The organism is Ruegeria sp. SCP11, from assembly GCF_040329455.1.
In the GTDB taxonomy this organism is placed as follows: domain Bacteria; phylum Pseudomonadota; class Alphaproteobacteria; order Rhodobacterales; family Rhodobacteraceae; genus Ruegeria; species Ruegeria atlantica_E.
The window spans coordinates 1-57671 of sequence record NZ_JBDZYG010000001.1 but is presented as its reverse complement, the minus strand read 5'-3'; the positions used below and the strand labels follow the sequence as shown (position 1 = coordinate 57671).

The following is a 57671-nucleotide window of genomic DNA, read 5'->3' as shown; positions in this document are numbered from 1 at the left end:
CATGCTGGGCCTGTTACGGGCGCTAGCCGAGGACGGGTTAACCGTTCAGCCGTTCAAAAGTGGACCGGACTATATTGACCCCGCTTTTCACCGAGCAGCAGCGGGGCGGTCCTCGTTCAATCTGGATAGCTGGGCGATGGGTGAGCCGCTGCTAAATGCGATTTCGGCCCAGGCCGAGGGCGCGGATATCGTGGTGGCCGAGGGCTCGATGGGGCTGTTCGATGGGGTCGCCAAGCTCGGTGAGTTGGGCCACGGGTCCAGCGCCGAGACCGCGCTGCGCATGGGGTGGCCGGTGGTGCTGGTGCTGGATGTGGGCGGTCAGGCGCAATCTGCTGCGGCCACGGCGTTGGGGTTCAAGATGTACAATCCCGATCTGCCTTTTGCCGGTGTGATCCTGAATCGCTGCGCGAGCCCCCGGCATGAGCGACTTACCCGTTTGGGAATGGAGCGCGCGGGGTTGCCGGTTCTGGGCGTTCTGCCTCGTCGTGGAGACCTGACCTTGCCCGAACGCCATCTGGGATTGGTTCAGGCCGTCGAACATCCCGATCTGGAGAGCGCGATTGTCGGGTACGCCGCGTTTCTGCGCGAACATGTGGATCTTGAAGCGATCAAGCGGGCGGCGTCCTCAGGCCCCAAGGGGCCATCGTCCGCCGCGCTGCCGCGGCCTCCGGCGCAACGGATCGCACTGGCCCGGGATGCCGCGTTTTCCTTCACCTATCCGCATATTCTGGAAGGTTGGCGCTCGGCGGGTGCAGAGATTCTGCCATTTTCACCTCTTGCAGATGAAGCCCCGGCGGTAGACGCTGATTTGGTTTGGTTGCCGGGCGGATATCCTGAACTGCACGCAGGCACTCTGGCTGCAGCCGATACCTTCCTGACTGGGCTGCGAAAGCATGCTGTAACCAAACCAGTGCATGGGGAGTGCGGCGGATACATGGCTCTCGGTCAGGCGCTGATCGACAAGGACGGTGTTCAGCATCAAATGGCAGGTCTGCTGGGGCTGGTGACTTCGTATGAGAAGCGGAAGTTCAACCTGGGTTATCGCCGCGCGGAATTGCTGGCCCCGATGCCGGGCTATGCGGCCAACACCGCGCTGCGAGGGCATGAATTCCACTATTCTTCGATTATCGAACAGCCTGACGCCCCGCTGGCACGGGTGTTTGATGCTGAAGGGGCCGAGGGGCCTCAAACCGGGTCGGTGCGCGACAACGTGACCGGTACCTTCTTTCACCTGATCACGGAGGCCTCGGCATGAGCGGGTTCGTGTCTTTCATTGGCTCTGGCCCCGGTGACCCGGAACTACTGACGCTGAAAGCGGTTGATCGGATGCAGAAGGCCGATGCCGTGCTATTTGACGATCTCAGCAGCGGCCCGATCCTGAATCATGCGCGCGAAGATGCTGATCTTGTCGGAGTTGGGAAACGCGCCGGACGGCCTTCGCCCAAGCAGGACCATGTGAGCCGCCTGTTGGTGGAATATGCACAGACCGGTCAGCATGTGGTGCGTCTGAAATCCGGCGATGGCGGGATGTTTGGGCGGTTGGAAGAGGAATTGCTTGCCTTGCGTGAGGCTGGGATCGAATACGAGATTATCCCGGGCATACCATCAGCTGTCGCCGCTGCTGCAGCGGCGGGTATTCCGCTTACGCGTCGACTGACTGCACGTCGGGTACAGTTTGTCACCGGTCACGATGTCAGCGGCAAGCTGCCGGAAGACCTGAACCTGCCTGCGCTTGCAGATCCGGACGCGACGACTGTGGTGTTCATGGGCAAACGAACATTCCCGCTGCTGGTCGAAACCCTGCACGAACACGGGCTGCCGCTGAACACGCCTGCGCTAATGGCCGAATCCGTTTCAACTCCGGATCAATATCTGCACCGCTCGACAATTGGTGCGCTATCTGACCAATTGAGCTCTGAGATCGGAACAGCGCCAGCCCTGATCCTATATGGCCCGCTGGCAGAGTTTGACGATGTTTGACCTGACGCTGATTGGTATCGGAACGGGCAACCCGGATCATGTGACCATTCAGGGTGCGCAAGCTATCCGCGACGCGGACCTGATCCTGATCCCCCGCAAAGGCGAGAACAAGGCCGATCTGGCAGGGCTGCGCGAAGAGATCATCACGGCAGTGACTGAAACACCGCCCCAGATCGGCTATTTCGACATTCCCAAGCGCCGGGCCGACGATGGCTACCTGCGAGGGGTCGATGAGTGGCACGACGCTATAGCCTTACGCTGGCAGGAGGCGATCTCGGCCCACCCCGGAGCGCATCGGATTGCGCTACTGATCTGGGGGGACCCGTCGCTTTATGACAGTTCATTGAGAATCGCGGCACGGCTGGACCCACAGCCAAAGACGCGTGTGATCCCTGGCATCACTGCGCTGCAGGCGTTGACTGCTGCTCATGCAATTCCGATCAATGATCTGGGAGCACCATATGTTGTCACCACCGGACGCCGCATTCGGGATGAAGGTTGGCCTGAAAGCGCCTCAAAAGTTGCAGTTATGCTGGATGGAGAGTGCTCGTTTCAAACCCTTGAGATGGCTGACTATGACATCTGGTGGGGCGCTTATGTTGGCATGAAGGAAGAGATACTGATCAAGGGGTCACTGCCCGACGTAGCACAGCAAATCCTAGAAACACGAGCCAAGGCGCGCGCCGATCATGGCTGGATCATGGATATCTATCTGCTTCAAAAACGCACGGTATTGTGAGTACGCCGCGTCCGGTTCTCTGTCATCAATAATACCAGCCATGGTGTAGGAGGTGTCACGAATGCGCGTACTTTGGGCTTTGTTTTGCTGTCTGGTCGTGCCTGCCTGGGCCGAAGAACCCCGGTCCGGCTGGGCGGTTTATCCGACAGACAAAAGCTATGACGAACTTGTTGCCGCCACGAAGGTTGCGGTGAAGGAAAACGGTCTGATCGTGGTCACGCAGGCAGGGCCGACGAAAGCGGCTGCGGCCCGGGGCATCACCATTCCCGGCAATCTGGTGATCGGTGCGTTCAACAACGACTACGCCGTGCGCGTACTGGAAACTTCCGTACCCGCTATGATTGAGGCCCCTATCCGCTTTTACGTGACCGAGAACGAGGACGGCACCGCCACTCTTTCTTACAAAACGCCGAGCTTTGTGTTTGCGCCCTATGTCTACGAGGGTGGCGAGCCTCTGCGCGAAATTGCCCTGGAACTTGACACAAAGTTTCAGGCAGTGGCGGAATCCGCCGTCAAATAGTCACACTGACGTGAACCTGCTTGCGTCCGGGCGCGTCCTCCGCAATCTCCTGTGCAACAATAATTTCGGAGCACTACTGATGCAGGACCTCTCCCCCCGCGCGGCTGACCTGTTGGCGCAACGACTTTACGAGGCCGGGTGCCGTCACGCCTTTGGCATGCCAGGCGGTGAGGTCCTGACCCTGGTGGATGCATTGGAACAGGCAGGGATCAAGTTCCACCTGACCAAGCATGAAAACGCCGCAGGTTTCATGGCTGAAGCCGTGCATCACCGCGATGGTGCACCTGCGATTCTGGTGGCCACCCTCGGCCCCGGCGCGATGAATGGGATCAACGTTGTGGCCAACGCGCTGCAAGATCGGGTGCCGATGATCGTTCTGACCGGCTGTGTCGATGCGGATGAGGCGCTGACCTACACCCACCAGGTCATGGATCATGCGCAGGTCTACCGCTCAATCACTAAGGGGACGTTTACGCTGACCGCACAGGGGGCCGATATCGTCGCAGACAAGGCGGTTTCGCTGGCCAATCAACCCCGCCCCGGCCCGGTGCATATCGACGTGCCAATCTCGGTCGCGGATATGCGTGTTTCGGACGTCAAACGCCGCCGCCTGACCAAACCCGCCGCTGTCGCGCCCGAGGGAAATTGCGTTGAAAAGGCCCGCCGTTGGGTGGCCGAAGCCGAACGGCCCATCGCAATTATCGGGCTGGACGTCCTCTATGACGACTCGCGCAACGTGGTGCAGGCGTTCCTGGAACATTTCAGCATTCCCTTTGTCACCACCTACAAGGCCAAAGGCGTGGTGCCCGAGGATCACCCCCTGTGTCTTGGCGGCGCGGGCCTGTCGCCGCTGGCCGATAAACATCTGGTGCCGCTGGTCGAACAGGCCGATCTGGTGCTGTGTCTGGGCTATGATCCGATCGAAATGCGCCCCGGCTGGCGCGAGATCTGGGACCCCGAGGACAAACGAGTCATCGACATCTCAGCCGTGGTCAATGACCACTACATGCATCAGGCCGGGCTGAATCTGGTGGCGCATACCGGAGGGACATTGGAAGCCATCGCCAAGGGCAATCCCGCGCATGCAACATGGCCGGGCGGTGAGCCCGCTAAGGTCAAGGCCGCACTGGCGCAAGCCTTCCCCGTCGATGACGTATGGGGGCCCGCTGCCGTGATCGCAGAAACCCGCGCTGCGTTGCCTGCTGAAACGCTGGCGACCGCCGACAGCGGCGCGCATCGTATTCTGTTGAGCCAGATGTGGAACTGTTCCGAGGAACGCGGGCTGATCCAGTCCTCGGCGCTCTGCACCATGGGCTGCGCGGTCCCGATGGCCATCGGCCTGAAACTGGCCGAGCCCGACCGCCCGGTCATCAGTTTCTCGGGCGATGCCGGGTTCCTTATGGTTGCCGGCGAGCTTTCGACCGCAGCCGAGATGGGCGGAAATCCGATCTTTCTGGTGTTCGTCGATGCCAGCCTTGCCCTGATAGAGCTGAAACAGCGTCAGCGTCAGATGGGCAACAAGGGTGTCGATTTCGATCGTCACGACTTTGCCGCCATGGGACAAGCCTTTGGTGGCTATGGACATACCGTTCGCAACCGCGCAGAACTGCGGTCGGCGCTTGAACAGGCGGTCAAGGCCGACCGCTTTACCGTTATCGCCGCAGAAATCGAGCGTGGAGGATATGATGGCCGCATCTGAAGGACCGCTGAAGGGCATTAAAGTATTGGACCTTTCTCGCATTCTGGCCGGACCAACTTGTACGCAGCTATTGGGCGATCTGGGGGCGACCGTCATAAAGATCGAAAACCCCGCCACCGGGGGCGATGACACACGGCAATGGGGCCCTCCTTACGTTGAGGACGCCGAGGGCAACCGTTCGGACCTGAGCGCCTATTTCATGTCGGCCAACCGCAACAAGAAATCGGTGGCCCTCGACATTGCCTCGCCGGAAGGTCAGGCCGAGATCAAACGGCTGGCCTCGCACGCTGATATCCTGATCGAGAATTTCAAACCCGGCGGGCTGGCGAAGTACGGGCTGGATTACGCGACACTGTCGCAAGAGTTCCCCAGCCTGGTCTATTGCTCGATTTCGGGCTATGGCCAAACCGGTCCGAACTCCTCGAAACCCGGTTATGATCTTATGGCGCAAGGGTATGGCGGGATCATGTCTCTGACCGGCGATGCCGAAGGTCAACCGATGAAGGTGGCTGTAGGCATTGCCGATGTCGTGTGCGGGATGTACGCGTCAGTCGGCATTCTGGCCGCCTTGCGTCATCGGGATCAGACCGGCGAGGGCCAGCAGATCGATCTGGCCTTGGTTGATACGCAAGTGTCGTGGCTGATCAATGAGGGCGTGAATTATCTGACCTCGGGCCAGGTGCCGCAGCGACGCGGCAACGCCCACCCAAACATCGTGCCCTATGAGGTCTATGACACCGCGGATGGCCACGTTATTCTGGCGGTTGGGAACGACGGTCAGTTTCGCCGCTTTTGCGAGTTTATCGGCCACGCAGATCTGGCGGACGACCCGAGATATACCACCAACCCAGCCCGGCTGGAGCATCGCGAAACCCTCAACGCGATACTGCGCCCGGCGCTGCAATCCTACGACACCGCCACCGTGATCGCCGAGCTTGAAGCGCGCAAAGTACCGGTTGGTCCGGTACGGACTCTGGATCAGGTTTTTGCTTCGGATCAGGTCGCGGCACGGCAAATGCAGATCACCATGCAGGCCGGCCCGGGCGAGGTAAATCTGATCGGAAACCCGCTAAAATTTTCGCGCACACCGGTCACGTACCGCAGCGCTCCGCCGGAATTCGGGGCGGACACTCAGACGGTCCTGAACGCGGAAAACCCGTTCGAAGATTGAAACACAATGCCTAATTCGGCGGCATGTTGCTGAAACATGCCGTTGAATCGGCGGTTTTTTTCAAGTTTTCCACACACAGCTTTTCACCAATTCGAGAGCAGCGGCGATACTGATACGACGCCGTTAAAGTCTCTGCTACATCCATTATTGTAGAAATTTATAACTGGATCGGACCAATCGCATGAAACAAGATGTTTTCGGACAGATGAACACCCTCGGCCACCCGGCAAGTGTTGAGGCGTGGAACGGTGTCCTGCTTGGGTTCATGGCGCATTCGGCCAGCACTCCGGAACATCTGGGCAAAGTGCTTGAGCTTGAGCCTGACTTTGCGCTGGGACATGCGATCAAAGGTCTGTTCATGGTTCTGCTGGGTCGGCGTGAGATGACAGCGGTTGCGGTCGAAGCTTTGACGGCGGCGAATGCAGCCATGGAACGGCAACCGATTTCGGCGCGTGAAAAGCTCTACATTCGGGCATTGGAATTGTATTTGGCCGACCTGCCCTCGCAAGCGGTGCAGAAGTTCGAAGAGATCCTGCGCGCCCACCCCGAGGATACGTTGGCGATGAAGCTCAGCCACGCCACACGGTTCGTTCTGGGCGATGCGGCAGGCATGCGTCGGTCCATTGAACGTGTGATGCCCGCCTATGCGCCGGACCACGCCGGGCGCGGATATCTGCTGGGTTGCCACTCCTTCGCACTGGAGGAAACCGGCGCCTATGAAAAGGCCGAAATTGCCGGACGTCAGGCGCTGTGGATGGTGTCCGATGACGCCTGGGGTCTGCACGCCGTAGCCCACGTGCATGAGATGATGGGCAACGCGCAGCTGGGTCTGGACTGGCTGGCCGGGCGCGAAGATGCTTGGACCCACTGCAACAACTTCCGCTATCACGTCTGGTGGCACAAAGCGCTGATGCATCTGGACCTGGGTCAGGTCGATCAGGTGATGGAACTGTATGACAACTACATCCGTCAGGACAAAACCGACGACTACCGCGATATCTCGAACGCGACTTCGCTGCTCTCGCGGATGGAACTTGAAGGCATCGATGTGGGCAACAGGTGGGAAGAGCTGGCCGATCTCAGCGCCGCCCGAACCGAGGATGGCTGCCTGATCTTTGCCGATCTTCACTATCTGCTGGCGCTGACCGGAGACAACCGAACCCAGGCGACCAGCAAGATATTGCAGCGCATTCAGAAGGACGCGCAGCGCAATCAGGGGGATACCCCAATCCGCATGTCCGATCCGGGCGTCGCGGCAGCCAAAGGGCTTGAGGCCTTTGGCGACGGCCTCTACGGCGCCGCATTCGACTTTTTATCGAGCGCGCGCAATGGTATGCAACTGGCAGGTGGAAGCCACGCCCAACGTGATGTATTCGAGCGCATCACAATTGATTCCGGCTTGCGCGCAGGCCGTCTGGATGCTGTCGAGCGCATCCTGGACGATCGTCGCGCCAAACGTGCCGGTGGCGAGGACAATTACGCTCTGGCGCGCCGCGCATTGATCGACGCGGCACGTGACGACGGAGACGCACAAAGCGTCCCGGCTGAATAACAAAATAAAAAAAGACCAAAGAAGGACAGAATAAGTATGGCGACTGCTTCGCCCGCTTCTGATTTCGCGCCTGTGGCGGCCTCGGTGGCCGCCCCTGCAAGCGTGCGCGACCCGCGACTGGATTTTTATCGCGGAATCGCGATGTTCATCATTCTGATCGCGCATATCCCGAACGACCCTTGGGCAAAATGGATTCCCGCGCGGTTTGGCTTCTCGGACGCAACCGAAATCTTCGTGTTCTGTTCGGGCATGGCCTCGGCCATCGCCTTTGGCGGAGCCTTTGCGCGCAAAGGATGGTGGATGGGAACTGCCCGTGTCTCCTTTCGAATCTGGCAGGTTTACTGGGCACATATCGCGCTGTTCTTCTTTGTTGCCATGTCCATGGCCGCGCTGAACCAAAGCGGACTGTTTGAGAAAGACTATATCTCTGCGCTAAATCTGCAGCATTTCTTCAACGACCCTGCCCCGCAGATCGTCGGCCTGTTTACTCTGACCTATGTGCCCAACTACTTTGACATCCTGCCGATGTATCTGGTGGTTCTGGCGATGATGCCGCTGGTCATGGGGCTGTCACGGATCGGATTTTGGGCAGTTGCTATGGCGTCGGTCACACTCTGGCTGGTGGCTCAGACTGACGTCCTGGACCTTCCGGCCGAACCGTGGTCGAACCGCCAGTGGTTCTTCAACCCGTTCGGCTGGCAATTGCTGTTCTTCACCGGCTTTGCGTTCATGCGCGGCTGGATTCCGGCGCCTCCGGTGTCGAAAACCCTGATCTGGGCGGCGGCGCTATTCCTGATTTTCTCGATGCCGTTCGGATCGTGGAAGGTATTCACCTGGATCAACGCGGCGGCCCCTGATTTGGCCGACGAAATCCGCAAGGTCTGGCCTGTAACAAAAGAGCTCCGCGACAAGACCGATTTTGGCCTGTTCCGGTACCTCCACTTCCTGTCACTGGCCTATCTGGGCTGGGTCGTTGCCGGCGAACACGGCCACCGCCTGATCGCAACGGGGCAAGGAGCCGCCGCCAAGGTCTGGCAATTCCTGCTGACCGTGATCACCAAAGTCGGGCAGCAATCACTGGCGGTGTTCGTATTTTCCATGGCGGCAGCACGGCTTATTGGCGTCGGGCTAGACCTGAGTGGGCGGGATGTTGCCAGTGTGTTCGTCGCCAACATGATTGGATTTGCGATGATCATCGGCGTTGCTTACATGGCCGCTTGGTTTAAGTCACAACCTTGGAAGTTGAAAAAATGAATTTCACACGTCGCGCATTTCTGGCCTCAACTTCGGCGCTTGCCTTTGCGCCAGCCACATTTGCCACCGGTGGGGACACCCCCTTTGACCGCAATGACGTCATCGCGATGGCCCGGGATTTGGCGAGCCGCCCCTATGCTGAGCGCGAGATGGTGCCGCAGGAATGGCAGGACCTGACGTACCAGCAATACCGCTCGATCCGGTTCCGCCTGGACCGCGCGCTGTGGTATGAGACCGAGACGCCTTTCAACGTCGATTTTTTCACCCCCGGCCTGTACTTCCCGCGTACGGTTAAGGTGATGACAGTCGAAAACGGGATGGCCTCGCCTGTCGCCTTTGACCTGAGCATGTTCGACAAATCCGAGGACGTGCCGGAATTGCCGATCGACGACACGCTGGGTTTTTCCGGCCTGCGCCTGCGCACCGAAATGCACCGACCCGGCAAGACCGACGAATTCTGCGTCTGGCAAGGAGCCAGCTATTTCCGCGCCATTGGCCTGCACGAAGTCTACGGCCTGTCCGCCCGCGGTCTGGCCCTGAAAACCGGCGACCCGGATGGCGAGGAGTTCCCCGAATTCATCCGCTTCTGGCTGGAGCGCCCGAAACCCGGTCAGCGTGAAATGGTCGTCCACGCGCTGATGGACAGCCCCAGCGTAACCGGTGCCTATCGGTTCAACGTCACCGCAGGCGCGGATTGCGTCATGGATATCGAGGCCACCCTGTTCCCCCGCGAGGAATTGCCTCATGTCGGCATCGCGCCCGGAACCTCGATGTTCCTGTTCGACCAGACCAACCACAGCCGGTTTGACGATTTCCGCCCCGCCGTCCATGACAGCGACGGCCTGATGATCCGCAACGGTGCCGGAGAAGTTCTGTGGCGACCGCTGGCAAACCCAACGCGCCTACAGATTTCGTCCTTCGTCGATATGAACCCGCGCGGGTTCGGGCTGATGCAGAGGAAACGCAAGTTCTCGGATTACGCCGATCTTGAGGCGAACTACCACAAACGCCCGGGCCTATGGGTCGAGGCCAACGGCGACTGGGGTAAAGGCACCGTAACGCTAGTCGAAATTCCGGCCGATCAGGAAATTTATGACAACATCGTCGCCTATTGGCGTCCAATGGAACCCTATGCAGCAGGAAGCCAAGTCGACCTGTCTTATCGCCTAATCTGGGGTGAAGAACCTCAGCGCACCCCGATGCCGCGCGTAATCAACACAGCGATGGGTGAAAACACATTTGGTGAAGGGCGTCTGGCCGTCATCGACTTTGAAGAAAGCGAGCTGTTCGACGACCCCGAAGCGATGACCGTCTTTGTGGATTCGCCCCATGCCGAAACCTCCGAGGGCGTGCTGCAACGCAACCCCGACACCGGTGGTCTGAGGCTGGCGTTTTCGTTCGAACCGGGCGAGCGCAACCACGTAGAACTGCGTGCGCAATTGCTGAAGGACAAACAGCCGGCCTCTGAGGTCTGGCTCTACCGTTGGACCGCATGACCCAAGATTTGCATATCATGCCGCCCGAGGCGCCCATGGCCATGCCCGCGCAGGATTTTAGCACGGGCTTCCGGGACGCGCAGGTGCCCGAGGGAAAAAACCCTTCCGCTGGATTCTGGCGCGCTCTGGCGTTTTCACCCGCTATGGCAGCGACTCTGGGCCTGCTCTGGGTGATGAGCGATTGGTTCGGAGCCGAAGGCATCAACCTGATCGAAGCGATCCTGCTGGCGCTGATCTCGTTTAATTTCTTCTGGATTTCCTTCACGGTCTGCACCGTTCTGCTGGGCATGGTGTCCCTGTCGCGGCAAGAGCAACCGAAACGCGAGGGGCGACCGCAGCCTCTGCGCGTTGCTTTGTTGATGCCGGTTTACAACGAAGTGCCGTGGAACGTGCTGGGCAATGCCCGCACCATGCTTGAGGACCTGCGTGCGCGTGGCGGCCAGCACCACTATGCGATGTTCATCCTGTCCGACACCCGCGATACCGAGATCGCGGCACAGGAGCAGGCCAGTATCGAGGCGCTGCGCACCACCCTCGCCCCTGGGCTAGAGCTGTATTATCGCCGCCGTGCTGAAAATAAGGACCGAAAGGTGGGCAATATTGCTGACTGGGTCAGCCGCTGGGGCGCGGATTGGGACGCTATGTTGGTAATGGACGCCGACAGCCTGATGACCGGCCGCGCCATCCTGCGCCTAACGGACTCACTGGCGCGCGATCCGGGTGCAGGTTTGATCCAGAGCTACCCGCAACTGATCGGTGCGCAATCGGTCTTTGCCCGGATGCAGCAATTTGCCAATGGTGTCTATGGCATCGCCTTTGCCGAAGGTCTGGCGCGCTGGTGCGGGCAGGAAGGCAACTATTGGGGTCATAACGCCATCATCCGAACCAAGGCCTTCGCTTCGAGTGCGGGTCTGCCGAAGCTGCGTGCCTTCAACGGTCAGGAAAAGCTGATCATGAGCCACGATTTCGTCGAGGCTGGTCTGCTGCGCCGCGCCGGATGGGGTGTGCGTTTTCTGCCTCGTATTCGTGGCTCTTATGAGGAAACTCCACCCACGTTGATCGACCACGCGCTGCGTGATCGCCGCTGGTGTCAGGGCAACCTGCAACACCTGAAGCTGCTGGGCTCGGCTGGGTTCCGCGCCGTGACACGGTTCCACATGTTTCATGGTGCGGTAGGATACCTGATGTCCCCGCTGTGGTTTGCGCTGCTGGTGATGTGGGCGCTGATCGGTCAGGGCGAGGACGCGTCTGTCCTGCATTATTTCAGCCCCGACAACCCGCTCTTCCCGCAATGGCCCGAGATGACGGAAACCCGTCACGTGCTGATCATTCTGGTGATGTACGCTATGTTGCTGGCCCCGAAAGTGTTAGGTGTTCTGGCCTTGCCCCTCAGCGGTGTGCGATACGCGGATTTCGGCGGCGGCTCAAAATTCCTGACCTCCTTTCTCGCCGAGGTGATCCTTTCGATCCTCTATGCCCCAATTCTGATGGTGCAGCAGATGATCGCGGTTTTCCGCACCGCTCTGGGCCTGCAAAAAGGGTGGTCCCCGCAGGCGAGGGATGGCGGCAGCTATGGCCTGAAAACGCTGGTCATGTGCCACACGCTGGAAACCATCAGCGGCATCGCGCTGAGCGTTGGCATCCTTTCGGGCCTCGTATCGGCTTGGCTAGCTCCGATCGCCATCAGCCTTGCGCTGGCGATCCCTCTGTCCGCGCTCAGCGGTGTTTCGGCCGGAGCCGCCCGCCGCGTGGTCGGGATGAAAGAGGATGTCCGCGAGCCTGCCATCACCCGCTCGGCCCGGCGTCATCGGGATGAATTGAAGCGCTTGATCGAAGGCAAAGGCGTAATGACCCCTGCCGAGTGACTACCCGCCCGGCAGGCCTTCGTACCAATCGACCATCATATCCGCCCAACCCTGCGGTACATTGTGACCGCCGGGAAACAGCGCAAATTCCAACGCGCTGCCCTCGGCGCATCCGCTCCAGTAACGGCGCATGAATTGGCCGGCGGTGGCAAAGCCGCTGGGTTTGGTGTCGACGCATTCATTCGCGACACGCCAGATTTCCAGGCCTGCAAAAATGTCCCCCTGATGGAACCGCCCCCCGCCCAGAATGCGCCCCTCCAGAGGCACCACATTGTCGGTCCAACCGTGAGTGTGAAACATCCGCACCGGACCTTCGCAGCTATCGGGATGTGGGCGCCAGAACCCACCGGACACCGGCACATAGGCCGAGAACGTATCAGGTGCCGCACAGGCGAGGTAATAAACCATGAAAGCGCCCGCCGAGAATCCGCCCAGAACCACACGGTCAGCATCCACGCCAAAGCGGTCCGAGGCGTCCTCAACTACCTCGGACAAGAAGGCGGGTTCATCGCGCCCTTCCCATCCGGGAAAAAAGTTCCAGCTTTGGCGGCCATTCCTTTCAGACCCTTCGGGTGCCATCACCGCGTAACCCCGCGCCAAGAGCGGCTCGACCATATTGCGGTTCTTCAGGGTGCCGGTCGCCGAGCCGCCATAACCGTGCAGAAACACCACCAAGGGCGGATTTTCCGCTTCGGGTAGCTCTATGTGATAGCCACCGGACGCGGTTTCACACATACCCTCCCGATCGGCGCAAGCGGCCAGTGTCGCCTGAGCTGTTAGTGCCAACCCGGTTACCAACGTGAATGCCCGGATCATCCTGTCTCTCCTGTATTGTACTCAACCGGCAGCCCGGCACGCACCCATCCCGGCCCTGCGGCCGACCCCAGCATGCCCTCGGGCACATCAATGACGTTTGTAAACCCCGCCTCGGTCAAGCGGTTGCTCAGGCGGGCTGATCGCACACCGCGCGCGCATATCAGCGCAACCGGAGTTGCGCGGTCTCCTCCAATCAGCTCTGCCAATGCCTGCTCGAAATCCTCGCGGCGCATGTCCAACGGATGCGCTCCCTTGCCAATCCCAGTGGCCTGCCATTCGCGCGGTGTTCGGATATCCACCAAAAGGATATCGCCAGACAACGCCCGTTGATGCGCGTCTGTGACGCTCAGCTTTCCGCCTACATAGTCCTGGGGGATCAGGCGGTATTCCCGAATGGCAAAACCTGCGGCGATGGCCGCGCCGCCGCCCAACAGAACCCATCGGCGTGTTCGGTTCGCTTTTTCTGACAAGCGGCATCCTCCTGATCCGACGCATCGTGTTTACCACAGCCCTGATTTCGAATCCGCGTCGAAATTCAGCTTAAGGATCAAGTTCGCGTCATTTTTTCGCACCCAAAACTGTGGTCTAATCACAGCCCTAGAACTGAGTGAAAGTCTTGCAATAGCTGGACACTTAGAAAATTATCCTTACAAAATTAATACTACTTTTGACCGCTCAGACCGGAGTATCGCACTTGTCCCTATTCCTCATCGCGGCCCTTCCCTTCCTCGGAGCTGTTTTTCCAGCCCTCCTGATCCGGGCAGGACGAAACGCAGCAGCATCAGCCGCCGGGCTGACCACCTTTCTGGCTCTTATGGGGCTGTTGATCCACATCCCTTCGGTCATGCGCGGAGAAGTTGTAACCGCACGGTTTGAGTGGATACCGGCACTCGGTCTGAATGCAAACTTCATGCTGGACGGGCTTGGGTTTCTATTTGCGCTGCTGATCCTGGGGATCGGTTTGCTGATCATCCTTTATGCGCGGTTCTACCTGTCGCGTGAGGACCCGATGGGGCAATTTTTCACCTATTTGTTGCTGTTTCAGGGCGCGATGGTCGGAATTGTTCTGTCTGATAACGTTCTTCTTCTGCTTATTTTCTGGGAACTTACATCGCTCAGCTCATTCCTGCTGATCGGCTATTGGAAACACCTACCCGAGGGCCGCCAAGGCGCACGCATGGCGCTGGCTGTGACCGGCGGCGGTGGGTTGGCGATGATCGCCGGGATGCTGATCCTTGGCAATATCGTAGGCTCCTACGACCTCAGCGTCATTCTGCAGAACAAAGAACTGATCCAGGCCTCGCCCTATTACATGCCCGCGTTGATACTGATCCTGCTTGGTTGTTTCACCAAATCGGCGCAGTTCCCGTTCCATTTCTGGTTGCCCCACGCAATGGCCGCGCCGACGCCGGTTTCGGCCTATCTGCACTCGGCAACGATGGTGAAGGCCGGATTGTTCTTAATGGCACGAATGTGGCCGGTTCTGGCCGGCACTGATGCGTGGTTCTACATCGTCGCGACGACGGGTCTGGTGACCATGTTGATCGGAGCCTACATCGCACTGTTCAAAGATGACCTGAAGGCGCTTTTGGCGTTTTCGACCGTGTCGCATCTGGGTCTGGTGACAATGCTGCTGGGCTTTGGCACCAAGTTTGCCGCCGTGGCAGCGGTGTTCCACATCATCAACCACGCAACCTTCAAATGCGCGCTATTCATGACCGCCGGGATCGTTGATCACGAAACCGGAACCCGCGACATCAAACGTCTGGGCGGGCTGCGCCACCTGATGCCGATCACCTTTACCATCGGCATCATTGCCGCCCTGTCCATGGCAGGCCTGCCACCGCTGAACGGCTTCCTGTCAAAAGAAATGATGCTGGAAGAGACCGTCCACACCACTTGGCTGAACTCACACTACCTCGTACCCGGTCTCGCGCTGCTGGCAGCGCTGTTCTCGGCGGCTTATTCCTTCCGCTTTATCAGTCATGTCTTCCTTGGCCCGCAGCGCACCGATTATCCGCACCCCCCCCATGACCCGCCGGTTGGTCTTTGGCTGGCCCCGGCCTTCCTTGTGGTGCTGGTCGTTCTGATTGGCCTCTATTCGGCGGCGATCGTCGGACCTCTGGTCGCGGTCGTTTCGAGCGCCGTGATCGGCGGAGAGAAGCTGCCCTACTACTCGCTGAAACTGTGGCATGGCTTCACGCCCGCGCTTTTCATGTCGATTGTGGCCACGTTGGGCGGTTTGTTCCTGCTGGGCCTGCACCGCCGCGGAGAGCAACTGTGGAACTCCCTGCCTCGCCCCGAAGCCAAGGTTATCTTCGAGGCCATCATCGGCGTGCTGACCACGCTCAGCCGTTGGATCACCGACACGCTGCATAATGGTGTGATCAGCCGCTATGCGATCATCCTCGTCGCCTTCACCCTGGGGCTTGGCTACTACGCCTACACAACCGGCACGATTGGTCCTGTGACCCGCGACCCCCTGCCCATCCAAGTCATCCCGTTTATCGGCTGGATTTGTCTGGTGGGCGCGACGCTGGCGATCATGTGGTTCCATCGCAACCGCCTACTCTCGTTGGTGTTGATCGGTGTGGTTGGTCTGATCGTCTCAATGGCGTTCAACTACCTCTCGGCCCCGGATCTGGCACTGACGCAGATCTCGGTCGAAGTGGTGACGATGATCCTGTTGCTGCTGTCTCTGAACTTCCTGCCCACGGACACACCATGGGACAGCAGTGCCGCGCGGCGCTGGCGGGATGCAGCGATCTCGGTCGTGGCTGGTCTTGGCACCGGTGCGTTGATCTACGCGCTGATGCTGCGAGACTTCGCCTTTCCGACGATCTCGGACTTCCATCTGGCGAACTCGTACAAGGGCGGTGGCGGCACCAACGTGGTCAACGTGATCCTCGTGGACTTCCGGGGCTTTGATACCTTTGGCGAGATCATCGTTCTGGGTATCGCCGCGTTGATCATCTTCGCCTTGACCGAGTCCGTTCTGGGTTCGAATGTCCGTGCCTATTTGCTGAACCGCAAGCCGCACTGGCCGCAATCGGGGGACTCACATCCGCTGATGATGGTTGTGGCGACCCGCGTGATGATGCCGATTGCCCTGATGGTCGGGGCCTACATCTTCTTCCGCGGTCACAACCAACCGGGCGGCGGGTTCATCGCCGGCCTGGTCGTCGCAATTGCGTTCCTGATGCAATACATGGCCAGTGGCTATACGTGGGCCATCGAACGGCAGAGGTTCTATTACCACGGGACTATCGGCTGGGGCGTTCTGATCGCGGCAGCGACCGGCATAGGCGCCTGGTTCAACGAACGCCCATTCCTGACCAGCGATTTTGGCTATCTCAACTGGCCACCACTGGAAGAGTTTGAATGGGCCACTGCCATCCTGTTCGACACGGGAGTGTTCCTCGCGGTTTTGGGCGCGGTGATGCTGGCACTGGACAGCCTGTCGCGATTTGCCTGGCAGCCCGGTATGGCACAGGAATTCCCGATGGACATCAACCCGCTGCGGGACGACCTGAAAGAAGAAGAAAAGAAGGAGCAGGCCTGATGGAAGCGCTCGTAGCCTCAGCCGTAGGCATCATGACCGCCGCCGGGATTTTCCTGATCCTGCGCCGCCGCACATTCCCCGTGATCCTCGGGCTATCGCTAATCACCTATGCGGTGAACGTGTTCCTGTTCGCAACCGGGCGGCTGGCACTGGACGCACCTGCCGTTCTGAACAAATACGAAGACGTCCCCTACACCGATCCGTTGCCGCAAGCTCTGGTGCTGACAGCCATCGTGATCTCGTTCGGGATGACGGCGGTGATCGTGATGATCGCCCTGTCCGCTTACCTGTCCTCGAAAGATGACCATATCGACATGACCGCGCAGGACAGCGTGGACGGCGCAGGAGAAGACGCATGAATCACTGGATCGTAGCGCCGATCGTCCTGCCCGCGATCCTGGCTCCGTTCATCATCATGGTCCTGAGATACCATCTGGACCTGCAGCGTATCTTCTCGGTCGCTGGTGTCGTGGGTTTGCTGGGCATTGCCCTGACCATTACCGCGCAGGCCGCGGGTGGGGATATTCAGGTCTATGAGTTAGGCAACTGGCCCGCCCCCTTTGGCATCGTCATGGTTTTGGACCGTTTGTCGGCCATGATGGTACTGCTGACCGCCCTGCTGGCCTTGCCCATTGTGCTATATGCTATCGCATCCGGCTGGGACGAGCGTGGCAAGCATTTCCACGCATTGCTCCACTTTCAGCTTATGGGTGTTTGTGGTGCCTTCCTGACCGGCGACGCGTTCAACCTATTCGTGTTCTTCGAGGTTCTGCTGATCGCCTCATACGGCTTGATGACGCATGGGGGTGGGTCTGTAAGGCTGAAGGCCGGGGTGCAATATGTTGCGTATAACCTGATCGGCTCGACCCTGTTCCTGTTTGCGCTGGGGACGCTCTATGGCGTGACCGGAACACTGAACATGGCGGATATGGCAGTTCGCGTCGCTGAGCTGCCCGCGGATGATACGGCTCTGCTGCGTGTGGGTGCGGTTCTTTTACTCTTGGTGTTCTGCATAAAGGCTGCCGTTCTACCGCTGCATTTCTGGCTACCGGCAAGTTATGCGAACGCCCCCCTGCCCGTGGCCGCGCTGTTTGCGATCATGACCAAGGTCGGTGCCTATTCGATCCTGCGGATGTACACACTGGGCTTCGGTCCCGAAGTCGAGGCAACGCAGGGTTTGGTTGGCGCCTGGCTGCAACCTGCCGCTATGGTAACGCTGGCTATTGGCACAATCGGCATCTTGGGCGCACAGCACATTGCGCGAATGGTCGCGTTTTGCGCCATCGCCTCAATGGGTACCTTGCTGATCGCAATTTCGCTGTTCACGGAAACCGCCACTGTCGCCGCGCTTTACTACATCTATCATTCGACCCTTGCGACAGCGTTGCTGTTCCTTGTGGCCGATCTGGTGATGGAGCGCAGGGGTGGAGCCATAACACCCAAAGCACCGATGCCGCAGAGCGGGCTGATCTCGGCCCTGTTCTTTGTGGGCGCGATCGCGCTGGCAGGTATGCCGCCGTTGTCCGGCTTTATCGGCAAACTTCTGGTGCTGGACGCAGCGCGTGATGCACCGGATGCAAACGCGATCTGGGCTGTAGTCCTGATCGGGTCTTTCGTTACCATTGTCGGCTTGGCACGCGCAGGCACGTTGATCTTCTGGAAAAGTCATGCTGCAGAGTACAATCCCGCGCCTCAGGACGAGGACGAAAATGCCACCGCCCAGCCCGCGCCCGAGCCAAACCCTGGCCTCGCGTTTACAGCTGTCTTTGGCGCCATCCTGGGCCTTGTTATGCTGACCTTGTTCGCGGGACCTGCATTAAACTACGCTGGCAAAACGGCCGAACAGCTGTTCACCCCCGAAGATTACATCTCGGCCGTATTGGGAGGAGAAGAATGATGAGGCTTCTGCACCGGATTTTTCCTCACCCTCACCTGACCTTCCTGCTAACGGTCGTGTGGGTTCTGCTAGCCAATAACGGGTCGCTGAACTCTCTGGTCTTTGGCCTGATCCTGGGGATCATCATCCCTTTCATCACGCAACCCTACTGGCCCGACCGCCCCAAGCTGCGCAATTGGCCGATGGTGGTGGAATACATGCTGGTGGTGCTCTGGGATATCGTGATCGCCAACATCACCGTGGCCCGCATCATCCTGTTCAAACGTGACGCCGACCGGCAACCCAATTGGATCTGCATTCCGCTGGAACTGCGCACACCTGAGGCGATCACTGTGCTGGCCGGAACCATCACCATGACCCCCGGCACCGTCAGCTCTGACCTCTCGGCGCAGGGGCATAACCTGCTGGTTCACTGTCTGGACGCACCCGACCCTGACGCAGTACGAGATCAAATCAAACAACGCTATGAGCGCCGTCTGAAGGAGATTTTCGAATGATCGGAGTTGCGATCTGGTTTGCCTTCGCCTGTTTTGGAACGGCCATCATGCTGTGCCTCTATCGGATCATCTCGGCCGAGGGGGTCGGCACCCGCGTTCTGGCTCTGGATACGATGGTGATCAACACCATCGCGCTGATGATCCTGTACGGATTGGCCTTGGGCACCGAGATTTTCTTTGAGGCCGCCATGATCATCGCCATGCTCGGCTTTGTCTCAACCGTGGCCTATGCGCGCTTCATGCTGCGCGGCAACATCATCGAGTGAGGGCGACATGGAATTCATTTTCGAACTGCTGATCGCCTTCTTTCTGATCGTCTCGGGCATTTTCGGCTTTGTCGGCTCTTACGGGATGATCAAGCTGAAAGACCCAATGTCGCGCCTGCACGCGCCCACCAAGGCGACGACCCTTGGTGTGGGTGGCGTCTTGCTTGCGTCGATCGGCCACTCGGTCCTGCTGGAGGGCAAACTCTCCCTGCATGAGCTTCTGATCACTCTGTTCCTGTTCCTGACGGCACCGATCACGGCTCTGTTCATTGCTAAGTGGCACATACACCGCCATGAAAAACCCAGCGATCTGCCGGATGCGGGTGAGGACGAGCTTTGGGCCACTCACGCGGTCGAACAGGTCGAAGACGTTCCAGACCACAGCAAGACCTGATTTCCATGCACCAACCTCCGCTGCCCCTGACCCGTGATCTGGTTCTGATTGGCGGAGGGCATACTCACGCGCTGGTTTTGCGAAAATGGGGCATGAACCCACTGCCCGGCGCACGGGTGACTGTGATCAACCCCGGCCCCACCGCCCCTTATTCCGGTATGCTGCCCGGTTTTGTCGCTGGGCACTACAAGCGACCGGAATTGGATATCGACCTGGTGCGGCTGGCACGGTTCGCCGGAGCGCGCGTTATCCTCGGCCCGGTCGAAGGGATCGACCCGGAGCGGCGTCAGGTATACGTTCCGGGCCGTCCGCCGGTGGCATTCGATGTTGCCTCGGTCAATGTGGGGATCACCTCGGACATGCCTGCCCTGCCAGGGTTTGCCGAATACGCCGTTCCGGCAAAGCCGCTGGGACCGTTTGCATTGCATTGGGCGGGGTATCTGGCAAGCACCGGCCCCGCCTCGGTCGCAGTGATCGGCGGTGGCGTCGCCGGGGTCGAGCTGGTGATGGCGATGGCGCATGCCCTGCGCGCGAAAGGGCGGGCGGCGCAGGTGACACTGATCGACAATGCCTCGGCCTTGACCGCGACCGGAGACAAAGCTGCTACAATCATTCGACAGGCCATGGCCGACCTGGGTGTTGAGCTTCTCGAAAACACGAACATCTCACGTGTCAAGAAAGATCATATTGTTTTAGACGATGGGCGCGAGATACCGGCCGCCTTCGTAACCGGCGCCGCCGGAGCGCGCCCTTATGACTGGATCGCCCAGACCGGCTTTGAGTTGCACAACGGTTACATCCGCGTGAACGACCATCTGCAATCCAGCGTCCCCACGATCTTTGCTGCCGGGGATTGCGCACACTTGTCCGAAAACCCGCGCCCCAAGGCCGGGGTCTACGCAGTGCGTGAAGCCCCTGTGTTGTTCGACAATCTGCGCGCCGCCTTGGGCTCAGGGAAGATGCGGAAATATCAGCCGCAAAAGGATTACTTGAAGCTGGTCTCATTGGGCGGCAAATCAGCACTGGCAGAGCGGTTTGGCACGTCGTTTAGCGGGCCGTTGATGTGGAAATGGAAGAACCACATCGACCAGAGCTTCATAAACCAATTCCGCGACTTGCCGGACATGGTGCGTCCTTCTCTACCGCGCCTTCACGCAGCGGGATTGAAGGAGGCGCTAGGCGAAAAACCCATGTGCGGCGGCTGCGGGGCCAAAGTCGGGCCCGGCGCGTTACAGGCAACGCTGGCCAATCTGCCTGCGCCAAAACGCGCAGATATTACCCCCCTGCCCGGTGACGATGCCGCCCTTCTGACAACCGGCGGTGCGCGACAGGTGATGACCTCCGACCATTTGCGTGGCGTCACCAATGATCCCGTGCTGATGGCCCGCATCGCGGCCGTTCATGCGCTGGGGGATATCTGGGCCATGGGCGCCAGCCCGCAAGCGGCAACCTCGACGATCATCCTGCCTCGCATTTCGCCTGAACTACAGCACCGAACAATGGCCGAGATCATGGCCGCAGCCACCGAAGTCATCCGTGATGCAGGGGCCGAGATCGTCGGCGGCCACAGCTCGATGGGGGATGAGATGACCATCGGATTCACCCTGACTGGCCTGTGCGAACAGGACCCGATAACCCTGTCGGGCGCCCGTCCGGGGGACGCGCTGATCCTGACCAAACCACTGGGCAGCGGCGTGTTGATGGCCGCAGAAATGGCCGGTCGGGCCGAGGGACACTGGGTTGCCGAGGCTTACCGACAGATGGTTCACCCACAAGGTAAAGCGTCCCGCATTCTTTCCGCAGCCCATGCAATGACCGACGTGACCGGCTTTGGTCTTGCCGGACATCTGCTGGGGATGTGTGAGGCGTCAGATTGCGGCGCAACGCTTGATCTGGACGCGATTCCACTGATGGCTGGCGCGCTGGAGCTGAGCGCGCAGGGTGTCCGGTCAACAATTTTCAATGAAAATCGAAGCCTCGCCCCTAAGCTGCCGTCAGGCGACAAGGTAGACCTGTTGTTCGACCCGCAAACAGCCGGAGGACTGCTGGCCGCCGTCCCGTCAGATCAGGCGAATGGGCTGTGTGAAAAGCTTAGGCACGCAGGTTATCCTGCGATTGTTATCGGGCACCTGTCAGACACCCCGGGGCTGCGCCTTCAAAGCTGATCCAGAAGATGTTCAACTCGGGCGGCCATGTCATTCAAACCAGCCTGGTCCAGCGACATCGCCTCCACTTGGGCGATTATTTCAACCCTGCGCGCTCGTCGAGACTTCGTGTAGGCCGGATCGTAATGCTGTTCCATCAAAGCTTGCGTCAGCGCCAGTTTGTCTTTGGCATCAATCAACGAGAGCCAGCCATCCACCACCTCATGCCCTCGATGAGACCGCAACGGTGAGAGACGTTCGCGCAACCGCTCACCGTCGGACAGGATGTCATCATAAGCGCGGGCCAGATAGGCGGTGCGTGCTTCGATTGGTGCATGCACCTGAATACGCGGCGCGCGGCACAACGCGGTCCAAAGGCTAGGTGGCAGGATCAACGAGCCGATTTTGGACGACTCCGCCTCGACCACCACCGGACGCATCGGGTCCAGCTTGCACAATTCGGCGGCCAGAGCGGACTCGAAGGCTTTCTGACTGGGCTGCCCTCCCGGCATTTCACCCAACAAGGACCCGCGATGGTTGGCCAGCCCCTCAAGGTCCAAAACCTGTACACCGCGCAATTTCAAATGTGCCAGCAGCTCGGTCTTGGCCGTCCCTGTATACCCGTCCAAGGCAACCAACTGGTGCGGTAGTGGATCGTCGTACAAGAACCGATTAACCAGACGTCGATAGGTTCGATATCCGCCCTCGACCACCTCGGCCCGCCACCCGATTTGCTGCAACATCCAAGTGAAAGACCCTGACCGCTGCCCGCCGCGCCAGCAATAGACCAAAGGCTTCCAGCCGCCCTCGTGATGCGACAGGCTGTGTTCGATGTGATTGGCTGCGTTGCGAAATACCAGCGCCGCGCCCAGTTTGCGTGCCAGAAACGGGTTTTGCTGGACATAGATGGTGCCAACCTGAGCACGCTCTTCATCGTTCAGAACCGGAAGATTGATAGCACCGGACAAGTGGTCCTCCGCAAACTCCGCTGGGCTGCGCACATCGATCACGGTGTCGAACTCATGCGCATAAAGGCCGGGCAGGTCGCTGAATTTCAAAGCCATGTCAGAGGTCTATCTTGCGTTTCTGAAAATGAAAAGGAGCACCTCAGGCCGGGATCGGCTCGATCAGGTCCGGCCCACTGGCCTGGTTTGAATTCACCGCCGGATCGACACGGTAATACTCCAGTACGCCTTCGGCCCCGGGCGCCATCAGACGAGCTGCACCCTTTCCGACCTCACCCAGCCACAGTGGCCAGTCATCTGGCTCCAGAATAAGCGGCATCCGGTGGTGAATGGCGCTAAGTTGGCGGTTCGCAGGCGTGGTCACAATGGCGCAAGTGCCTTGTCGGGCCTCATCAGCGCCCCAGTCTTGCCAGACGCCAGCAAACGCGATCGGCGCACCGTCTTTGCGCTGGATATACCAAGGCAAGCGGTTGCCCTGTTCAGTCTTGGTCCATTCATAGAAGCCAGTCGCAACGATCAGGCAGCGCCGTTCACGGCAGGCCTCGCGAAAGGCGGGCTTTTCAGCCAGAGTTTCGGCCCGCGCATTGATCAATAAAGGCCCCGCTGTCTCGGTTTTGTACCAATGCGGCAAAAACCCCCAACGGAACGGGTCCAGCCTTCGGCCGGTCTCAGCTGTGCGCACGACGTGCACCTGATTTGTAGGGCACACGTTAAAATTCGGAACCTGTGGCAGCGTATTCGCTGGTCGCGCAGAAAACAGCTGCGCCATCGCGTCATTTGGAAGGGTTATTGCAAACCGTCCGCACATGGGTAATGAACCATCATCAATCGTTTCATACAGGCACAGGGTGTCACGGGGTCACATGCAAAATCAAACAGCGAAAACCCTCAAAGGCAAGGCGGTGGCCGCGTTGGACGCAGGCAAGCTGCAACAGGCGCTGAAAAAAGCGCAGTTGGGCGTTAAAAAATTCCCTAAAGATTCAGACTTCCACGCGATCTCGGGCTTTGTGTTGACAGAGCTGAAACAGTACAAAAAATCCATTCCGCATTTCGTCGAGGCATCTCGAATGAAACCGGACGATCCGCAATTCGTAGAGAATCTGGCCAATGCGCTGATGCAAACCGGACAGATTCCCAAGGCGCTGGAATATACCGAGCAAAAGCTTGAACAGTTCCCCAACAACAAAGAGCTGAACCGCGTTCTGGATGAGATCCACCTTAAGGGCAAAAACTGGCGCATGATCATTGAACATGCGACCAAAAAGCTAGCAAGCGAACCCAATGATGTGAGCCTTTTGTCCAGACGGGCTGAGGCCTTTTCCAAGATCGGGTTTGTCGATGACCACTCACGCGACCTCGCGCACGCATATGAGTTGGCTCCAGACAACCTGAAGATCGCCTTCCAGAAATCCGTGAACCTGCATCAGAGCGGGGACAAGAACGGATCCAAAGAAATACTGCAGCGCATTCTCGGCGAAATCCCTGAACATCCACAGGCCCTGCTGCAAATGTCGACAATGGTGTCCCAGGAGGATGCGCCAAAGCTGCTGGAGGCGGTTGAAACCACAATCTCCAACAGAGACGAGAACTTGGTGGAGCTGGAATTCGCCAAAGCGCATCTGATCTCGAAAATGGATGGATTGGCTGCAGCCATGCCGCAATTTGTGCTAGCAAATGCCCTGCAGCATGAAAGCAACCCCTATGATGAAGACAAGGAAAAGGAGAAACTGAGCCAGATCACAGGTCTCTTCCCTGTGGGAGCCGAGATACTGGAGTCTGGAATCAGCAAAACACCCGTTCCGATATTTGTCGTGGGCCAACCCCGTTCGGGCACCACGCTGATGGAGATGATGCTGAGTTCTGCCCCTGATATCGCCGGATGCGGAGAACTGATGTTGGGGTCCGATCTTTCGCAGAAATTCGAAAAGAAAGGTCATGGTTTTGATACCGAAAAAGCCGCCGAATTCGCCCAGGATTTCCGCAGGTTGATGCCGCCGATACCTGATGGATCTGTTGCTTTTGTCGACAAGCTTCCACACAATTACCAGCGTGTCGGTTTCCTGTTGGCCGCCTTCCCCAATGCAAAGATCATCAACATGTTGCGTGATCCTCGCGATGTCGGGCTGTCCAAGTGGATCAGGCGTTTTCCGGCCGGTGGGATGCGGTATGCCTCGAACCTCAAGTCCATTGCCCATTCGGCCAATTTGTACCGCCGTTATATGGCTCATTGGGATGCCGTGTTTGGCGACCGAATTCTGACCGTTCCCTACGAAAAACTGGTCGCCGACCCGAAAACCTACAGCCAGAAAGTCGCTGCGTTCTGTGACATTGAATGGAACGAGACCATGATGCGTCCAGAAGAAAACACCAAGCAGGTCAGAACGGCCAGCCTTGACCAGGTCCGTAATAAAATCTCCACCAAGTCTGTCGGTGGATGGCAGAGCGTTTCCAAACATCTGCAACCCATGCTGGACGGATTTGATCCGGAGCTCTGGCCGGAGTACAACTTGAGCTAACTTGCACAGAACAAAGGCCGCATCTAATGGTGCGGCCTTTTTTTTTCGCGTTGATGCGAATTTACTTCTGCTTGATACGGCCGTCCAAGTAAGGCTGGTAAGGTGCGTTTTCGGCCAAATATTCAGCCGTCACATCCGCCAAATCCGGACCGTAGTCATAGGCGTTTTTGTCATCGCCTTCGAACATGCTGTAGCCATCACCACCATTGCGAACATAATTGTTGGTCACAACCAGATAGGTCGCCGCCGGATCGATCGGCACGAACCCGTCACCTTCGGCAACCATGACCTCAGCTATACGCCCTTCGTTCGGAGCTACCGATGGATCCCAGGTAAATGTCAGCCCCGCGACTTGCGGAAAACGACCCTTGACCTCTTCGACCTGGCTGACGCCGTTTTCCAGCGCGTCGATGACGGTCTGACCACTGATCTCAAAAGTCGACAGAGTATTTTGGAACGGCAGCACAGTCAGCACTTCGCCCATTGTCACCTCGCCGGGATCGATCGACGCCCGCAACCCGCCCGAGTTGGCAATCGCGATCTGTGCACCCTGATCCGCAACCCGCGCCAGCATGGCATCGGCGACCAGATTGCCCATTTCGCATTCCTGCACACGGCAGACCGAGCGGTCGCCTTGGATTGCGGCAGCGGAATTGGCGACGACGCGCTTTTTCATCTCTTCAATCGGGGCACCCATTTCGGCCACGCGCGCGGCGATATCCGCATCGGGCTCGACGGACGCATCCAGCAGAATAGGTTCGCCTTCTGCAGAAATCAGGTTGCCGTCATCATCAAATGTCAGCGTCACCTCGCCCAGGTATTTGGAATAGGCATAGGCCTGAACCACTGGCACATCACCAACCATCAATGGGTAAGAACCGGCCGCGCCTTCCTGCGTGTTGGACAACAGCGTGTGTGAGTGCCCGCCGATCACAAGATCCAAGCCGGGCACTTTCTCGGCAATCTCAATGTCCTTGGCCAGCCCCACATGGTTCAGTGCAATGATGATATCGACGCCATCTGCCTGTAACGCTTTGACATCCGCTGTTAGGCTGTCGATTTCGTCTTGAAACACCACGTCCTTGCCGGGGCTGGACGTATCGACTGTGTCTGTGGCCAGTGCTGAGACGATGCCGATTTTTTGCCCGCCAACCTCAAGCACGAGGTGGTTTTCTACCTTCCCCTTCAACTCGCCCGAGGAGGACAAATCGAGGTTACCCGAAATCACCGGAAAACTCACAGCGTCGATGAACGCTGCCAGCCCTTCGGGGCCATCGTCGAATTCGTGGTTGCCCACGGCCATGGCGTCATAACCAATGGCCTCCATGAACTCGGCCTCGGCGGCACCTTTATAAGTCGTATAAAACAGTGACCCTTGAAACGGGTCACCCGCATCCAGCAAAAGCACGTTCTGATCCGCCAACTCATCCCTTTTGGCATCCACCATGGTTTTCAGCCGAGCAACCCCGCCGAAACACTTGCCTTCGGCTTCATCTTCGGCGTCGCACGTCGAGTCGTATTTATTGATTGATTCAATGCGGCTGTGAATGTCGTTGGTATGCAGAATAGTCAGCTTATACTCGGCGGCGGCCATGCCTGCGGTCAGGCCCAACACCGCCACTGACGCCAGAAAACGGGTGAACATCTTCATACTCCTTTTAATTGATTGGCGCGATGGTGCGCCGCCGCGCTGGAAGAGTCAAAGGGGGAAATCTGGCTTGATTCTACCCGTCGTGCGGGGCATCAGGACCTTATGCTGATTTACAAGATTTTCCGGGCCGACGAATGGGCCACGTTGCAGGAACAGGGTGCCTCCGACGGCGCGCCGATTGATGTATCCGACGGGTATGTCCACTTCTCAACCGCCGAACAGGCCGCTGAGACCGCGGCCAAGCACTTTGCCGGGGTCGAAGGCTTGACCCTGCTGGCCTGCGACGCGGACGCCATGGGAGACGAATTGAAGTGGGAGGCCTCGCGCGGAGGGGCACTGTTCCCGCATCTCTATCGCCAGCTACACATGACAGATGTGGTCTGGTCGCGGCCCCTACCCTTTGATGGAGTGGCGCACCAATTTCCCAAGGAGATGGAATGACCGTATTCATCGACCCCGATCGCGCTCAGTTCGAGGCATTCAAAGTTTTGGACCGCGATCATCCAATCGAGATGTTGAATCTGGTGAAGTTCCGCGCCAAGGCCAATTACCCAGAAGGTCATGATCTGGCGGATGCCGGTCTGACCGGCGCGCAGGCCTATCGCAACTACGGCAATGAAACGGCCCCGATCATCGCGCGTTTAGGGGCATCGATCCTATGGCGCGGTGCGTATCAAACCACATTAATCGGGCCGCAAGACGAGAATTGGGATGAGGTTTTCATCGCTCGTTATCCTACCGCGCATGCATTCCTGGAAATGGTGACAGACCCGGTGTACCAAGCTGCAGTCATTCACCGGCAGGCCGCGGTTGAAACCTCACGCCTGATCCGCTGCGCTCCAACCAAAAGCGGAGAGGCTTTCGGATGAAACTGACTGAAAAACTGGGGCTCGCCGTCCTGCACAAGATGGACCCCGAGGCCGCCCACGGCATGTCGATCAAGGCTTTGAAGGCTGGATTGGCCCCGATGCCAGGACCGGTGAGTTCGTCCCGCCTGAAAACCCGCGTGGCTGGGCTGGACTTACCCAACCCGGTTGGTCTGGCCGCAGGCTTCGACAAGAACGGAGAGGTTCTGACACCTCTGTCGCGCACCGGCTTTGGTTTCATCGAAGTGGGAGCCGTCACCCCGCGCCCGCAGCCGGGCAACCCAAAACCCCGCTTGTTCCGCCTGACCGAAGACAAGGCCGCCATCAACCGCTTCGGCTTCAACAACGAAGGAATGGAGGTGATGGCCCGCCGTCTGGCAGATCGCCCCAAGGACGCCGTGATCGGCCTGAACCTTGGTGCGAACAAAGACAGCGACGACCGCCCTGGTGACTTCGCCAAGGTGTTGGCCCATTGTGCCGCGCATCTGGATTTCGCCACGGTCAACGTCTCATCCCCCAACACTGAAAAGCTGCGGGATTTGCAGGGCAAAGCCGCGCTTGGCGCTCTGCTTGGCAGCGTGATCGAAACCCGAAACGCTCTGCCCCGCCCCTTGCCGGTATTTTTGAAAATTGCTCCGGACCTGACCGAAGCGGAATTGCAGGACATCGCCGAGGTTGCAGCTGAGACCGGCGTAGACGCGGTGATTGCCACCAACACCACCTTGTCGCGCGACGGTCTGCGCAGTTCCCACAAAGGCGAAACCGGCGGGCTGTCCGGTGAACCGCTGTTCGAGAAATCAACCCGCGTTCTCGCCCGTCTCAGTCAACTGACTGAAGGGAAAATACCGCTGATCGGTGTAGGTGGTGTCAGCAGTGCCGAGCAGGCCTACACCAAGATCTGCGCTGGGGCGTCTGCCGTGCAACTATATACGGCGCTGGTCTATGGTGGCATTTCTCTGGCGACCGAGATCGCCCGGGGACTGGATGAATTACTGGCACGGGATGGCTTCGACAACGTCACGCAAGCCGTTGGAAGTAAAAGAGAGGATTGGCTGTGATCAATTACTGGCACAACCCACGCTGTTCTAAATCCCGCGCCGGCTTGGCGTTGCTTGAAGAGAACGGCGCGCAGATCGAAGTTCGAAAATACCTTGAGGATGCGCCCTCAGCAGATGACCTACGTGCGGTTCTCGGCAAACTAGGTATCGAACCCATCGACATGATGCGGACGGGCGAAAAGCGGTTCAAGGAACTAGGGCTGAACAAAACCTCTCCTGCTGACGAGTTGATAAACGCCATGGCCGAGAACCCGATCTTGATCGAGCGCCCGCTGGCCATTGCAGGCGATAAGGCAGCCATCGGGCGTCCGCCTGAGAACCTGTTGACGCTTCTTTAAAACACCTGCGCTTCCAGTTTCGGATAGCGCCAGCCCATTGTGACGCCGCGTGCGATGTTCAGAACCATCAGCGCGGCCCAAAGCCCGTGATTGCCCAATGTCGGCACCAAGACAAACAGCGCTACCACGTAAATCGCAACCGATTGAATCATTGCGTTGCGCATAGCCCGGGTCCACGTGGCGCCAATATAGATGCCGTCGAACATCCAACTTGCCACACCGATGGCTGGGGCCAGCGCGGCCCAGATCAGGTAGTCCCGCGCCGCAAGCCGAACGTCAGGCGACGTAGACATCAGGTCGATCAAAAAGGGTCCGGCAAGATAAAATACGACCCCTAGGACGAGCGCCCCGCCTACACCCCATTGAGATGCCATGATCGACGCGCGCCGCACTTGATACTGATCTCGGGCGCCAACGGCACTGCCGACCAGCGCCTCGGCGGAAAAGGCGAAGCCGTCCAGCGCAAAAGCGGTGATCTCAAGAAATTGCAGCAAAACCTGATTGGCAGCCAGATTCACGTCGCCCAGATCGGAACCTACAAACAGAAACGTCGTGAACGCTCCGGTCACCAGCACCGAACGGATCATGATATCCCCGTTTACCTGCATCATCCGGCGCAGACGCGCGCCGTCGAATATCCGAGGCCAGTCACGCCATTGATTGCCAGCAAACGCATCTCGGCATAGCCAAAGACCTAGCGCCAAACCGGTCCATTCAGCGATCAGGGTGGCAATGGCTACGCCTTCAACGCCCCAACCCAGCCCCAGCACGAACCACAGGTCCAGCACGATATTCAGACCGTTCATCCAAACCTGCAGGACAAATACACCACGGGTCCGCTCAATCGCAATCAGCCAACCCGTCACTGCGTAAAGCGCAATTGTTGCCGGAGCGCCCCATATGCGGATTTCCAGATATTCCCGAGTCAGAGCCTCGACTTCGGGGCTGGCAGGCGACAGGGCAAAGGCGCCCCAGAACACCCAATATTGCGTCAGGACAAAGAGCAGACCCGCCGCGCCGCCTAGCAACAGCCCGCGCATCAACAGCGCGCCAGTCTCTGCTGTGTCCCCGGCCCCACGCGCCTGAGCGGCCAAACCAGTGGTGCCCATGCGCAGGAAGCCGAAGATCCAATAGATGCTGGCTAGAATCACAGCGCCCATACCCACCGCGCCGATGGGCGCCGCCTGCCCCATCTGTCCGACCACGCCGGTATCGACCGCGCCCAGAATGGGCACGGTGGCGTTGGACAGCACGATCGGAACCGCGATCTTCAACACCCGTTTATGCGTGAGGGGTGCCGAGCCAGGCTGCATCTTTATTCTTTGTCCGCTTTGGGCTGTGGCATCAGGAAATGGCCTGTGCCCTGCGCGAACAGCTTGGTGTGATGATCCTGCCAAGCCTCAACCCGGACCGAGGCATAACGGCGTCCGGACCTGTTGATAAACGCGCGTGCATAGGCATCCCGCGGCAGGCCAGAGCGCAGAAAGTCCACTGTGAAATCAATGGTTTTTGGAAAGCGAACCTCTTTCGACTTCAGAATATCTGCCGCATCCAGCTCACCGCTTTCGATTTGGGGAAACATGCGCTCCCAGCTCAGGGTGATGACCGCTGTAACCTCCAGAAAAGCGGCGGTTACGCCGCCATGCAACGCGGGCAACAGCGGGTTGCCGATCAGCTTTTCATCGAAATTTAGAACACCTGTCAGTTCATCGCCACGTCGATCAAAGCTGATGTTCAGAAACCGGATATAGGGAACCCCTTCAACCAGTGCATTCAGCGCGGTATCCCGGCGCTGTTTAACGACCTGCATGGGTTCAGGGCGGGATCGGGCCATGTTACTTCCCCTCCACAGTGAAAGCACCGGACGCGGTTGCGACAGGGTTGTCACGATCTTCATCTGTCGCAGTCGCGCGAACAAACGCTACGTTTCGGGTAATGTGATAGCAGGTTGCGCGGGTGGTAATGGTCTGCCCGGGGGTCGCCGCTCGCATGTAGTCAATTCGCAGGTCGATGGTTGCCGTACTCGAGGGCTGCGTCGGATGGCTCATGACGGCGGCACCACAGCTGGTGTCTAGCATTGTCGACACAGCACCACCGTGAATCACACCGGTTCGCGGATCTCCGATCAATGCCTCGTTGTAAGGCATAGTGATTTCGGCTTCACCGTTGCTGATATGAGTAAGCTCTAACCCAAGGGCCCTGGCATGAGGTATGGCTTCGATGAATTGACGCGCGAGTTGCAATTTGTCCGCCATTCAATTTGTCCCTGTCGTGGTGTCGCCTCTTTATGAGCCGCGGATGACGTAAAGGGCAACCCCGACTGTTGCGCTTACCTCCACGACGCCCTACGTTGCAGCCGAGGAGGCCGCGAATGACCGACAACCGTTTGTCATTGAACGAGATGTGCGATGAGTTCGATGTAACCAAGCGCACCCTTCGTTACTACGAGTATATCGAGCTGTTGCAGCCTGATCGGGAAGGCCGCACACGGTATTATGGTCCGCGCGAATGCGCGCGGATGAAGCTGATCCTGCGCGGTCGTCAGTTTGGCTTCTCGCTGGAAGAGATTCGTCAATGGTTGTTGATCTACGAAGATCAGGGAGACCAGATTCAGATGGCTGAATTCGTGAAACTCGCAGACCGGCAAATGACGGAGTTGCAGAAGCAGCGTCAGCAATTGGATGAAGCTATGGACGAGCTTCAGCGCCTACGCGACCAGACCGCCAAATCTTTGCGCTGATCTCGGTCGAGCTCAAGCCGTCATCCTTTTTTTTTAACATTTCGATTCAGTGGAGCCCGATGTCGCCGCGCCGAAATTGGCGCGTAATCTCCGGGTCTCAACCCCATCTCACTTAAGTTCCGCAGCGTCACAAACAAAAAAACTCAGCAATCGGCATCTTGACGCAAGCTGATGTTACGTCAACTTTCATTGTGACGTAGCGTTTGCATTACGTGAACGTCATCGTCGTGTTGTAACCTGCGCATCGACTGCGCAACTGACTTTAATAGACGCCAGTGACGAGAGTGCTGAAAACATGACCGAAGATCTGATGACCATCCGTGAAATGTGCGAGACATATGATGTCACGCCACGCACATTGCGATTTTACGAGGCCAAGGAACTTTTGTTTCCGATCCGCGAGGGCCAGAAACGCCTGTTCACCAAACGTGACCGGGCCCGCCTTAAACTGATCCTGCGCGGCAAGCGCTTTGGCTTCAGCCTGGAAGAAATCCGGCAATTGCTGGATTTGTACCACGTGGGTGACCAGCAGATGACTCAGATGACCCGTACCATTGAAATCGCGCGGGAACGTCTGGGGGATATGGAAGTTCGTCGCGAGGAGCTTACTCAGGCCATTGACGATCTGAAAGAACAGTTGCGCTGGGGCGAGAAAGTCATCGCCTCGATGAAAAACGAGAAAAAGGCCGCCGAATAACCTTCGCGGCCCAATCCCCGGACATCTGAATTTAAGGGAGCTTCAAATGCCCGTTTACAACGCGCCTACCAAAGACACTCAGTTCATTCTGCATGATGTGCTGAAAGTCTCGGACTCGGAAATTCCGGGGTATAGCGAACTGGAAGCCGAGTTCACCGGCGCCGTTCTGGAAGAAGCCGGCAAGGTCGCCACCAACGTCCTGCATCCGCTGAACGTCGTGGGCGACACTGAAGGTTGCCGGTTGGAAAACGGTATCGTCTATACGCCCACAGGATTCAAAGACGCTTTCGAGCAAATGAAGGAAGGTGGCTGGACTGGCCTCGACATGCCGGAAGAGTACGGTGGCCAGAACATGCCCTATGTGCTGGGTACAGCGGTAGGTGAAATGTTCTCGGCTGCAAACCAAGCCTTCGTGATGTATCAGGGCCTGACCCACGGGGCGGCCTCAGCCATTCTGACGCACGGAACCGACGAGCAGAAGGACAAGTACCTGCCCAACATGGTCAGCTGCGAATGGACCGGCACCATGAACTTGACCGAGCCGCATTGCGGCACCGATCTGGGCCTGATGCGCACCAAAGCGGAACCGCAAGGCGACGGCAGCTATAAGATTTCGGGCCAGAAGATCTTTATCTCCTCTGGTGACCACGACATGGCTGACAACATCATCCATCTGGTTCTGGCAAAAATCCCCGGCGGCCCCGAGGGTATCAAGGGCGTGTCGCTGTTCATCGTCCCCAAGTTCATCGTCAACGACGACGGTTCTTTGGGTGAACGCAACGGCGTTTCGGTCGGCAAGATCGAAGAGAAAATGGGCATCCATGGCAACTCGACCTGCGTCATGAACTATGACGAAGCCACCGGCTGGCTGCTGGGCGAAGAGCATAAAGGCATGCGCGCTATGTTCACCATGATGAACGAAGCGCGTCTTGGTGTGGGCATGCAGGGTCTGTCCCAAGCCGAGGCCGCGTTCCAGAACGCTTTGGAATATGCCAAGGACCGCCTGCAAGGCCGTGATGTGACCGGCGTGAAGAACCCGGACGGCCCGGCTGACCCGCTGATCGTGCATCCGGATATCCGTCGCAACCTGATGGATCAGAAGAGCTTTACCGAGGGCGCGCGCGCGTTCATCCTGTGGGGCGCGACCATGATCGACAAGGCGCACCGGTCGGATGACAAGGACGCAGACGGGCTGATCTCACTGCTGACCCCGGTCATCAAAGGCTTCCTGACCGATCAGGGCTATGACATGACCGTTCAGGCGCAACAGGTTTATGGTGGCCACGGCTACATCGAAGAATGGGGTATGTCTCAATACACCCGCGATGCCCGTATCGCGATGATCTACGAAGGGGCCAACGGCGTTCAGGCACTGGACCTTGTGGGGCGCAAACTGGCGCAGGATGGCGGCAAGCACGTCATGGCGTTCTTCGACATGGTTAAAACCTTCTGCAAGGAGAACGGTGGCAAGGATGAAGCCTATGACAAGGCCTTCATTGACCCACTGAAAGCCGCGTCCAAGGATCTGCAGGCCGCAGGCATGTATTTCATGCAGGAAGGCATGAAGAACCCGAATAACGCGCTGTCCGGTTCCTACGACTTCATGCACATGTTCGGCCATGTTTGCCTGGGCCTGATGTGGGCGCAGATGGCCAAAGCCGCGCAGGATGCGCTGGATGGAGGTGCCTCGGACAAAGAGTTCTACGAGACCAAAATCAACACCGGCCGTTTCTACATGGCGCGCCGCCTGCCCGCGACTGCGATGCATCTGGCACGCATCCAGACCGGCGCGGACACGGTCATGGCACTGGAGGCCGCCAATTTCTAATCTCACTCCGGCTCCGGGGCACTGCCCCGGCGCCGGACCTTAGGAGGAGACATAATGCCCAAACGCTTTCGCCTGACCCGCCGCTTTCCGGTCGCCATGACCGAGGACGGATATCGCAAGCTCCGTGGTTTCGCACACGAGGCTGGTCTGGATGAAGGTGAGGCGCTGTCTTTCCTGTTTGAGAATTTCAACAGTGTCATTCACGAGGAGAAATTGACCCGCCGGCTGCGCATCTTCAACTCTGAACTAGAGGCGCGCAAACGCTGACGGTTCCCTTCGCGCCCGTTCTGGGCGTGCGTGTTTTCAGCAAGACGACCCCCATTTTCGATACGACCGGTTCGGCTTTCTCGAAATACGCAGATCGTGGCAAGCCACCATGCGCCTTGGGAGGGGCGAACGCATGACCATCAAACTTCATTGCTTCGGCGAAAGCGGCAATTCATACAAAGCCGCAATCGCGCTGGAGATGTCTGGGCTCGAGTGGGAACCGGTCTACGTGGATTTTTTCAAAGGCGTCACCCGCGGGCCAGAATTTCGCTCTGAAGTCAACGTGATGGGCGAAGCACCTGTCTTGATCGATGGCGATTTCCAAACCTCTCAATCTGGTGCCATTCAGGCCTACGTCACAGAGAAATCTGGCAAGTTTGGCGGCAAAACGCGGGACGAGAACTATGACATTCTGCGCTGGGTGCTGTGGGACAATCACAAGCTCAGCTCGATGGCTGGGCTGACCCGCTTTCTGATCAACTTCCTGCCTGAACAGCATCGCAATCCGGACGTTATCGCCTTTAATCAGGGTCGCCTGAAAGCGGCGTACGAAATCCTGAACAATCATCTGGAGGGCCGCGACTGGATCGTTGGGAACGGTGTAACCAATGCTGACCTCAGCTGCTGCGGCTACCTCTACTATCCCGAACCCTTCGGCTTTGACCGCGCCGATTGGCCCAACATCGACGCCTGGTTGACGCGCCTCAGCGAACAGCCCGGCTGGAAACACCCCTATGACCTGATGCCCGGCAACCCGTCGGATCGAGCTTAAGGAGAAGACCTATGACCGAAGCTTATATCTATGACGCCCTGCGAACTCCGCGCGGCAAAGGGCGCAAGGATGGCAGCCTGCACGAGGTGACCTCGGTGCGTCTGTCAGCCCTGACGCTGAACGCGATGAAAGAGCGTAACAATCTGGAAGGCCACGCCGTTGAGGATGTGATCTGGGGCAACGTCACGCAGGTGATGGAGCAAGGCGGCTGTCTGGCACGTTCGGCTGTACTGGCTTCGGACCTGGATCAGTCGATCCCCGGTCTGGCCATCAACCGCTTCTGCGCCTCGGGCATGGAAGCCGTGAACCTGGCGGCAAACCAGGTCAAAGGCGGCGCGGGTGAAGCCTATATCGCAGGCGGTGTCGAGATGATGGGTCGTGTGGCGATGGGCAGCGACGGGGCGGCAATTGCCGTCGATCCGACGCTGGCGATGGACACCTATTTCGTGCCGCAGGGCATCTCGGCGGACATCATCGCCACCGAGTATGGCTTCAGCCGTGACGACGCTGACGCGCTGGCGGTGGAATCGCAGAGACGCGCGGCAGAGGCATGGGAAGACAACCGGTTCGAAAAATCGGTCATCACCATCAAGGATCAGAATGGCCTGACCATTCTGGACCGCGACGAATACATGCGCCCCGGCACCGACATGCAGAGCCTTGGGTCGCTGAACCCGTCCTTTGCGATGATGGGTGAGCAGATGCCGGGCTTCGACAAGGTCGCGATGCTGAAATACCCGCATCTTGAGCGGATCAACCACATCCACCACGCGGGCAACAGCTCGGGCATCGTGGACGGTGCGGCGGCTGTTCTAATCGGCAACAAGGAATTTGGCGAGAAATACGGCCTCAAGCCGCGCGCCCGCATCAAGGCAACCGCCAAAATCGGTACCGACCCGACCATTATGCTGACCGGCCCGGTTCCCGTGACCGAGAAGATCCTTGCCGACAACGGCATGAAGATCAGCGATCTAGACCTGTTTGAAGTGAACGAAGCCTTCGCATCGGTCGTGCTGCGTTTCCAGCAGGCGTTCGATGTGGACCCGGCGCTGGTAAACGTCAACGGCGGCTCGATCGCGATGGGTCACCCGCTTGGAGCAACCGGCGCGATGATTATCGGCACGCTGTTGGATGAGCTGGAGCGTCAGGACAAGGAAACCGGTCTGGCGACTCTCTGCATCGCGTCCGGCATGGGTGCAGCAACCATTATTGAGCGTGTCTGATGCCCAAGCTGGATCTCTCTCAGATCCCTTTCAAGGGAGGCTCGTCCTATCCCGGCAAGCTGGCCGAGGCGACCGCCGGTCGTTTCGTGCAGCGTGTGGGCGATACGGGTGGGCTGACCCAATACGGGGCCAATATCGTGCGGCTTGAACCAAAGGGCATGTCGTCGCTGCGCCATTACCATATGGAGCAGGACGAGTTTGCCATCATCCTCAGCGGCAAATGCGTGCTGATCGACGACGATGGAGAGCATGAGATGCTGCCCGGCGACTGCGCCGCTTGGCCTGCGGGTGAGGCGAACGGCCATCACCTTGTGAACAAAACCGATGCGCCCGCGACTTTTCTGGTGGTGGGCACACGGACCCCGACCGAGACCGGCTATTACAGCGACATAGACATGATGGTGAAGGATGATGAGAACGGATTCTCCTTCACCCGCAAGGACGGCAGCCCGCTGACGGCTGACCAGATTGGAGATGACAATGACTGATTTCACTCTGAGCAAAGACGCGGACGGCGTCGCCTTTGTTACCTGGGACGCCCAGGGCAAATCCATGAACGTCCTGACCCGCGAGGCCTTTCAGGAGGTCAGCCAGCTGATCGATCAGGCCCTGAATGATGATGAGATCAAAGGCGTCGTGATCACAAGCGGTAAGGAAGGCTCCTTCGCGGGTGGCATGGACCTGAACACGCTGGCCACCATCCGTCAGGAGGCCGGTGATGAACCGGCACAGGCGCTGTTCGACTTCGTCATGGGCGGCCACCACATCCTGCGCAAGATGGAACTGGCGGGCATGGATCCCAAGACCAAGAAGGGCGGCAAACCAATCGCCTGTGCCATCAACGGAACCTGCGCCGGGATCGGGACCGAAATCGCTCTGGCCTGTCATCACCGCGTCATGACCTCTAACGCCAAAGCCAAGATCGGCCTGCCCGAGATTCTGCTGGGCATCTTCCCCGGCGGCGGCGGCACCATGCGCTATAGCCGTATGGTTGGTGCGATGGCGGCTGCTCCGGTCCTGCTGGAAGGCAAGATGATGGACCCGAAGAAAGCCAAAGGCGCACAGCTGATCGACGATGTTTCGGACGATCCGGTCGCAGCAGCCAAGGAATGGGTTCTGAACGCCAAGGACGCTGATCTGGTCAAGCCTTGGGACGCGAAGGGCTACAAGATGCCCGGAGGCGCACCCTACCACCCTGCTGGCTTCATGACCTTCGTCGGCGCCAACGCGATGGTGAACGGCAAGACCCAAGGCGCCTTCCCGGCGGCTAAGGCTCTGCTGAGCTCGATCTACGAGGGTGCGCTGGTCGACTTCGACACCGCCCTGAAAATCGAGGCGCGTTGGTTCACCAACGTCCTGATGAACCCGTCGTCGTCGGCCATGATCCGGTCGCTGTTCCTGAACAAGGAAGCGTTGGAGAAAGGCGCGGTTCGCCCCAAAGATGTGGCCGATCAGCGCGTGAAAAAGGTCGGCGTTCTGGGCGCTGGCATGATGGGCGCCGGTATCGCTCTGGTCTCGGCGCAGGCCGGGATGGAGGTTGTTCTAGTCGACCGTGATCAGGCTGCCGCCGACAAGGGCAAGGCCTATTCCGAAAGCTGTATGGACAAGGGCATCAAGCGCGGCAAAGCCACGGCCGAGAAGAAAGAGGCCCTGCTGGCCCGTATCAACGCGACCCCCGATCTGGAGCATCTGAAAGGCTGTGATCTGATCATCGAGGCCGTGTTCGAAGACCCAGGCGTCAAGGCTGAGATGACCAAGAAGGTCGAGGCAATCATCCCCGAGGATTGCATCTTTGCCTCGAACACCTCGACCCTGCCGATCACCGATCTGGCGAAGGCCTCGGTGCGGCCCGAACAGTTCATCGGCATCCACTTCTTCTCACCGGTTGAGAAGATGTTCCTGGTCGAGATCATCAAGGGCAAGGAAACCGGGGACCGTGCAGTTGCCAAGGCGCTGGACTATGTGCGCCAGATCCGGAAGACGCCGATCGTGGTCAACGATGCGCGCTTCTTCTACGCCAACCGTTGCATCATCCCATACATCAACGAAGGTGTCCGGATGATTGCTGAGGGCGTGAACCCCGTACTGATCGACAACGCCGCACGTCAACTGGGCTTCCCGGTGGGTCCGATCCAGTTGACCGATGAGACCTCGATTGATCTGGGTGCCAAGATTGCCCGCGCAACCAAGGCGGCAATGGGCGATGCCTATCCCGAAAGCCCCTCGGACGATCTTATCTTCTGGATGGAAGAACAGGGCCGTCTGGGTCGCAAGGCAAACGCGGGCTTCTTCGACTATGACGAGAAGGGCAAGCGCGTCGAATACTGGAAAGGTCTGCAGGAGAAATACCCGCACGCCGAGGACCAGCCTGATCTGATCGAAGTACAGGAACGCCTGATGTTCGCGCAGGTTCTGGAAGCGGTGCGCGCGCTGGAAGAAGGCGTTCTGGAAGATATCCGCGAAGGCGATGTCGGCGCAATCCTGGGCTGGGGCTTTGCGCCGTGGTCCGGTGGTCCGCTCAGCTGGCTGGACATCGTCGGCACGCCTTACGCAGCCGAGCGCTGTGACCAGCTGGCCGAGACCTATGGTGAGCGCTTCGCCTGCCCGTCGCTGCTGCGTGAGATGGCCGAAAAGGGTCAGAGCTTCTACGGCCGCTTCAACCCCGAAGCAAAAGCCGCTTAAAGAAAAACGCTGGCGCATGCCCCCATGCGCCAGCGTTGCCTTACTATTTAAGTTCTAGTTTCCCGATCAAATCATCATCACGGGTCGACCCGGCCGCCCCGGGCGACGCGCGCCCCTCGCCGGTCTTGTCGGAACGATGGGATGATCAAATACTGGCGCAGGCAGCGACCCCAGCGAGTTGGCCAGTACACCAATGTCAGCACCCCGGGCTGTTAGATTTACCAAATTCGAAGCCGTCTCCGCCTCGACCACCTCGTACGACGAACTGCCCGCCCCGAAACGGCCCGAGGGGCAAAACGCGCGAAAACCACCTTCGATGTAGATTACCTCATCCTGATCAAAGAAAAGGGTGCTGATGTTGAAGCAAGAGGCTGGCACATCCGAGATGATGCGGAACGCGCCACACAGCAACCGTGCTGATACAACAGGCAAGCTGACCGGTAGCTTAATCGGATCCTGAGCCAGTTTGGTGTTATCCAACGCCACGCCCTGTTCGGGCATCAGCCAGACGGGGCGTACGTTGAACGCCGCATGTGCTGGCACGCGAACCGGCATGTTCTCAGCCTTGGTTTCGCCGGGCTCGACCGCGATAGTATCCGTCGCAATGCGGCTAACCGCTTTGAAACCGCTATCCAACGTTCTAATGAGATCTCCGGCCTGAAGCTGTTCTACCGGTTTCCACCCCCCCCTTGTGGAAACCTTGGTTCCATGAACCAAACCCCCTCGGCGGGCGTTCAAGGCCATCTGCTGATCCGGGCCGTCCCGATACTCAGGATGCTCGGAAAACTCAAAAACACTCTCAACTTTCAACAAGAACCAAACCCACTCTTCACACTCAACAACTGGGAAGAAAAGTTAACACAGGATTAATAGTTGCGGCTTATTTTTGACATATTGCGGACAAATTTAGGCCACCTAAGGCCCAAAAAGAGAACAAATCACAACAAAAATGACCTTTAGAACAAGATTAGCCCCACTCTGGAAACTATAATTAATTTCCGAAATCAAAGGTATAAGCGAATCTGTGGATGTCTTCGGCGCAAGCATCGCCGACCGCCTGGGCCGTCTGATCTGAGTAATACCTACGAAAGTCGTCAAGACGTTCGGACCTATTGAGGCGAGGTAACCTCACGCTGAACCCAAGATGGTCGAACAAGGGCGCTGCGTCCTGATCGAAATGCTCTAGCCGAATGTAGAACTGGCACTGCTCAGTCCCATCTGCACGGGTCATATAGTGGCGCGCTGGATTGTCTTGAAAAGACCGCGTTGTGTCCGGATGCAAAACAAAATCGTCGAACGTTAAGGACTTGGCCAACGAAACCGCGGGGTGATCAAATCCCTGTACGCGCAGCCAGTGGTAATAGCTGACGGCCCGGTCCCAAGGATTACGGACCAGTGTAAACGTGGTCAGGTTCTGTAATTCCTCAACCGATAGAACACCGTCGATATCTGCCAGCGTGGAGTGCTTCCACAATCGTCCCCTGCCTGTCAGCGCCTTGACCCGCTTGCGGCGTCTTTTGGCTTTCGGTGTATCTCCTATCAGTATGTCATCCTTCATCGCCCGTTCTTCCAACGCCTGCGCCAGCGACGTGCCGCCCGTCTTCGGGATATGGACGAACACATAGCGACGCCCGCGTGAAATGATCACGCTTCCTCCTCCAGCGCAGCAGCGCGGCGTGATCGCCAGCCCAACAGAGCCCCTGCCGCTGCAATCAGTCCGATCCCGGCGATCTGCATGACACTGATCGTCTGCCCCAGTGCCACCCAGGCGAACAGCGGACCAAAGATCATCACCGAATACTCGAACACCGCCACATAGGATGTTTCACCGATCTGATAGGACTTGATCAGCATGAAAACAGCAATTGTAGACCCGACCGCCTGCACAACGATCCATATCAGCGCGGGCCGCATGTCCCACACAATGCCGCGTGTTACGAACCCGTCTGGCAAGGAATGAGGTACGAACGAGAGCACGGCCAACCCGATTGCCCCAGCCAAACCCAGCATCGCAATATTCGCCGCCAGCAAGGCCACCGTGCTTTCTTGCGCACAATGGCTGCGCGTGATGATGGCGCTGAGCGCGTAGAAAAAGCCACCCGCAATGGGCAGCAACGTCTGAGTGTCGAACTCATAGGGTTTGGGCTGCAGCACACACAGAATTCCCGCAAAGCCGATCACAACCGCCAGAATACGCCAGGGACCAATTCTTTGCCCCATCGCAAAGGCTGAGATCAGCAATACGAAGATCGGTGACGTAAACAGCCCCGCCAGCGCCTGTGCAATTGGCATCAAAGCCAAAGAAGCAAAGTAGAACAGCATCGCCAGCGTTATCAGCACGCTGCGCAAAATGACCGGCCCCAACCGTCGTGGACGCATACTGCCCATACCCAGCAGCGACAGGCCGACGATCAGCGGAAACATCAAAACCGAGCGGCTGAGATGGAATTGCCACAAGCCGATCGTATCGGCCAGCAACGTAACCACATTGTCGATCACGCCGATGATCGCCATTGCGCTGACCATCAGCACCGAGGCCAATATCGGTGAGGTCTGAGTATCCGCCTGCATTCTGCGCCCTGATTTCCAAGTGATGCGCCAGACTGAGTTTCCGCGCTTCGTGATATCCAGCACATTTTTGAAACGACGCGCAACAGGTTTGCGCCTTTCGAAATTACCATGCTAAGCTATGGCAAAATAATTACGAGCAACCATCACCTTGAAGACGGCTTTTAAACAGTACCAACGGATCGAAGCCACCGGTCTGTGGCGCCCCTCGCCCGATGCGCAACGGCGTGAGGTAGTGGTGTCGATTGGTGAAGCCACGCTGACGATTTCGGATTTCAACGAACAGGCTTTGACCCATTGGTCGCTGGCCGCGCTAGAGCGCCAGAATCCTGGCAGTTTTCCGGCTATTTTCAATCCCGACGGAGACCCCGACGAAACACTGGAACTCGCCGAATCCGAAACCACCGTGATCGAGGCCATTGACCGGCTGCAACGCGCCATCGACCGTGCGCGCCCCCATCCCGGACGGTTGCGTTGGTTTAGCGTCGCAGGGGTTGCGGCCGCTGTGGCTGCGCTGTTGCTTTTGTGGTTGCCGGTGGCATTGCAGAGCCACGTTGTATCCGTTGTTCCAGATATCAAACGCAAGGATATCGGAGATACTATTTTGCAGCGGATCGAGCGGGTCTCAGGCCGAGCTTGCAACGCCGAAGGGGCGCAGGCTGCTTTGGATCAACTGGCCGCACGCACCGGCGTTCAGAAAATTGTCATTCTGCCTGCTGGTGTCCAAACCAGCCTCAGCCTGCCGGGCGGGATCATTCTGCTCAATCGAGCTCTAGTCGAAGATCACGAAGATCCCTCGGTTGCCGCCGGTTACATCATCGCTGAGCGCGCGAGGGTTGAGGCGCAGGATCCGCTGGACGACTTGCTGGATCGAACCGGGCCTGCAACCGCATTCCGCTTGCTGACGACCGGCGAGCTGACGCCTGGGAATATAGACACCTACACTGAGCAGGTTCTGTCGGAACCACGTCCATCGCTGCCAGAGGATGATCTACTGGAAGTCTTCGCGCAGGCTGCATTGCCATCGACACCTTATGCGTATGCGATGGATGTCACTGGTGAGACGGTTCTGGGCCTGATTGAGGCCGACCCGATGGCGGGTCGCCCTCTGCAACAAGTTCTACCGGACCGCGATTGGGTCCGGCTGCAAAACATTTGCGGCGAATAGCTTACTTCGTACCGAACATCCGGTCGCCCGCATCACCAAGGCCGGGCATGATGTAGCCTTTGGAATTCAGCTCACGATCCAGCGCCGCGGTGACAATTTTCACGTCGGGATGCGCCTCTTTCATACGTTCCACACCCTCGGGCGCGGCCAACAGGCAGAGGAAACGGATATCGGTAGCACCCGCCTCTTTCAGCAGATCAATCGCCGCGGCCGAGCTGTTGCCCGTGGCCAGCATCGGGTCAACGGCGATGACCAGACGATCCTTCAACCCTTCAGGTGCCTTGAAGTAGTACTGCACCGGCTTCAGCGTCTCTTCATTGCGGTACAATCCGACAAACCCGACACGCGCCGATGGGATCAGTTCCAACACTCCATCTAGCATCCCATTCCCGGCCCGCAGGATCGAAACCAACGCCAGTTTCTTGCCCGCCAGAATTGGAGCGTCCATCTCTTCCATCGGGGTTTCGATATGGCGGGTGGTCAGCTTCAACTCGCGCGTGACTTCATAGGCCAGCAACAGGGTGATCTCACGCAGCAACTGGCGGAAGACAGCGGTCGAGGTGCCCTTATCCCGCATGAGCGTCAGTTTGTGCTGCACCAACGGGTGGTCAACGACGGTAAGGTGTTCGCTCATGATCTCTCCAGTCTTTTCTTGACCCGCGCACGGGTGTCTTCATCGCAAAAGGCAGCCGCAAGGGCCGTGTCATTGAGGGCGGCGAAATCCTCGGCCTCCCAGCCGAAGGCTTTGCTCAGCATCTCATATTCGCGCCGCATAGTGGTATGGAAAAACGGCGGGTCATCGGTAGAAACGGTGACTTTGACGCCCGCATCGCGCAATTTCGCAATCGGGTGCGCGTTGAAACCGGGAAACAGGCCCAAAACCACGTTGGAACCGGGGCAGACCTCAAGTGTGATCTCGCGGTCGACCAGTTCGTGGACCAGATCGGGGTCTTCGATGGCGCGCACCCCGTGGCCAATGCGCTCCACGCCCAGGCTGCGCACGGCGTCCCGTACACTTTCAGGGCCACCGAACTCGCCTGCATGGGTGGTCAGCCGCAATCCGGCTTCACGCGCGCAATCGAAGGCCCATTGGTAGTCACCCTGAGTGCCCACGGATTCGTTGCCGCCCATGCCGAAGCCTGTGATCCAATCTCCAGCTGTTTCCGCCGCGCAATGGGCGCTGATTTTCGCCTGTTCCGGCCCGAAATGGCGGACACAAGTGACGACACCGCGCAGGGTGATATCAAATTTGCGCTCAGCCTCATCGGCGGCGTCCTGGATGGCGTTCAGGTAATCGCGCCAGGCGTGCAAGTCACCACCACCGCAGAAGTCTGGGCTGAGGAAGGTCTCGGAATAGACGACACCATTCGCCGCGCTTTCTTCAAGGATCGCCAAGGTCAGGCGGCGGAAATCCTCGGGCGTTTTCAGCACTTCGCAGGCGGCTTCGTAGACGCTCAGGAAATGCGCAAAATCGCGGAAATCATAGCTGCCGTCAGGCTTGAAAACACCGCTCAGGTCAATGCGCTTTTCATGGGCTAGCTGGCGGATGAACGCGGGCGGGGCCGCGCCTTCGTGGTGCAGGTGCAACTCGATCTTAGGCAGGTCTGCGACGGTCATAGGAAACTCTTCCCCGGTCCTTGCGCTGGAATGTTCAGGTGGTGGGCGATGCTGGCGGCGATGTCGGCGAAGTTCACGGCACCAATATCCCCAGCGCCCTGTCCCGCAATCAGCACAGGCACCTGCTCGCGCGTGTGGTCTGTGCCGATCCAGCTTGGGTCATTGCCGTGGTCGGCGGTCAGCAGCATCAGGTCGCCGGGGCGCAAGCGCGACAGGACCGCGCCGATCTCACGATCAAACCATTCCAAAGCGCGGGCATAGCCGCTGATATCGCGGCGGTGGCCGTAGAGGCTGTCGAACTCAACGAAGTTGGCGAAGGTCAGGCTACCCTCTTCGGCCTCATCGACCAGATCGGACAGATGGCCCATCAACTCGGTATCCGAGCCCTTACGCAGCGTGTCGATCCCCTGCATCGAAAAGATGTCGCCGATCTTGCCCACCGCATGCACGCGGCGCCCGGCATCCTGCGCCCAATTGGTCAGAACCGGCGCGGGTGGCAGAATGGCAAAGTCCTTGCGGTTGGTGGTACGGGTGAAGCCTTCTTCAACAGAGCCAACGAACGGTCGCGCGATGACCCGACCCACCTTCATTTCATGCAGGCGCGGCGCCAGCGTCTTGCACATGTCCAGCAGGCGGTCGAGACCAAAACTCTCCTCATGCGCGGCGATCTGGAACACGCTGTCGGCCGAAGTGTAGCAGATCGGCCAGCCGGTTCGCATATGCTCGGCCCCCAGTTCCGCAATGATGGCGGTACCCGAGGCATGGCAATCGCCCAATATGCCCTCGGTTCCAGCGGCCTCGGCGGCGGCACGGCTTAGTTCGGCCGGGAAGGACGGCGTGGTGTCCGGGAAATAGTGCCAGTCCCAAGGCACCGGCAGACCGGCCAGTTCCCAATGGCCCGATGGCGTATCCTTGCCCGGCGAATGCTCCCGCGCGCAACCCCACAGGCCGGTTGGTTCGGCCTGCAAACCCGGCGTATCCACGCCCGAGGCCAACCGCGTCGCCGCCCCCAACCCCAGCGCATCAAGATTGGGTAGGTACAGCGGACCTGACCGCCCATCCTCGGCGCGCCCTTCGGCACAGGCTTGCGCGATGTGGGCCAGCGTGTTTGCTCCGATATCGGGAACCTCGCCGTTGAAAAATCGGTCCGCATCCGGTGCGCCGCCGATGCCGACAGAATCCATCACCACAAAAAACGCACGAGTCACGACGTTATCCTTTCATGGACAAGTGTCGGCGTTGTCGGCGTGTCGGCACCAATTGTGATCGCCTTCAAAACCGCATCCGCAGCCCTGCGTGCGGCATCTTCGCGGGCCGCATGAACCACCGCCAAGGGCGCACCCTTGTCAACTTTGTCACCAAGCCGAACGATGCCCGACAGGCCGACAGCCGGGTCGATCACGTCATCCTCGACCTGCCGCCCCCCGCCCAGCGCCACAACGGCTAGCCCCAGTGCTTCACCATCTATTGCGGTGACATAGCCGCTGGTCGCAGAAGGAACCTCAAGGATCACGCTGGATTCGGGCAGGTAGCGAGACCAATTGTCGACAAATTGCAAAGGCCCGCCAACCGCAGCCATCATTCGACCGAACCGTTCGGCGGCGCGACCGTCGCGGATGACGTCCGTAATTTTATCGCGCCCCTCATCTGCGGTGGTGAACATACCAGCATCGGCCAGCAGAACCCCGCCCAGTTCCGCCGAGATTTCAGCCAAGGGCGCATAATACGCTTCGGTCAGAACTTTCATCACTTCAGCTACTTCCAGCGCGTTACCCAACGCCGGGGCCAAAGGTTGGTGCATATCGGTGATCACCGCCGAGGTTCGGCACCCCGCCGCATTCGCCGTTTCCGTCAGCGCCTGCGCCAGCTTGCGCGCATCGTCCAGCGTTTTCATGAAGGCGCCAGAGCCGACCTTAACGTCCAGAACCAACGCTTCGGGGCTGGCCGCAAGCTTCTTGGACAAGATCGACGCGGTTATCAGATCCAGGCTTTCCACCGTCGCAGTCACATCCCGGATTGCATAGAGCCGCTTGTCTGCAGGTGCAATCTGCCCGGTTGCACCGACGATGGCCGCTCCGGTGTCGCGCAGGATCTGGGCCAGACGCTCCTGCCCGATCTGAGTGCTGACGCCTGGAATGGCTTCCAACTTGTCCAGGGTTCCGCCAGTATGGCCCAATCCTCGGCCCGAGATCATCGGGACGTAAGCACCCAGTTCGGCCAACGCGGGCGCCAATACCAGCGAGACGCTATCTCCCACCCCTCCGGTCGAGTGTTTGTCAATCACCGGGCCATCAAAATCCCAGCTGAGTACATCGCCGCTGTCGCGCATCGCCACGGTCAGATCGGCACGCCCTTGTGCGCCCAGCCCACCCATGCAGACAGCCATGGCGAAAGCCCCGGCCTGAGCGTCACTGACGCCGCCATCGGCCAGACCTTGCGCGAACCAGGTCAGTTCTTCACCAGTCGGCACCATGCCCCGGCGCAGCTTTGCGATAATCGAGCGGGCATCCATGTGCTCAGACATCCTCCATATGCGACGCGTCGAACGCGCCCGGCAGAAGATCGCCGATGGTGGTTTCAAACTCAGCCCCGTCGACCGTCGCCAGCGTCACCTTTACGTCACGCTTGCCAAACTCGGCCAGCTTTTGACGGCATCCGCCGCAGGGCGGCACCGGTTGCGGAGAGGACGCGACCACATAAACTTCAGTGAGGGCCTGCTCGCCCGCAGCGACCATAGTGGCGATAGCTCCGGCCTCGGCGCAGGTGCCTTCCGGATAGGCTACGTTTTCGACGTTGCAGCCCGAAAAAACCTCGCCTGAGGCCGACCGGACCGCCGCGCCGACCTTGAAATTGGAATAGGGCGCGTAAGCTTTTTCCCGGACAGACAGTGCTGCGTCTTTCAAAGTCATAGCGATTCCCCAATTTTTGATCATCTGGTCAGAAAGTCATACCCTAAATGAAATCGCCCGGGGAGTTGAAGCCCCGGGCGCGAGATTCCTTAGCCCAATGTCGTATTGAACGTACCCGGCAGAGTGACCTCAAGCAGTTCCACGTCCCTAGACGGATCAGCCAGCCGAGTGCGCATACCAGGTGGGATCACGAAAGCGTCGCCCTGTTCCAACCGATAAGGATCGCGGCCTTCGCCTTCCAGCGTGACTTCTCCGTTCATGACAAAGGTAAAGTGGATATCCGTATCATGGGTCGCCCAGACCGGATCGCCCTGCCCTTTGCGCACAACCTGCACCCCGGCGACGCCTTTGGTGTTCTCGGCAATGGTCGTGTCGCGGCAGATATAGCCTGGCAGGCGGAACGGCTGCCACTCGGCGCCTTCGGCCTGATTGAAAACGAACCGCTGACCCTGCCATTCCCGTTCAGGGTGGTAATGAGGCGTAGGCAGTTCCATGCCGTGATCAATCTCGGTGACATGTTCGGCAGGAACGCCGATCTCGATTACCTGCACATTGTCCGAGGCTTCAAGCACGCGGTGGCGGATTTCCGGCGGCTGAATAAAGCAATCACCGGCAGTCAGTCGCATCTTGTCGCCCTGATCTTCATAGACCACGTCGACCCAGCCGTGGATGCAGAAGATCAGCTGAAACCCGACCTTGTGAAAATGCACCATGTCGGGCACCGGGCCGCCGTCGGGAATACGGATATGGCTGGCAATGATCGACCCGCCCAAGCGATCCGGCACCAGATCGCGATAATGCATCCCGGCCCGTCCGATAATCCACGGCGCCTGATCCTTGAGCCTGCGCACTACGAACGAATGCACCGTATCGGGCATCACCAGAGGTGGGTTCAACTCGTCGATTTCGACCCGCGTGCCATTGGGTGCCACAAGGGAGCGCTGGCCATCTGCGAAATCGTCGGGTTTGTCAGTCAGGATGCGCAGTGTTCCGGGGGATTCAGGAGCATCCTTTTCAATCCGAACACGAAGCCCATGACCCGAGAACACGGCAACGCGCGGATCATCGGCGGGATAGATCATATCCATCCGCATACCCAGAACCTTGGTGTAGAACGGAATGTCGTTGCGTAGTTCCTGCGTAGGCAGGCGGATTTCAGCGCATATCCGGGCGTGCGGTTTGCTCATTTGATATCTCTTCAGCCTTGGTTTTCGGCCATCCGATCAGAACGGCGGCCAAAATGCCAATCGAAAAGAACATCTCAAGCGTTTCTTCCAGCACGAACAGACGGGTCACCATGATATCCGACATATCCGCGCCAAACGCGCTGCTGACCTCTTCCAACCCCTGCGCCACAACAGCCGACATTCCGGCCAGAAAGAACACCAAAAGGAAAGGCGCGCGTGCTTTCAGCGCGCGCCAGGCGCTCGGCACCCCATGCAAAACGAAACCGCCAAGCACGACAACCGCCAGCACCACGCGAACAATTGTCATGTCCAGCAGATCATCCAGCCCACTCAAAACAGCGTATGCCACGCTATCCACAGCGTAAATATCGGCCTCAAGCTCCCGTTCCGCCAGCAACAACAAGACCACGCCGATATACAACCGGCTGATTCCTGGATACCTGTAGAACGCCGCCAATCCCGAGCCCAATAGCGCCACTGCTGATCCAGTCTCGATCAGGCCACCCTCTTGATTGAACACTGCTGCCTGCATCGGCCACACCCAGATGGCGCACAATACCATAGCGGCCAAAAAAATGGCCGCGCGGAAAGCAAACCGGTCGGTTCCAAAACCACCAGAATTCAGAGGGAGGGCAGCGCCCACCTCAAAATCTTCTTTATAGCTCATGCCGATCTTCTCGATGCGGGGAAAGTGAGTGAGTGTGAAGGTTGCGAGAATGTAAGTCTTTTGTGACGGAAATCAACCGCAGCGACAAAATGGCCGTATTTTAGTTCTCAAGTGGCGCAACGTAGCCAAGCTGAAAAAAATAGTTTAAGGCTAAATCAAATTTCAGAAGGGAGCTGAAACAGCGATGTCGGATACACCCAGCCTGCGGCAGGCCGCGCTTGACTATCACGCCCATCCAAAGCCCGGAAAGCTTGAGATCAAGGCGACAAAACCGATGGCAAACGGGCGCGATCTGGCCCGAGCGTATTCCCCCGGCGTCGCCGAAGCCAGCCTTGAGATCAAAGCTGACCCGGCCAACGCCGAACAGTACACGGCGCGTGGAAACCTTGTTGCAGTTGTCTCAAACGGAACAGCGGTTCTGGGGCTGGGCAATATCGGCGCGCTGGCCTCGAAACCGGTGATGGAAGGCAAGGCGGTTCTGTTCAAGAAATTCGCAGGCATCGACTGTTTTGACATAGAAGTCGACCAGCCCGACCCGGAAAAGCTGGCCGATATCGTTTGCGCACTTGAACCAACCTTCGGCGCCATCAACCTGGAAGACATCAAGGCCCCCGATTGCTTTATTGTGGAAAAGCTGTGCCGCGAACGGATGAATATCCCCGTTTTCCACGATGACCAGCACGGAACAGCCATCGTGGTTGGCGCAGCAGCCAAGAACGCGCTGCATGTTGTCGGCAAAAAGTTCGAGGACATCAAAGTCGTCTCGACCGGCGGCGGAGCCGCGGGGATCGCCTGCCTCAGCATGTTGGTCAAACTGGGCGTCAAACGCGAGAACATCTGGCTGTGCGATATTCACGGACTGGTCTACGAAGGCCGGGCCGAAGACATGAATCCGCACAAAGATCAGTTCGCTCAGAAGTCCGACCTGCGCACGCTGGATGAGGTGATTGGCGAGGCAGACCTGTTCCTTGGCCTCAGCGGACCCAACGTTTTGAAACCCGAGATGGTCAAGAAAATGGCCAAGCAGCCGATCATCTTCGCACTGGCCAACCCGACACCGGAAATCCTGCCTCAAGCTGCGCGCGAGGTTGCTCCGGACGCGATAATCGCCACAGGGCGCAGCGACTTCCCCAATCAGGTCAACAACGTTCTTTGCTTTCCGTTTATTTTCCGGGGCGCCTTGGATGTGGGTGCGACCGAAATCAACGATGAAATGCAGATCGCCTGCGTGGAAGGCATCGCCGAGATGGCACGTGCCACCACAAGCGCCGAGGCCGCCGCAGCTTACAAAGGGGAGCAGCTGACCTTCGGGCCGGACTATCTGATCCCGAAACCGTTTGATCCCCGCCTAGTGGGGGTCGTTTCGTCGTCCGTTGCAAAGGCTGCGATGGATAGCGGTGTAGCCAAGCGTCCGATAGAAGATATCGAGGCTTATAAAGAGCGTCTGAACCAAACTGTGTTCAAATCCGCGCTGCTTATGCGCCCTGTCTTCGAAGCCGCTGCAGCCGCCTCGCGCCGGATTGTGTTTGCCGAGGGCGAGGATGAACGGGTACTGCGCGCAGCTCAGGCCATTCTCGAAGAAACAACCGAAACCCCCATTCTCATCGGGCGACCGGACGTGATTAGCGCCCGATGCGAGCGGCTCGGATTAACTGTTCGTCCCGGTCAAGACTTCCAGATCGTGAACCCGCAAGACGACCCGCGATACTACGACTATTGGAACTCGTATCACGAAATCATGCAGCGCCGCGGTGTCACCCCTGATCTGGCCAAGGCCATCATGCGCACGAACAACACCGCGATTGCCGCCATCATGGTACACCGGGGCGAAGCTGATAGCATGATCTGTGGCACGTTCGGCGAATACCGCTGGCACTTGAATTACGCGCAACAGGTCTTGGCCGATGGCGACTTACGTCCACATGGCGCGCTGTCTTTGATGATCCTGGAAGACGGCCCTCTGTTCATTGCCGACACGCATGTACGGCAATTGCCGACACCTGAGGAACTGGCTGAATCTACGCTCGGAGCCGCCCGCCACGTGCGCCGGTTCGGGATCGAGCCCAAGATCGCTTTCTGTTCGCAGTCTCAATTCGGCAACCAGACAGAGGGGTCGGGAAAACGGCTGCGCGCCGCTTTGGAAATCCTCGATTCCGAACCGCGCGACTTCACCTATGAAGGTGAGATGAACCTCGATCTGGCACTGGATCCGGAATTGCGGTCGCGGATTTTCCCGAACTCTCGACTGGAAGGCCCGGCCAACGTGCTGATCTTCGCCCACGCAGACGCGGCCAGCGGTGTACGCAATATTCTGAAGATGAAAGCCGACGGGCTTGAGGTCGGGCCAATCCTGATGGGGATGGGTAACAAGGCTCATATCGTGACGCCCTCAATCACCGCACGTGGGTTGCTGAACATGGCCGCCATTGCCGGAACACCGGTCGCGCATTACGGCTGACCGAAAACCGCTCAGGTGCCTGCTTGGGTGCCTGAGCACATCACGAATGTGATTCTTTGCACCCAAAAATTTGCTAATTTGCAAAAACTAAAGATTTTCGGCTGTAAGTTTGCTTCATAAAAACAGTTTGCAAAAATTTGCAGCTCATTTTGGGCGATTCTGCAAATACTTTGCGATAAAGTGACGCTTCGTCATTACCCTTGCTTGTTTGCGCCCCCCGGGCGGCCTTACACACTTCACAAGGAGTTTTAGGAGGAGACCATCTTGGCTTATCGCGACGTTTACGAGGGCTGGAAATCCGATCCAGAGGGATTCTGGATGGAGGCCGCGAAAGGGATTGATTGGGTTCGCCCCCCGTCCAAAGCGCTGTATGACGACAACGCGCCGCTCTATGAATGGTTCTGCGATGCCAAGGTCAACACCTGCTGGAACGCAGTCGACCGGCACGTCGAAAACGGCCGGGGTGAGCAGACGGCGATCATCTATGATAGTCCGATTACACACACCAAGCGTGAGATTTCCTATGTCGAGCTGCGCAACCGCGTGGCCACTCTGGCCGGAGCGCTGAGGGCCAAGGGCGTCGAAAAAGGCGACCGGGTCATCATCTACATGCCAATGATCCCCGAAGCGCTTGAGGCGATGCTGGCCTGCGCACGCCTTGGCGCGGTGCATTCGGTTGTGTTCGGCGGCTTTGCCAGCAACGAATTGGCCGTTCGGATCGATGACGCCAAACCCAAAGCAATCATCGCTGCCTCGTGCGGGATGGAACCGGGCCGTGTAGTCCACTACAAACCCTTGCTGGACGGTGCCATCGAGTTGGCCAGTCACAAACCCGATTTCTGCGTGATCTTCCAGCGCGAACAGGAAGTGGCGCAGCTGGTCGAAGGACGTGACTATAACTGGCACGGGTTCCAGTACGGTGTTGAGCCGGCGGAATGCGTTCCGGTCGACGGCAATGATCCGGCCTATATTCTCTATACCTCAGGCACCACCGGTGCGCCCAAAGGCGTCGTGCGGCCCACTGCAGGTCATCTGGTTGCGCTGAACTGGACAATGAAGAACATCTATAATGTTGATCCAGGCGATGTGTTCTGGGCAGCGTCGGATGTGGGCTGGGTCGTTGGGCACTCCTATATCTGCTATGCCCCGCTGATCCACGGCAACACAACCATCGTGTTCGAAGGCAAGCCGGTCGGCACCCCAGACGCGGGCACGTTCTGGCGCGTGATATCTGAGCATAAAGTAAAGAGCTTTTTCACCGCCCCAACCGCCATCCGCGCCGTCAAACGCGAGGATCCGGCCGGCGAGATGATCGGGAAATACGACCTGTCCCACCTGCGCGCCTTGTTCCTCGCGGGTGAACGGGCCGACCCGGACACGATCATCTGGGCGCAGGACGCGCTAAAAGTGCCGGTGATCGACCACTGGTGGCAGACGGAAACAGGTTGGGCCATCGCGGGCAACCCGCTGGGGATCGAGGAGCTGCCAGTCAAACTGGGCTCTCCGGCAATGCCAATGCCAGGTTATGACGTACAAATCCTGGATGAAGGTGGTCATCCCGTGGCACCCGGTGAGCTGGGCGCTATTGCGGTGAAGCTGCCTCTGCCACCCGGCACACTGCCGACGCTTTGGAACGCCGAGGAGCGGTTCAAAAGCTCGTACCTCAACCAGTTCCCCGGGTATTATGAAACCGGAGATGCAGGGATGATTGATGAGGATGGTTATCTCTACATCATGGCACGCACCGATGACGTGATCAACGTCGCGGGCCACCGCCTGTCGACCGGTGGGATGGAAGAGGTTTTGGCCGCCCACCCCGACGTTGCCGAATGCGCTGTGATCGGCGTGTCGGATCAGCTCAAAGGTCAGATGCCAGTTGGGTTCCTGTGCCTAAACGCGGGCTGTGACCGCGACCATGGCGAGGTCGTGCAGGATGTCGTCAAGCTAGTGCGCGAAAAAATCGGCCCGGTAGCGGCCTTTAAACAGGCCGTTGTCGTGGATCGCCTACCTAAGACCCGGTCAGGCAAGATCCTGCGCGGGACGATGGTGTCGATTGCGGACAGCAAAGACTACAAGATGCCCGCAACTATCGACGATCCAGCAATTCTGGACGAAATCGCCGTCGCCCTGAAATCCATCGGGTTTGCGCAGTAAAAGGTTTGTGGGCGGCCATCGGTCGCCCGCCCCTCCGGCTTTCGCTTGCAACCGGACCCAAGGCCCCTACTGTCTGACCAAGACAGTGAGGCCCCATGACACAATCCGACATCTGGCGTCTGAGCGCCACCGACCTGACCACCCTGACCCGAAGCGGAGACCTGAGCGCCGAGGACGCGGTTCAAAGCTCCATTGATCGGATGAAACAGGTCAACCCTGACCTGAACGCGGTAGTTGAAGACCTGAGTGCAGAGGCATTGGACCGTGCACGCGCCCTTGATCGGACCAGGGCCCAGGGGGGACCGGTCGGGCCACTGCACGGGGTGCCGGTGACGATCAAGATCAACGTGGATCAAAAGGGTCACGCCACATCGAACGGAGTTGTGGCTTTGAAAGACGTGATCGCACCCGACGATGCGCCGTTTGTCCGCAACCTGAAAAATGCCGGAGCTGTGGTGTTCGGGCGTACCAACACGCCCGAGTTCTCGTTCCGCGCTGACACGGACAACCCTCTGCATGGCCGCACACACAACCCGTGGGGGCGGCATATCTCGCCCGGCGGGTCGTCAGGCGGTGCGGGAGCGGCAGTGATGGCCGGGATCGGCGCGCTGGCGCATGGCAATGACATCGGCGGCAGCCTGCGGTTTCCGGCCGCTGCGAACGGGGCGGTTACTGTGAAACCGGGCCTCGGCCGCGTGCCAGCGTGGAACCCCAGTCAACAGTCCGAGAGAGGGCTTCTGGCGCAATCCATGTCGGTGCAGGGCTTGATCACACGCTCTGCCGCCGATCTTCACCTGTCGATGCCTAGCCTGATCGCCGCAGACCCGCGCGATCCGTTCCATGTCCCGATGCCCTGGCACGGTGAGCCCTTGGACGGCCCCATCAAGGTCGCATTTACCAAAGAAACTTTTGGCTACGCCCTGCATCCCGAGGTCGAAAAGGCACTGGACACAGCCCGCGATGCACTGATCGACGCGGGTTACCGGGTGGAAGAGGTCTCACCTCCGGACGTGTTCGACTGTGGCCGGACTGGATACCGCACACTGATGGGCGAGGTTCTGACCTTGTTGAAAGGCGATATCGAAGCTGCGGGTTCCCAGACCATTCGTGAAATCTTTGACGTCTATTTTCAGGAATTTCCGCCTATCACCGGAACCGAACTGGTTCGTATGCTAGCCAAACGCACCCACTATGCGCGCGAATGGTCGCTGTTTTTGGAAGGTTACCCGCTGGTTCTCTCCCCTTTCCTGCCGCAACCCTTCTTCAAGCCAAACCGAGACACCGAAGGTGCCGAAGGTGTGCATGAGGTTTTGGGATGCGCAGTCTATTCCTATGCGATGAACTTTCTGGGCCTACCCGCCGCCTGCGTACCTGCGCGTCTGGCCGACCTGCCCCAGGGGTCGCAACCAATCAATGTCCAGATTGCGGCGCGGCGCTGGCGCGAGGACTTAGCCGTGGACGCCGCCGCTTCGATAGAGGCGCGTGTGGGTCAAATGTGCTTGTCGCTTTGGGACAAAATGGGTGCGGCCGGATAAGGCGCGTCACAGAAATAGACCCCGGGTTTTTGTGCCCGGGGTCCGCTTGCTTAAATAAACCCGGAAATCTGACAACGAGCGTAGCACCACCTACCCTCGCCGGCGCGAAAACTGCGCAGTCGTTCGAAAACGCCGTTTGGTGGCCACTCACTCCCACCTTTGGCGTGTTCTCCGGGCAAGTTCAGAATAACAAAGGATAAACGATCCACCTGTGAACTGGATCACACAAACCAAAAAAAGGTTCAATTTTAAGACATCAAGTGAACTGTTCCGAGATCAGACGCTCTTCCAGACCATGACCGGGGTCGAAGAGAATGCGATGTTGAATCGATGGCTCGGATCGGATTTCAACCCAATCTATATCAGGAAAGGAAACGGAATCTGCATCCGCCATGACCGGGCGTTTATCCGCGTCCAGTACATCGAAACGTACTTTCGCGATTTTGGGCAACAATGCCCCTCGCCATCTGCGCGGGCGGAACGCGGCAATCGCGGTCAGAGCCAGTACATCCGACCCGATAGGTAGAATGGGCCCATGCGCCGAGTAGTTATAGGCCGTCGATCCTGCAGGCGTAGACAGCAGGGCTCCATCACAGACAAGCTCGGCCATCCGCACCCGCCCATCGACGCTGATCTTCAGCCGCGCAGCTTGCGGGCCTGCCCGCAACAGTGACACTTCGTTAATCGCCAGTGCTTCGTGTAATTTGCCGGACTGATCCATCGCCTGCATGGCCAGAGGATTAATTACCTCTTCCTCGGCTGCAGCCAGACGCTCCATCAGGTCAGCTTCGTGAAACTCGTTCATCAAGAAGCCGATGGTGCCGCAGTTCATTCCATAAACCGGCGTATCAAGGTGCTGCATATTGTGCAGCGTGTGCAACATGAAGCCGTCTCCGCCTAAGGCGACCACCACATCTGCGTCCCGGGGCGCTGCATTGCCATGCCGTTTCACAAGGCTGTCCCGCGCGGTTTGCGCCACTTTGGCGTCACTAGCGAGAAAGGCGATTCTCTTTTTCATCTTTTCCGGTTTCCGGTGCTACACATTTGGTTCCGAAACAAACATACCTTTCCCCAATAGGCCAGAGTTGACGCCACAGCGGGCCAAATCGTCGCTTTACAGCTTTTGCATATATACCGTTTCCGATAGGAAATCCGCGAGATAATCCCCAGCCGTTTGGAGCCCCCATGAACGCCAATCTTCGTGATACCGGTTTTTTCACCCAGTCCCTCGCCGAGCGTGATCCTGAGCTTTTTGGCTCGATCACCTCCGAGCTAGGCCGCCAGCGCGACGAGATCGAATTGATCGCGTCCGAGAACATCGTCTCTGCCGCCGTGATGGAGGCGCAGGGCTCGGTGATGACCAACAAATACGCCGAGGGCTATCCCGGTCGTCGCTACTATGGCGGCTGCCAGTTCGTCGACATCGCCGAAAACCTCGCCATCGACCGCGCCAAGCAGCTGTTCGGTTGTGAGTTCGCCAACGTCCAGCCCAACTCGGGTTCGCAGGCCAACCAGGGTGTGTTCCAGGCGCTGATCCAGCCCGGTGACACCATTCTGGGCATGAGCCTCGATGCTGGCGGTCACCTGACCCACGGCGCGCGCCCGAACCAGTCGGGCAAGTGGTTCCACGCGGTGCAGTACGGCGTCCGCAAGGAAGACAACATGCTGGACTACGATCAGGTCGAGGCGCTGGCGAAAGAGCACCAGCCCAAGCTGATCATCGCCGGTGGGTCGGCCATCCCGCGCCAGATCGACTTCGCCCGCATGCGCGAGATTGCTGACATGGTTGGCGCCTACCTTCACGTGGACATGGCCCACTTTGCCGGTCTGGTTGCGGCAGGTGAGCACCCCAGCCCCTTCCCGCACGCCCACGTTGCGACCACCACCACCCACAAGACCCTGCGCGGCCCGCGCGGCGGCATGATCCTGACCAATGACGAAGCGATCGCCAAG

At 58.7% G+C, this 57671-nt stretch carries 54 protein-coding genes (1 of these 54 running past the window's edge); 35 read left to right on the top strand and 19 right to left on the bottom strand.

The genetic code is table 11. The features are described 5' to 3' along the window. The 10 genes from ABLN94_RS00270 to mdoH form a co-directional block, all read left to right on the top strand. Window positions 1-1255: the 3' portion of a cobyrinate a,c-diamide synthase gene (locus tag ABLN94_RS00270; protein WP_352988092.1), read on the top strand. Its footprint begins 68 nt before the window's first position; the window shows 1255 of its 1323 coding nt (coding positions 69-1323); its start codon lies off the left edge, out of view; it ends in the stop codon at window positions 1253-1255. Beyond that, window positions 1252-1980 (top strand): uroporphyrinogen-III C-methyltransferase, encoded by a 729-nt coding sequence (cobA, locus tag ABLN94_RS00265; RefSeq protein WP_352988090.1) that lies wholly within the window; start codon window positions 1252-1254, stop codon window positions 1978-1980. Before ABLN94_RS00270 ends, cobA begins: the two co-directional genes overlap by 4 nt. Beyond that, window positions 1973-2719, top strand: a complete 747-nt coding sequence (gene cobF, locus ABLN94_RS00260; protein ID WP_352988088.1) for a precorrin-6A synthase (deacetylating) — start codon at window positions 1973-1975, stop codon at window positions 2717-2719. Before cobA ends, cobF begins: the two co-directional genes overlap by 8 nt. Window positions 2720-2780: 61 nt before the next feature. Further along, window positions 2781-3239 carry a DUF302 domain-containing protein gene (locus tag ABLN94_RS00255; RefSeq protein WP_352988086.1) on the top strand — a complete coding sequence of 153 codons (459 nt, stop codon included), beginning with the start codon at window positions 2781-2783 and terminating at the stop codon, window positions 3237-3239. 79 nt (window positions 3240-3318) lie between these two features. Beyond that, window positions 3319-4938: a thiamine pyrophosphate-binding protein gene (locus tag ABLN94_RS00250; protein ID WP_352988084.1), complete on the top strand. Its 1620-nt coding sequence runs from the start codon at window positions 3319-3321 to the stop codon at window positions 4936-4938. After that, a complete protein-coding gene (locus ABLN94_RS00245) occupies window positions 4925-6109 on the top strand; it encodes a CaiB/BaiF CoA transferase family protein (protein ID WP_352988082.1) in 1185 nt (394 codons plus the stop codon). The genes ABLN94_RS00250 and ABLN94_RS00245 overlap by 14 nt, the downstream gene beginning before the upstream one ends. Window positions 6110-6290: 181 nt before the next feature. Beyond that, window positions 6291-7661, top strand: coding sequence for a tetratricopeptide repeat protein (locus ABLN94_RS00240; RefSeq protein ID WP_352988080.1), 1371 nt, complete (start codon window positions 6291-6293; stop codon window positions 7659-7661). A 36-nt stretch (window positions 7662-7697) separates the two neighbouring features. Continuing rightward, on the top strand, window positions 7698-8915 hold the full coding sequence (locus ABLN94_RS00235; protein WP_352988078.1) for an OpgC family protein: 1218 nt from the start codon (window positions 7698-7700) through the stop codon (window positions 8913-8915). Continuing rightward, window positions 8912-10411 (top strand): glucan biosynthesis protein, encoded by a 1500-nt coding sequence (locus ABLN94_RS00230; protein WP_352988076.1) that lies wholly within the window; start codon window positions 8912-8914, stop codon window positions 10409-10411. The genes ABLN94_RS00235 and ABLN94_RS00230 overlap by 4 nt, the downstream gene beginning before the upstream one ends. Continuing rightward, window positions 10408-12276, top strand: a complete 1869-nt coding sequence (gene mdoH / locus ABLN94_RS00225) for a glucans biosynthesis glucosyltransferase MdoH (RefSeq protein WP_352988074.1) — start codon at window positions 10408-10410, stop codon at window positions 12274-12276. The genes ABLN94_RS00230 and mdoH overlap by 4 nt, the downstream gene beginning before the upstream one ends. On the opposite strand, the gene ABLN94_RS00220 is transcribed toward mdoH, so the two are convergent. Then, entirely contained in the window at window positions 12277-13092 is an 816-nt protein-coding gene (locus ABLN94_RS00220) for an alpha/beta hydrolase family esterase (RefSeq protein ID WP_352988072.1), read from the bottom strand. Beyond that, entirely contained in the window at window positions 13089-13562 is a 474-nt protein-coding gene (locus ABLN94_RS00215) for a rhodanese-like domain-containing protein (RefSeq protein WP_352988070.1), read from the bottom strand. The genes ABLN94_RS00220 and ABLN94_RS00215 overlap by 4 nt, the downstream gene beginning before the upstream one ends. Window positions 13563-13786: 224 nt before the next feature. On the opposite strand from ABLN94_RS00215, the gene ABLN94_RS00210 reads away from it, so the two are divergent. From ABLN94_RS00210 to selD, 7 genes are read left to right on the top strand one after another with little or no spacing between them, the layout of a single operon-like run. Further along, window positions 13787-16654, top strand: a complete 2868-nt coding sequence (locus tag ABLN94_RS00210; RefSeq protein WP_352988068.1) for a monovalent cation/H+ antiporter subunit A — start codon at window positions 13787-13789, stop codon at window positions 16652-16654. Continuing rightward, complete coding sequence (locus ABLN94_RS00205; RefSeq protein WP_352988066.1) at window positions 16654-17013, top strand: Na+/H+ antiporter subunit C; 360 nt, start codon at window positions 16654-16656, stop codon at window positions 17011-17013. Before ABLN94_RS00210 ends, ABLN94_RS00205 begins: the two co-directional genes overlap by 1 nt. Then, on the top strand, window positions 17010-18551 hold the full coding sequence (locus tag ABLN94_RS00200; protein ID WP_352988064.1) for a monovalent cation/H+ antiporter subunit D: 1542 nt from the start codon (window positions 17010-17012) through the stop codon (window positions 18549-18551). Before ABLN94_RS00205 ends, ABLN94_RS00200 begins: the two co-directional genes overlap by 4 nt. Further along, on the top strand, window positions 18551-19048 hold the full coding sequence (locus ABLN94_RS00195; RefSeq protein ID WP_170490952.1) for a Na+/H+ antiporter subunit E: 498 nt from the start codon (window positions 18551-18553) through the stop codon (window positions 19046-19048). The genes ABLN94_RS00200 and ABLN94_RS00195 overlap by 1 nt, the downstream gene beginning before the upstream one ends. Beyond that, window positions 19045-19314 carry a K+/H+ antiporter subunit F gene (locus ABLN94_RS00190; protein WP_170490478.1) on the top strand — a complete coding sequence of 90 codons (270 nt, stop codon included), beginning with the start codon at window positions 19045-19047 and terminating at the stop codon, window positions 19312-19314. The genes ABLN94_RS00195 and ABLN94_RS00190 overlap by 4 nt, the downstream gene beginning before the upstream one ends. Before the next feature lie 7 nt (window positions 19315-19321). Then, on the top strand, window positions 19322-19708 hold the full coding sequence (locus tag ABLN94_RS00185) for a Na+/H+ antiporter subunit G (RefSeq protein WP_352988061.1): 387 nt from the start codon (window positions 19322-19324) through the stop codon (window positions 19706-19708). 5 nt (window positions 19709-19713) lie between these two features. After that, window positions 19714-21873, top strand: coding sequence for a selenide, water dikinase SelD (gene selD, locus ABLN94_RS00180; RefSeq protein WP_352988059.1), 2160 nt, complete (start codon window positions 19714-19716; stop codon window positions 21871-21873). Here the strand turns inward: selD and mnmH are convergent. Together mnmH and ABLN94_RS00170 are read right to left on the bottom strand one after the other, a co-directional pair. Beyond that, a complete protein-coding gene (gene mnmH / locus ABLN94_RS00175; protein WP_352988057.1) occupies window positions 21864-22916 on the bottom strand; it encodes a tRNA 2-selenouridine(34) synthase MnmH in 1053 nt (350 codons plus the stop codon). The two genes, selD and mnmH, sit on opposite strands and share 10 nt — an antisense overlap. Before the next feature lie 43 nt (window positions 22917-22959). After that, the gene (locus tag ABLN94_RS00170) at window positions 22960-23625 is read right to left on the bottom strand and encodes an SOS response-associated peptidase (protein ID WP_352988055.1); all 666 of its coding nucleotides are present in this window, start codon (window positions 23623-23625) and stop codon (window positions 22960-22962) included. A gap of 55 nt (window positions 23626-23680) precedes the next feature. Here ABLN94_RS00170 and ABLN94_RS00165 point away from each other — a divergent pair, with 55 nt between their 5' ends. Continuing rightward, complete coding sequence (locus ABLN94_RS00165) at window positions 23681-25333, top strand: tetratricopeptide repeat-containing sulfotransferase family protein (protein ID WP_352988053.1); 1653 nt, start codon at window positions 23681-23683, stop codon at window positions 25331-25333. A 61-nt stretch (window positions 25334-25394) separates the two neighbouring features. Here ABLN94_RS00165 and ABLN94_RS00160 read toward each other — a convergent pair whose 3' ends face one another. After that, window positions 25395-26978: a bifunctional metallophosphatase/5'-nucleotidase gene (locus tag ABLN94_RS00160; protein WP_352988051.1), complete on the bottom strand. Its 1584-nt coding sequence runs from the start codon at window positions 26976-26978 to the stop codon at window positions 25395-25397. 108 nt (window positions 26979-27086) lie between these two features. On the opposite strand from ABLN94_RS00160, the gene ABLN94_RS00155 reads away from it, so the two are divergent. From ABLN94_RS00155 to arsC, 4 genes are read left to right on the top strand one after another with little or no spacing between them, the layout of a single operon-like run. Further along, entirely contained in the window at window positions 27087-27425 is a 339-nt protein-coding gene (locus ABLN94_RS00155) for a DUF952 domain-containing protein (RefSeq protein WP_352988049.1), read from the top strand. Continuing rightward, a complete protein-coding gene (locus ABLN94_RS00150) occupies window positions 27422-27853 on the top strand; it encodes a DUF1330 domain-containing protein (protein ID WP_352988047.1) in 432 nt (143 codons plus the stop codon). The genes ABLN94_RS00155 and ABLN94_RS00150 overlap by 4 nt, the downstream gene beginning before the upstream one ends. After that, the gene (locus ABLN94_RS00145) at window positions 27850-28908 is read left to right on the top strand and encodes a quinone-dependent dihydroorotate dehydrogenase (RefSeq protein WP_352988045.1); all 1059 of its coding nucleotides are present in this window, start codon (window positions 27850-27852) and stop codon (window positions 28906-28908) included. Before ABLN94_RS00150 ends, ABLN94_RS00145 begins: the two co-directional genes overlap by 4 nt. Continuing rightward, window positions 28905-29246, top strand: a complete 342-nt coding sequence (gene arsC / locus ABLN94_RS00140) for an arsenate reductase (glutaredoxin) (RefSeq protein ID WP_352988043.1) — start codon at window positions 28905-28907, stop codon at window positions 29244-29246. The genes ABLN94_RS00145 and arsC overlap by 4 nt, the downstream gene beginning before the upstream one ends. Here arsC and ABLN94_RS00135 read toward each other — a convergent pair. The 3 genes from ABLN94_RS00135 to ABLN94_RS00125 are packed head-to-tail and all read right to left on the bottom strand — an operon-like array spanning window position 29243 to window position 31501. Then, window positions 29243-30559 carry an MATE family efflux transporter gene (locus ABLN94_RS00135; protein ID WP_352988041.1) on the bottom strand — a complete coding sequence of 439 codons (1317 nt, stop codon included), beginning with the start codon at window positions 30557-30559 and terminating at the stop codon, window positions 29243-29245. The genes arsC and ABLN94_RS00135 overlap by 4 nt on opposite strands. Window positions 30560-30561: 2 nt before the next feature. Next, on the bottom strand, window positions 30562-31080 hold the full coding sequence (locus ABLN94_RS00130) for a PaaI family thioesterase (RefSeq protein WP_170490445.1): 519 nt from the start codon (window positions 31078-31080) through the stop codon (window positions 30562-30564). Between the two features lies 1 nt (window position 31081). Continuing rightward, window positions 31082-31501 (bottom strand): PaaI family thioesterase, encoded by a 420-nt coding sequence (locus tag ABLN94_RS00125; RefSeq protein WP_352988038.1) that lies wholly within the window; start codon window positions 31499-31501, stop codon window positions 31082-31084. A 116-nt stretch (window positions 31502-31617) separates the two neighbouring features. On the opposite strand from ABLN94_RS00125, the gene ABLN94_RS00120 reads away from it, so the two are divergent. From ABLN94_RS00120 to ABLN94_RS00085, 8 genes are all read left to right on the top strand, one after another. Next, window positions 31618-31986, top strand: a complete 369-nt coding sequence (locus tag ABLN94_RS00120; protein ID WP_352988036.1) for a MerR family transcriptional regulator — start codon at window positions 31618-31620, stop codon at window positions 31984-31986. 295 nt (window positions 31987-32281) lie between these two features. Continuing rightward, window positions 32282-32683, top strand: coding sequence for a MerR family transcriptional regulator (locus ABLN94_RS00115; RefSeq protein ID WP_352988034.1), 402 nt, complete (start codon window positions 32282-32284; stop codon window positions 32681-32683). A gap of 46 nt (window positions 32684-32729) precedes the next feature. Further along, window positions 32730-34511: an acyl-CoA dehydrogenase C-terminal domain-containing protein gene (locus ABLN94_RS00110; protein WP_352988032.1), complete on the top strand. Its 1782-nt coding sequence runs from the start codon at window positions 32730-32732 to the stop codon at window positions 34509-34511. Window positions 34512-34565: 54 nt separating this feature from the next. Then, a complete protein-coding gene (locus ABLN94_RS00105; RefSeq protein ID WP_352988030.1) occupies window positions 34566-34778 on the top strand; it encodes a hypothetical protein in 213 nt (70 codons plus the stop codon). Between the two features lie 133 nt (window positions 34779-34911). Next, complete coding sequence (locus ABLN94_RS00100; RefSeq protein ID WP_352988028.1) at window positions 34912-35550, top strand: glutathione S-transferase family protein; 639 nt, start codon at window positions 34912-34914, stop codon at window positions 35548-35550. 11 nt (window positions 35551-35561) lie between these two features. Further along, entirely contained in the window at window positions 35562-36773 is a 1212-nt protein-coding gene (locus ABLN94_RS00095; RefSeq protein WP_352988026.1) for an acetyl-CoA C-acetyltransferase, read from the top strand. Further along, entirely contained in the window at window positions 36773-37261 is a 489-nt protein-coding gene (locus tag ABLN94_RS00090) for a cupin domain-containing protein (protein WP_352988024.1), read from the top strand. The genes ABLN94_RS00095 and ABLN94_RS00090 overlap by 1 nt, the downstream gene beginning before the upstream one ends. Further along, complete coding sequence (locus tag ABLN94_RS00085; RefSeq protein WP_352988022.1) at window positions 37254-39455, top strand: 3-hydroxyacyl-CoA dehydrogenase NAD-binding domain-containing protein; 2202 nt, start codon at window positions 37254-37256, stop codon at window positions 39453-39455. Before ABLN94_RS00090 ends, ABLN94_RS00085 begins: the two co-directional genes overlap by 8 nt. 66 nt (window positions 39456-39521) lie before the next feature. Here the strand turns inward: ABLN94_RS00085 and ABLN94_RS00080 are convergent, their stop codons facing one another. From ABLN94_RS00080 to ABLN94_RS00070, 3 genes are all read right to left on the bottom strand, one after another. Beyond that, entirely contained in the window at window positions 39522-40199 is a 678-nt protein-coding gene (locus ABLN94_RS00080; RefSeq protein ID WP_352988020.1) for a Hint domain-containing protein, read from the bottom strand. A 247-nt stretch (window positions 40200-40446) separates the two neighbouring features. Further along, window positions 40447-41103, bottom strand: a complete 657-nt coding sequence (locus tag ABLN94_RS00075) for a sulfotransferase family 2 domain-containing protein (protein ID WP_352988018.1) — start codon at window positions 41101-41103, stop codon at window positions 40447-40449. Further along, entirely contained in the window at window positions 41100-42026 is a 927-nt protein-coding gene (locus ABLN94_RS00070; protein WP_352988016.1) for a DMT family transporter, read from the bottom strand. The genes ABLN94_RS00075 and ABLN94_RS00070 overlap by 4 nt, the downstream gene beginning before the upstream one ends. A gap of 148 nt (window positions 42027-42174) precedes the next feature. Here ABLN94_RS00070 and ABLN94_RS00065 point away from each other — a divergent pair, with 148 nt between their 5' ends. Continuing rightward, window positions 42175-43191, top strand: coding sequence for a hypothetical protein (locus ABLN94_RS00065; protein WP_352988014.1), 1017 nt, complete (start codon window positions 42175-42177; stop codon window positions 43189-43191). A 1-nt stretch (window position 43192) separates the two neighbouring features. Here the strand turns inward: ABLN94_RS00065 and upp are convergent, their stop codons facing one another. The 7 genes from upp to ABLN94_RS00030 all read right to left on the bottom strand — a co-directional run bounded on the left by upp (window position 43193) and on the right by ABLN94_RS00030 (window position 49571). Beyond that, the gene (gene upp / locus ABLN94_RS00060) at window positions 43193-43825 is read right to left on the bottom strand and encodes a uracil phosphoribosyltransferase (protein ID WP_352988012.1); all 633 of its coding nucleotides are present in this window, start codon (window positions 43823-43825) and stop codon (window positions 43193-43195) included. Beyond that, window positions 43822-44808, bottom strand: coding sequence for an adenosine deaminase (locus ABLN94_RS00055; RefSeq protein WP_352988010.1), 987 nt, complete (start codon window positions 44806-44808; stop codon window positions 43822-43824). Before ABLN94_RS00055 ends, upp begins: the two co-directional genes overlap by 4 nt. Continuing rightward, entirely contained in the window at window positions 44805-46016 is a 1212-nt protein-coding gene (locus tag ABLN94_RS00050; protein ID WP_352988008.1) for a phosphopentomutase, read from the bottom strand. The genes ABLN94_RS00055 and ABLN94_RS00050 overlap by 4 nt, the downstream gene beginning before the upstream one ends. Continuing rightward, entirely contained in the window at window positions 46013-47320 is a 1308-nt protein-coding gene (locus ABLN94_RS00045) for a thymidine phosphorylase (RefSeq protein ID WP_352988966.1), read from the bottom strand. The genes ABLN94_RS00050 and ABLN94_RS00045 overlap by 4 nt, the downstream gene beginning before the upstream one ends. Window positions 47321-47324: 4 nt before the next feature. Next, a complete protein-coding gene (locus ABLN94_RS00040) occupies window positions 47325-47717 on the bottom strand; it encodes a cytidine deaminase (RefSeq protein WP_170490401.1) in 393 nt (130 codons plus the stop codon). Window positions 47718-47806: 89 nt separating this feature from the next. After that, window positions 47807-48904: a cupin domain-containing protein gene (locus tag ABLN94_RS00035; RefSeq protein ID WP_352988006.1), complete on the bottom strand. Its 1098-nt coding sequence runs from the start codon at window positions 48902-48904 to the stop codon at window positions 47807-47809. Then, window positions 48873-49571 (bottom strand): hypothetical protein, encoded by a 699-nt coding sequence (locus tag ABLN94_RS00030; protein ID WP_352988004.1) that lies wholly within the window; start codon window positions 49569-49571, stop codon window positions 48873-48875. Before ABLN94_RS00030 ends, ABLN94_RS00035 begins: the two co-directional genes overlap by 32 nt. 184 nt (window positions 49572-49755) lie before the next feature. Here ABLN94_RS00030 and ABLN94_RS00025 point away from each other — a divergent pair, with 184 nt between their 5' ends. The 3 genes from ABLN94_RS00025 (at window position 49756) to ABLN94_RS00015 (ending at window position 55718) form a co-directional block, all read left to right on the top strand. Next, on the top strand, window positions 49756-52029 hold the full coding sequence (locus ABLN94_RS00025; protein ID WP_352988002.1) for an NADP-dependent malic enzyme: 2274 nt from the start codon (window positions 49756-49758) through the stop codon (window positions 52027-52029). A 264-nt stretch (window positions 52030-52293) separates the two neighbouring features. Next, entirely contained in the window at window positions 52294-54183 is a 1890-nt protein-coding gene (gene prpE, locus ABLN94_RS00020) for a propionate-CoA ligase PrpE (RefSeq protein WP_352988001.1), read from the top strand. A 95-nt stretch (window positions 54184-54278) separates the two neighbouring features. Continuing rightward, window positions 54279-55718, top strand: a complete 1440-nt coding sequence (locus tag ABLN94_RS00015) for an amidase family protein (RefSeq protein ID WP_352988000.1) — start codon at window positions 54279-54281, stop codon at window positions 55716-55718. 256 nt (window positions 55719-55974) lie between these two features. Here ABLN94_RS00015 and ABLN94_RS00010 read toward each other — a convergent pair whose 3' ends face one another. Further along, window positions 55975-56736 carry an NAD kinase gene (locus ABLN94_RS00010; protein WP_170490385.1) on the bottom strand — a complete coding sequence of 254 codons (762 nt, stop codon included), beginning with the start codon at window positions 56734-56736 and terminating at the stop codon, window positions 55975-55977. 167 nt (window positions 56737-56903) lie between these two features. Between ABLN94_RS00010 and glyA the strand changes: the two genes are divergently transcribed. Then, on the top strand, window positions 56904-57671 hold a 768-nt coding region (gene glyA / locus ABLN94_RS00005; protein WP_352987998.1), incomplete at its 3' end, for a serine hydroxymethyltransferase.

Excerpts from the sequence above, each read along its gene's own strand:
- cobA (WP_352988090.1), top strand. The coding sequence starts at position 1,252 with ATGAGCGGGTTCGTGTCTTTCATTGGCTCTGGCCCCGGTGACCCGGAA.
- cobF (WP_352988088.1), top strand. The coding sequence starts at position 1,973 with ATGTTTGACCTGACGCTGATTGGTATCGGAACGGGCAACCCGGATCAT.
- ABLN94_RS00255 (WP_352988086.1), top strand. The coding sequence starts at position 2,781 with ATGCGCGTACTTTGGGCTTTGTTTTGCTGTCTGGTCGTGCCTGCCTGG.
- ABLN94_RS00250 (WP_352988084.1), top strand. The coding sequence starts at position 3,319 with ATGCAGGACCTCTCCCCCCGCGCGGCTGACCTGTTGGCGCAACGACTT.
- ABLN94_RS00245 (WP_352988082.1), top strand. The coding sequence starts at position 4,925 with ATGGCCGCATCTGAAGGACCGCTGAAGGGCATTAAAGTATTGGACCTT.
- ABLN94_RS00240 (WP_352988080.1), top strand. The coding sequence starts at position 6,291 with ATGAAACAAGATGTTTTCGGACAGATGAACACCCTCGGCCACCCGGCA.
- ABLN94_RS00235 (WP_352988078.1), top strand. The coding sequence starts at position 7,698 with ATGGCGACTGCTTCGCCCGCTTCTGATTTCGCGCCTGTGGCGGCCTCG.
- ABLN94_RS00230 (WP_352988076.1), top strand. The coding sequence starts at position 8,912 with ATGAATTTCACACGTCGCGCATTTCTGGCCTCAACTTCGGCGCTTGCC.
- mdoH (WP_352988074.1), top strand. The coding sequence starts at position 10,408 with ATGACCCAAGATTTGCATATCATGCCGCCCGAGGCGCCCATGGCCATG.
- ABLN94_RS00220 (WP_352988072.1), bottom strand. The coding sequence starts at position 13,092 with ATGATCCGGGCATTCACGTTGGTAACCGGGTTGGCACTAACAGCTCAG.
- ABLN94_RS00205 (WP_352988066.1), top strand. The coding sequence starts at position 16,654 with ATGGAAGCGCTCGTAGCCTCAGCCGTAGGCATCATGACCGCCGCCGGG.
- ABLN94_RS00200 (WP_352988064.1), top strand. The coding sequence starts at position 17,010 with ATGAATCACTGGATCGTAGCGCCGATCGTCCTGCCCGCGATCCTGGCT.
- ABLN94_RS00195 (WP_170490952.1), top strand. The coding sequence starts at position 18,551 with ATGAGGCTTCTGCACCGGATTTTTCCTCACCCTCACCTGACCTTCCTG.
- ABLN94_RS00190 (WP_170490478.1), top strand. The coding sequence starts at position 19,045 with ATGATCGGAGTTGCGATCTGGTTTGCCTTCGCCTGTTTTGGAACGGCC.
- ABLN94_RS00185 (WP_352988061.1), top strand. The coding sequence starts at position 19,322 with ATGGAATTCATTTTCGAACTGCTGATCGCCTTCTTTCTGATCGTCTCG.
- selD (WP_352988059.1), top strand. The coding sequence starts at position 19,714 with ATGCACCAACCTCCGCTGCCCCTGACCCGTGATCTGGTTCTGATTGGC.
- mnmH (WP_352988057.1), bottom strand. The coding sequence starts at position 22,916 with ATGGCTTTGAAATTCAGCGACCTGCCCGGCCTTTATGCGCATGAGTTC.
- ABLN94_RS00170 (WP_352988055.1), bottom strand. The coding sequence starts at position 23,625 with ATGTGCGGACGGTTTGCAATAACCCTTCCAAATGACGCGATGGCGCAG.
- ABLN94_RS00165 (WP_352988053.1), top strand. The coding sequence starts at position 23,681 with ATGCAAAATCAAACAGCGAAAACCCTCAAAGGCAAGGCGGTGGCCGCG.
- ABLN94_RS00160 (WP_352988051.1), bottom strand. The coding sequence starts at position 26,978 with ATGTTCACCCGTTTTCTGGCGTCAGTGGCGGTGTTGGGCCTGACCGCA.
- ABLN94_RS00155 (WP_352988049.1), top strand. The coding sequence starts at position 27,087 with ATGCTGATTTACAAGATTTTCCGGGCCGACGAATGGGCCACGTTGCAG.
- ABLN94_RS00150 (WP_352988047.1), top strand. The coding sequence starts at position 27,422 with ATGACCGTATTCATCGACCCCGATCGCGCTCAGTTCGAGGCATTCAAA.
- ABLN94_RS00145 (WP_352988045.1), top strand. The coding sequence starts at position 27,850 with ATGAAACTGACTGAAAAACTGGGGCTCGCCGTCCTGCACAAGATGGAC.
- ABLN94_RS00135 (WP_352988041.1), bottom strand. The coding sequence starts at position 30,559 with ATGCAGCCTGGCTCGGCACCCCTCACGCATAAACGGGTGTTGAAGATC.
- ABLN94_RS00130 (WP_170490445.1), bottom strand. The coding sequence starts at position 31,080 with ATGGCCCGATCCCGCCCTGAACCCATGCAGGTCGTTAAACAGCGCCGG.
- ABLN94_RS00125 (WP_352988038.1), bottom strand. The coding sequence starts at position 31,501 with ATGGCGGACAAATTGCAACTCGCGCGTCAATTCATCGAAGCCATACCT.
- ABLN94_RS00120 (WP_352988036.1), top strand. The coding sequence starts at position 31,618 with ATGACCGACAACCGTTTGTCATTGAACGAGATGTGCGATGAGTTCGAT.
- ABLN94_RS00115 (WP_352988034.1), top strand. The coding sequence starts at position 32,282 with ATGACCGAAGATCTGATGACCATCCGTGAAATGTGCGAGACATATGAT.
- ABLN94_RS00110 (WP_352988032.1), top strand. The coding sequence starts at position 32,730 with ATGCCCGTTTACAACGCGCCTACCAAAGACACTCAGTTCATTCTGCAT.
- ABLN94_RS00105 (WP_352988030.1), top strand. The coding sequence starts at position 34,566 with ATGCCCAAACGCTTTCGCCTGACCCGCCGCTTTCCGGTCGCCATGACC.
- ABLN94_RS00100 (WP_352988028.1), top strand. The coding sequence starts at position 34,912 with ATGACCATCAAACTTCATTGCTTCGGCGAAAGCGGCAATTCATACAAA.
- ABLN94_RS00095 (WP_352988026.1), top strand. The coding sequence starts at position 35,562 with ATGACCGAAGCTTATATCTATGACGCCCTGCGAACTCCGCGCGGCAAA.
- ABLN94_RS00090 (WP_352988024.1), top strand. The coding sequence starts at position 36,773 with ATGCCCAAGCTGGATCTCTCTCAGATCCCTTTCAAGGGAGGCTCGTCC.
- ABLN94_RS00085 (WP_352988022.1), top strand. The coding sequence starts at position 37,254 with ATGACTGATTTCACTCTGAGCAAAGACGCGGACGGCGTCGCCTTTGTT.
- ABLN94_RS00080 (WP_352988020.1), bottom strand. The coding sequence starts at position 40,199 with ATGGCCTTGAACGCCCGCCGAGGGGGTTTGGTTCATGGAACCAAGGTT.
- ABLN94_RS00070 (WP_352988016.1), bottom strand. The coding sequence starts at position 42,026 with ATGCAGGCGGATACTCAGACCTCACCGATATTGGCCTCGGTGCTGATG.
- upp (WP_352988012.1), bottom strand. The coding sequence starts at position 43,825 with ATGAGCGAACACCTTACCGTCGTTGACCACCCGTTGGTGCAGCACAAA.
- ABLN94_RS00055 (WP_352988010.1), bottom strand. The coding sequence starts at position 44,808 with ATGACCGTCGCAGACCTGCCTAAGATCGAGTTGCACCTGCACCACGAA.
- ABLN94_RS00045 (WP_352988966.1), bottom strand. The coding sequence starts at position 47,320 with ATGGATGCCCGCTCGATTATCGCAAAGCTGCGCCGGGGCATGGTGCCG.
- ABLN94_RS00040 (WP_170490401.1), bottom strand. The coding sequence starts at position 47,717 with ATGACTTTGAAAGACGCAGCACTGTCTGTCCGGGAAAAAGCTTACGCG.
- ABLN94_RS00035 (WP_352988006.1), bottom strand. The coding sequence starts at position 48,904 with ATGAGCAAACCGCACGCCCGGATATGCGCTGAAATCCGCCTGCCTACG.
- ABLN94_RS00030 (WP_352988004.1), bottom strand. The coding sequence starts at position 49,571 with ATGAGCTATAAAGAAGATTTTGAGGTGGGCGCTGCCCTCCCTCTGAAT.
- ABLN94_RS00025 (WP_352988002.1), top strand. The coding sequence starts at position 49,756 with ATGTCGGATACACCCAGCCTGCGGCAGGCCGCGCTTGACTATCACGCC.
- ABLN94_RS00015 (WP_352988000.1), top strand. The coding sequence starts at position 54,279 with ATGACACAATCCGACATCTGGCGTCTGAGCGCCACCGACCTGACCACC.
- ABLN94_RS00010 (WP_170490385.1), bottom strand. The coding sequence starts at position 56,736 with ATGAAAAAGAGAATCGCCTTTCTCGCTAGTGACGCCAAAGTGGCGCAA.